We start from the raw sequence: 57,671 nt of genomic DNA, 5'->3' as shown, positions 1-57,671 counted from the left end.
ATGTTTAAATTGCATTAAATGAGTTTTGGTGTTAGCTTTATGTTATTAATAGTGACACAAAACGTGTGAAATACCCCGAAATCCATGAAATCTGAACTGAATCATTGAATCGGAGACTATATTGTGACCCCAACATGACGTTATCATAACGTTGTGAAGGGGGTGAAACCAAAATGGTTTTTCGAGAAATTATGCGCAATCGGGTTTTGTATTCGTTGGCGGTCCCAGGCTTGTTGGTGCTTATTATTTTCTTCTATTTACCGATGTTCGGTCATGTGATCGCGTTCAAAAATTACAATTACTTTGACGGAATTTGGGGGAGCCCTTGGACGGGACTTGATAATTTCAAGTTTTTTTTCGGTGGAAGCGACTGGCTGCGCGTTACGTTCAACACGTTGTTTCTTAATGCATTGTTCATTGCGTTCGGTCTTATCATCTCAGTTATATTAGCTATTTTTCTAAATGAGATTAGGCAGGCCATATTCAAAAGAGTCGCGCAGTCAATGGCATTTCTTCCGTTCTTCGTATCTTGGATGGTCGTAAGCATGATGCTGTTCTCTCTGCTTAACACCTCGGATGGCTTAATAAACCGTTCTTTGAAGGAGTTAGGCTTGGATGCTGTATCCTGGTACAGCATGCCTCACTATTGGCCGGCCATATTAACGATCATTAGCGTATGGAAGACGGCAGGCTACCAGGCTGTTATTTATTTGGCTGCTATTACAAGCATTTCGCCGGAGTATTATGAGAGCGCCCAAATAGACGGAGCAACGAGGCTACAGCGCATTAGGCATATTACGCTGCCGCTTCTGCGCCCGACGATTATCGTGCTTACATTGCTAGCGATTGGACGTATCTTTTACGGTGATTTCGGCATGATTTTCGGACTCGTCGGAGACAATGGCGTCCTATACGAGACGACGGACGTCATCGATACGTATGCATACCGCGCTTTGCGCCAGCTGGGTAATTTCGGGATGTCTTCGTCTATTGGACTTTATCAATCCGTGCTGGGGTTGGTTACGATTTGTGTATTCAACCTTATCGTTAGGAAGATCGACAAGGAATCGAGCATCTTCTAGAAAGGAAGGAGGGTTTATCGCCATGCTAAACGCCATCAAACAAATAGGCGCTTCCGACAAATTAGTCATTACCGCTGTGTATGTGATCGTTACGTCATTCGCGTTATTTTCTTTTATTCCATTTTGGCTCGTTATTGTGAATTCGTTCGCATCCGAAAGTGAACTCGGTCTACACGGCTTTAGTCTCCTGCCGAGCAAATGGTCACTCGATGCTTACCGGTACTTGCTAACGGGCAATCAAATCTATTATAGCTACGGTGTGACGTTATTCGTGACGATCGTAGGTACTGTGCTAGCTGTACTCATTACCGCGATGTTCGCATACGTGCTGGCCCATCCGAAAATCAGGTTCAAAAACCAGCTGGCGTTTTTTACTTATTTTACGATTTTGTTCGGTACGGGGCTTGTCGGCTTCTATATTGTGATCTCGATGTGGTTGGGGCTCAAGGACAGTATATGGTCCATGATCCTGCCATCGCTTATTAATCCATTTTACACGTTCATCTTAGTTTCATTCTTCCGTACGCTTCCCTTCGAAATCTACGAATCGGCTGTCATGGATGGAGCAGGTGATTATCGGATTTTCTTCCGCATCATGTGGCCGATTTCGGTGCCGGCAATCGCGACGATTAGTTTGTTTTATGCAATTTTTTATTGGAACGACTGGTGGCTAGCATTGCTGTTTGTCGACAATTACAAATTGCAGCCGCTTCAGCTCATGATTAGGCAGCTCATTTCCAATCTCAATATCTTGTCATACATTCAAGGCAGTCCCGGTTCTTATGGAGGGGGATTGCCGAATCAAGGTGTACGGCTCGCGACGGTTTGCTTGACGATCGGTCCGATCGTATTCCTGTACCCATACATTCAGAAGTACTTCGTAAAAGGATTAACGATTGGTTCGGTGAAAGGTTAAAAGATGATGGGATAAACCCAGTGGAGGTTAACGATATGACAAAATGGCCCAAACTAAGCGTAGCGCTTCTCATAATCGCTTTGCTCATTACGGCTTGCTCTCGTAATGCCGGGGAAGAGCCCGGAAACGGAAATAATGGACAGAAGGCTTCTACAGATCCTGTGACGCTGAAGATTGTTATGCCAGGAGATCGTCCTGCCGATATGGATAAGGTTATAGCGGAAATCGAGAATAGAATTAAGGGTACGCTCAATGTAAAGCTCGACGTCATCTTCTCCTCCTGGTCGGACATTCATCAGAAAACGCAGATCATGCTTACGAGCGGTGAGCCAGTCGACTTGATGTTCGAAGCCCCCTGGATGCATTTAGACAGTATGGCATCGGCAGGTTATTATGAGCCGCTAGAGGAATTGCTTAACGAATACGGCAAAAATATATTGGCGGCGCGCCCGCAGCAAATGTGGGACGCAAACAAAATTAACGGCCAAGTGCTCGCCATTCCGCTCGGAAATTCCTTTTACAAACCAACGACCTATTATATCCGCAAGGACTTAAGAGAAAAGCTCGATTTGCCGCCTATGCAATCCTATGATGATATTATCTCGTTTGCTAGAAAGGTTCAGCAGCAGTTCCCAGACATCACACCAATGACGCCGCAAACGCAAATTCCAATGTCTGAGGTGCATTTCCGATTAGCGCAAGGAACAGATGTTATGATGACCCCGATGTTGACTGATTTCATCCTCTATAGGGCTCCGAATTCGCCGATTATCCGCAATATGTTGGACGACCCTAGCCCGGTGATTTGGAGCGCGATTGAGAACGCACGCAAGCTTTATCAGGACAAAATCATTAATCCAGACGTGATGGCGATCAAGGACCCCGATAACTGGGTGACGACTCATCCTACGGCAGTTTACTTAGCGACGGATTTTGGCTTAAAAGCCGACCTGGCAAAGAAGCTGCTCTCTAACTTGCCGAGTTCGGATCTTGAATCGTACACACTTTTCGATCCGACGCCGGCAAAAAATTCGTCGACGTTCAAGCAGTGGAATTTTATGACCGTTCCGAAATCGAGCAAACACAAAAAAGAAGCGATCCAATTTCTCGACTGGGCAAACGCCTCTCAAGAAAATTATGATCTGCTTGCGTATGGAATTAAGGGTGTGAACTGGGAAGACGCAGGGGATCGGCAGTATAGGATGTTGACGCCGGACAAATACCCTTGGTTCCCGTACGACTGGATTTGGAATCCGAAATTCGACCGCCTTGATGCAAGCCAAGAACCCTCCGCTATCGAGCTAAATCGGTTTATCATGAACGCGGACAACTTTACGGTCGATGTACTGACAGGCTTTAACTTTGATACAAGCGCCGTTCAGAACGAGCTGTCCCAATTTTACGCGTTGGAAAATCAGTATTTGCTGCCGATATACAACGGTGCGGTTGATCTGGATACGTATTGGAAGGAGTTTGCCGAGAAGGCCGGTCCAGCGCTCAAAAAAATTCAGGAAGAAGGGCAAAAACAAATCGACGATTTCCTGAACAAGTAGCGTCATAGTGAAACAGAGGGAGAGGGGAGGATTACATGCGTAAATACATCCAAGCTGAGGCTTATCTGCACGTCTTTCTGATATTGGTTATTTTGTTCAGCATGACCGTCATTCCCTTCTCCTTCTATTTATCGAACCAGTATTCCAAGTATGCTTCGCAGGAGCTTGAGCGAAATGACCGTTATAAGCTGGAACAAACGAAAGAAAATCTCGTCTTTACGTTCGACCGCCTTAAGCGGGTAACGCTGAGCCTATACGAAGAGCCGGAAATCAGGACATGGGTACAATTGCGGGAAGAAGATCCGTTCGTGCTTAATGGAATGGTGCAATTATTGAAGAAAAGACTCGTTAATGAGCCTTTCATCGAATCCGTTGTTGTGTACAATGCTAACTTAGGACGCGTATTTGATTACGATACGGGGATGCTTCCGGCGTATGAAATGCTGATTGATGGCATGGAAGAGCTCGTGCAAGGAGACTCTCCGAATTATTTCCGTATGACAAAGCTGCTGTTTCAGGGCCACAAAGGTCTTGCCATCCTGCTGCCGTTCGGACTTGAGAAAGACCGTTCGAAGAGCTTTCTGGTTATTCGGTTGAACAGCGATGCCATTCAGAAGTCTATGCTGCAGTTGAACAAGGATAGCGGCGTATTCATTCATGTGGCAGATGGCAATGGCGAGCCCATTATTGGCCAATCTGACGAGGGCCTGCTCCATCAGCTGAGTGAGCAGGACAAGAAACAGCGCAAAGAAACATTCCGAACAAGCGTCCAAGACAGCCAGTGGATCGTTTCCTATGATCTGGCAGGCGTTGAGGATTGGACGATCTATTACTCGGCAAGAATGGACGACTGGTTCCGCAAAGTGGAATCTTTCAAACACAAAATTTTGTATTCGTTTCTCGGATTATTGCTATCGTTAATCGTGATCTTGTTTTGGAATGCGAGAAGCTATCATCGTCCCGTAAGCCAGTTGGCAAGGCAAATATCGAGCATGGTCGAAATGGCCACGGACAGCGGCTGGAGAAGAAGGCTGCTGCCAAAGAACGAGGTTCATCAGATTCAGCAAGGCTTCGGGATTCTCTCGGAGAGGATTGAGCAGTTGAGTCAGTCGGTTCAGGATGGGCGGCTTAGGCAGAAGGAAGACGACCTGCGCGAGTGGGTCAATGAGGGCAAGCTGCAAGGCCCGGCCCGCAAGCGGCTTCAGGAAGCCAGTACGATTCTGGATTACACCAGCATCGTTGTCGCTGTATGCAGAATCGATTCCTATATGGCGTTATCCGAGAAATATGATTTCTCCTCCCGCAAAACGCTTAAGGGCACGATCGTCAATATTGCCTGCGAGACTGTTGCACACAAGTCATGGAAGGTAGAAAGCATTGATTTTGGAGGCAATCATCTCGTCTTTATTATCGGAGTCAGTGCCGAAGGAGATAAGAAGGAGCTGCCTCACTGCTTCGAAGAAATTAATGACCATGTGCACAAGTGGCTGAAGCTAAATCTGACCGTTGGATTAAGTGAGCTCCAGAAGCCGGACTGCGACATGAAAGCTGTCTACGACAAGGTTTTTCAGCTTGCAACGCTTAGCTTTATCGATGGGGAAAGCCGTATTTATCAAGAATCAGATTACGAAAACGAAGCAAGAAGCTCGGTACAATTACCCGACAATACAATTCCACCAGAACTCATTGACTCCATTCGGTTAGGACAGACCGATAAGGCCAAGCGCCTGCTGGACGAAGCTGGGAACAGGCTGCGCCAAATGTCTTATGACGAATGCAAGCTGCAACTAACATTTCTAATCTATCACTTGTACAAGGCATTCGGCAAAGTAATGAATTCCTCTAGTATGAACGGCATTCGCTCGGAGCTGGATCGATTTAACACGCTGGATGAAGCGATGGATAAGCTGAAGGAAGATACCGAGGTTATTATAGACAGCTTGTATGAGCGCCGCGTGGGTGACAGAAGAGACGAGCGAGTGGAGGAAATGCTTCAATATTTGAGGCTTAACATTCACAATCCCATGTTAACGATCGATGAAATGGCTAATCACGTATCACTATCCACTAATTATGCCCGCACACTATTCAAAGAGCAGACAGGGATTACGGTTGCGAATTATATCCTAAATGAGCGCATTCAGCTCGTCAAATATTTGCTCGTCCAAACGGACAAGACGATTGCCGAGATTGCTGCACAGTCGGGATTCCAATCAAGAAGCACATTTTTTACCGTGTTCAAAAAAGAAGTTGGCGTTACGCCGAGCGATTACCGCTCGAATCTGAAGGGAGCTATCATGAATGAGTGAATCGTTAAATGTGATTGTTATATTCGCGCATCCAGACGAGGGTGAGAAGTATGCCGGAGGCACGTCAGCTCTGCTTGCCAGGCGCGGCCATCGGGTGAAGTTTCTGTCGCTTACTAATGGAGACGGAGGGCATTTTCGATTATCGGGAGAGGAGCTTGTGCTTCGAAGAGCGGAGGAGGCTATGAAAGCGCAAGCTGACTTAGGTATTTCTGATTACGAAATTCTGGGCAACCGGGATGGATCACTGCTGCCGACGCTTGAGCTGCGCAATGCCATTATTAAACGGATTAGGGAGTGGGAGGCCGATGTCGTCATTACATTCCATCCGGAAGGCGGCACTCATGCGGACAACCGGTATGCAGGCAAGGCGGTAAGCGATGCTGCGGCGTTCGTAGCGTTTGTTCCGAATGTCGTTCCGGATACGAGAGATTTACGCAAATCGCCGCTGTATTTGCTTATGCCGGACTATTCCATGAAGAAGAAATACAGCGCGGATATTGTCGTCGGAATCGATGAAGCGCTGGAGAGCAAGCTGCTTGGCTGCGGCGCGCATGAGTCGCAGTTTTTCGAATATCAGCCTTGGACGAAAGGAAGGCTTGATGAGGTACCCGCAGTCTGGAAGGATAGACGGGAGTGGCTGCTGCGAGACTTATCGGATTTTCTGTACGTTTCGAAAGAGATGACACCATCACTCGTGGAATTGTACGGGGAGTTGGAGGCGGGCCGCTTTCAATACGCTGAGCCGTTCGAGCTCGCGTCTTACAACTCAGGTTCGACAGTAGAGCGGGTTCGCGTGTTTATAGAGAAGTTGAAGGAAGAGGTGATCGTGTGAAGGACGTCCTTCGAGTCATAGTCATCGCTGCTCATCCGGATGAGCCCGAAATTTACGCTGGGGGCACGACGGCATTGTTGACCGGAAGAGGCCATCAGGTGAAATATCTCTCCTTGACCAACGGGGATGCTGGACACTATGAGATGTCAGGCGAAGCGCTTGCCAAGCGGAGAGCTGCCGAAGCGATGGAAGCGGCTAAGCACTTAGGCGTTGCGGAGTATGAGATCCTTGGCAACCATGACGGAGCGCTTCTTCCAACGTTGGAACTAAGGGAAGCAGTCATTCAGCGAATTCGTTCCTGGAAGGCGGATATCGTCATTGCCTTTCATCCGGAAGGGGGCACGCATACGGATAATCGATATGCGGGGAGAGTCGTTGCCGATGCTTCCGCGTTCGTAGCCAAAGTGCCGAATATCGTTCCTGATACGCCTTGTTTGGATGATTCACCGCTGTTTCTGCTGATGCCGGATTACTCCATGCGCGCATCGTATAAAGCGGATATCGTCATCGATATCGGCCAAGTGCTGGAGAAGAAGCTGCTTGCATGTCACTCCCATGATACTCAGTTCTATGAGTTTGCCCCTTTCGAGCAGGGGATGACGAAACCGGTGCCTCCTGATTGGGAAGGAAAGCGACAGTTTATTTTGGAAGGGTGGTCGACGTTCTTCCGAGTATCGAAAGAAATGCTTCCGGCGCTTGAGCGGGATTACGGAATTGAAGAGGCTGGAAACGTCACATTCGCAGAGTCGTTCGAATATGCGGATTATAATGCGGGTGGGCTAGCGGAGCAGCGATCGGAGCTCCTTTCAAGGCTGCGCGGCTAAAACGTATAAGGACCGCTGGGTGAGGAGCCCAGCGGTCCTTATTTTACATGAAAAAAATAGAGAAAATAAGCCTGATGCAGCCCCGCTATTTACAAAATAAGGCTCATATACTATAATTCCTTTTATAGACCGACAGTCGGTCTAATGAACGGAGGAATCTTGATGAGAACGCTCAAAGAGCCGGAAGAACGAAAAAATGAAATATTGGATACGGCGGAAGCTTTATTCCATAGCAAGGGATATGACAAGACAACGATTAACGATATTTTAAAAGAAATCGGAATTGCAAAAGGAACCTTCTACTATTACTTCAAATCGAAAGAAGAAGTGATGGATGCAATCGTCGTCAGAATTGTGGATAGCGGGGTGCTGGCAGCCAAAGAAATCTCCGCGAATACTAGTCTTACCGTCCACGAAAAGTTTCTGTACATCATGCTCGCGCAAAAGCCGGCCTCAAACAGCTCAAAAAGCCAGCTTATTGAAACGTTGCATGACGTCAATAACGCCCAAATGCATCAAAAAAGCTTGTCAGAGACGGTGCGCAAGCTGACTCCTATTTTGCAGGAGGTTACAGAGCAAGGAATAAGAGAAAAGCTGTTTGCCACGCCATATCCGAAGGAAGCAATAGAGCTACTGCTTGTGTCTGCTGTAACCCTATTTGATGAGGGCATATTCAACTGGCAGCCGCAGGAGATATCTCAAAAAATTCAAGGCTTCATTTATGCCATGGAGACGCTGCTTGGAGCAGAGAAAGGCAGCTTCGCTTACGTGGCAAGGCTGTTTGAGCAAGCAGACGCGGCAGACGGTAAGCCGAATGGCGAATAATGCTTTTCGAAAATTTATCATTCTATGGTTCGGGGAACTGGTCTCCAGTATCGGCAGCGGCTTAACCGCGTTCGGCTTAGGGGTTTACGTCTTCCAGACGACCCACTCCGCCACGGCAGTGTCACTCGTGACGCTGTGCACCTTTTTGCCGATGATCCTGTTAAGTCCAGTTGGCGGTGTATTGGCGGACCGATTTGATCGACGGCTGATGATGCTGCTCGGTGATGGCGGCTCGGCGCTTGGGCTTATTTACATTCTAATCGTCATGTTCTCAGGCGAGGCACAGCTTTGGCAGCTCTGTGTGGGGGTAACGATCAGCTCTATATTCGCATCGTTGACCGATCCGGCTTATAAAGCGACGATCACAGATTTGCTGCCCGAAGAGCAGTTTGCGAAAGCGAGCGGGCTGGTGCAGCTTGCCGGCTCCTCCAAATATTTATTTTCACCTGTCCTTGCGGGCATGCTGCTTGCTGTGGTGGATATCGAGGCACTTCTGATTATCGATATAAGCACAGTATTCATCACGATCATTACGATTTCCGCCGTTCGCCGATGCTTGGTTGCTAAGCCAGTCAGCAAGAAGAAGTTTAGCTTAGCAAAAGATTTGAAAGAGGGATGGCGTATCCTTGTCTCTCGAAAAGGGGTTTTTACTCTCACGCTGCTAATGACCGTGGTCACCTTTTATATGGGCATTTTGCAAACCTTATTTACGCCCATGGTGCTTCCGTTATCTAATGCCAAGACATTAGGGATCGTCCAATCGGTTAGTGCGACAGGGCTGCTGCTTGGCAGCTTGTTTATTGGCGTCTTCAACGTTAATCAGCGGTATACGCGCGTGCTGTCGGTCGGTCTTTTGGTCGCTGGTATTTTCTTCTCGCTTATTGGAGTATCATCGAATATTTACGTAATCGCAGCCGCAGGCTTTCTGTTTTTTGCAACCTTGCCCTTCGTTAATACAAGCGCGGATGTATTGATTCGAACAAATATACCAAACGAAGCACAAGGCAGAGCTTGGGGAATGATCGGAGTGGTCTCCCAATTCGGCTATGTCGCTGCGTATGCATCGGCGGGTCTTTTATCCGACCATATATTTAATCCTCTAATGGATGAAGGAGGGCTTCTAGCCTCCACGGTTGGAAAATGGATTGGCAGCGGCCAAGGGCGCGGTATCGGCTTGTTATTTATTATTTCTGGCATTTTGGTCATCGTTTTAGCACTTATTATGGCAAGGATGAAGTCGATTCGGGCGCTGGAGACAAAGTAAGGAAAGGAGGGGCTGACATGCTAGCGAAAATATTAAAAAAAGATTTTAAACGAAATAAGGCGATTACGATTATCCTGTTCGTGTTCATTATGCTGTCTGTGCTGCTTGCTTCCAGCGGGACAACGATGATGACGCAGCTATTCCACTCCATCAACCATTTGTTTACTGTATCTAGTGCGCCGCACTACGTGCAGATGCACGCCGGACCCGTGGATAGAGCTGCCATTCAGAGCTTTGCGGCAGAGAACTCCCTTGTCAAGCGTGAGCAAATCTCTGAAATGCTGGTGATCGACAATGCTAATCTCTTCTTTGGCGACAATCAGGAAGCCGATAGCAGCAGCGTAATGGATAACGGCTTTGTCGTGCAGAACAAGAGCTTTGATTATTTACTTACACTGGAAAATAAGCGGATTGAGGTTTTGGACGGGGAGATTGCGGTTCCTATTTATTATAGGCAGCAGCATCATTTGAACCTGGGCGATACGATTCGAGTTTCGGCTGGATCATCAGACATGACGTTCACCATTACAGACTTTGTGCGGGATGTTCAAATGAATCCTTCGATTATCAGCTCCAAGCGATTCGTCGTAAGCGAAGCTGATCATGAAGCGTTGAAGAGCATGACCGGTGAAACGGAGTATATGATTGCATTTCAGCTTAAGGATCTAAGCAAGCTCAATGAATTCAAGACAGCATACCAGTCAGCCGGATTACCGGCAAAAGGCCCTGCTATTGACTATTCCTTGTTCCAGATGCTTCATGCATTAACGGACGGGGTGGTCGCCGTCATCATTTTTCTGGTCAGCAGCTTATTAATTCTTATTGCGGTGCTGTGTCTGCGGTTCACCATACTGACCACGCTGGAAGAGGATTATAAAGAGATTGGCGTTATGAAAGCCTTCGGCATCCGTCAACAGCATATTCGCAACATCTATTTGACCAAATATATTGTTCTGGCGGGGGGCGCTAGTCTTTTCGGATATGTGGTTTCCCTTTTTATTCGTCCGCTATTCCTATCCAATATGGCGTTGTATATCGGGATTGCTCCGCAAAGCATTCTGCAAAGCTTGATTCCTATTTTGGTAGCTGGATTGGTGTTTGCTTTCGTTCTGCTCTTCTGCACCCTTGTGCTGAGACGATTTCATAAAATCTCGGCGGTTGAAGCGCTGCGAGCCGGTGCGATGGGCGAGCTTAAGGTGAATACGAAGCGGTTGCCGCTTTATAAAAGCAGAATTCCTAGTGTTAACGTATTTTTGGCGCTGAAAGATGTCGTCGGACGGTTTAAAATGTATCTTTTATTGTTTATTATTTTTGTCATTTGCTTCTTCATCATCATTGTTCCGGTCAATTTCTTGCATACGATGCAGTCACCTAGCTTCGTTGCGTATATGGGGGTTGGACAAAGCGATATGCGAATGGATTTGCAGCAATCCGATCACATGCAGGATAAATTTGACGAAGTTCAGCATTACCTTGCTCAAGATACGGATATAGTGAAATTTTCTCCGCTCGTGACGAGTAAATACAGCGTCGTAGGAAGTGAAGGAGCATTAGAGAGCATACAGGTTGAAACGGGGGATTTCTCGATTTTTCCTTTGAAATACAGCAGCGGCAACGCTCCTATCAACAAAAACGATATGGCTCTCTCCAGTCTGAACGCTGACGCTCTGTCGAAAAAAGTGGGAGACGCGCTGATATTAGTTATTAACGGTAAGCAGGATGAGATGACCGTTAGCGGCATTTATCAGGACGTGACCAATGGCGGCAAAACAGCCAAAGCGCTGCTGCCCTATCAACCGGAGGATGTACTCTGGTATACCTTTAATGCGGACATTAGACATGGCAGCGATATAGGGGCCAAAATAACCGAATATACGGGTCTTTTTCCAGGGGTGAAAGTGACGCATCTCGAAGATTATATGCATCAGACACTCGGCTCGACGATTAAGCAGATCAAGATGGTTACGGTACTTGCCGTTATCATTGCTGTGTTTATCTCCATTCTGATTACTTCGCTTTTCTTAAAGCTGCTGACCGCAAAAGATTATTCCGGCATCGCCATTATGAGAAGCCTCGGTATTGCCGCCGCACATATTCGAAAGCAGTACGTGATACGGATACTGGTTGTGCTTGCAGGCGGTATTCTCATGGGTACGCTTATGGCCCATACGTTTGGGCAAAGTCTGGTAGGTATGCTGATGTCTTCGATGGGAGCCTCCAATATCCAGTTTGTGACGAACCCATGGGTATCTTATTTCTTGTATCCATTAGCTCTTGGTTTAGTTGTCACCATTGCAACGCTGGTAGGCACGCTATCGATGAAAAAATACAGCATGACGAGAATGATAACCGAATGAGGGGATAAAGCATGAACCACATATTGGAGATTACAGACCTGAATAAAACCTATTCAATAAGCAAAGGGCAAGAACAAGCCGTACTGAAAAATATTAATCTGCAGATACATGAGGGCGAGTTCGTTGCCGTCATGGGGGCGTCAGGCTCGGGAAAGTCGACCTTGCTCTACACAATTAGCGGCATGGATCGGATGACTTCCGGACAAGTCTTGTTTGATGGGCAAAATATTTCCTCCCTTTCAGAGAAGGAATTGGATCAGCTGCGCCAGAACAAAATGGGGTTTATTTTTCAGCAGATCCATCTCCTCAAAAATCTCAGCATGCTCGATAATATCATTCTCTCCGAATATTTTGCAGCCAAAGAGAGCCGGGACTCCATCCGCCTGCGAGCGGAGGAGCTGATGAAGAAAACGGGAATCGCTGCGCTCGCAGATCGCGATATAACGCAGGCTTCCGGCGGACAGCTCCAACGGGTGAGTATTTGCCGGGCGCTCATGAACCAGCCGAAGATCATTCTCGGAGATGAGCCGACGGGAGCACTAAACTCGAAAGCGACGTCTGACATCATGGAGCTGCTTGGCAGTATCAACCAATCCGGAACCACCATCCTGCTGGTCACGCATGACGTCAAGGTCGCTGCCAAAACCGAGCGCGTCCTGTTGATGGAGGATGGAGAGATTGTTGGCGAGCAGTATTTAGGGAAATATCGTTTTGATAGCGACGATGTTAAGGGGCGGGAGGAAAAGCTTTCTGCTTGGCTGTTAAAGATGGGGATATAATGGGGGGAGTCAGGTGCGATGGCTCCTAATGAGGTGATCGACTATATAATCATCCTTGAGCTTTGCCGTCTTACCCATATAAATCATGACCGTTCTTTTTGGCGACGCGTAGGAAGCATCATTCCGGATTACAAAGAAAATGAGGAGTATCTAGCAAGGCATGGTCAGGCGCTGGCTTTGTAGAAGCTAGAGCTGTGCGGAAAGGTTGGACGATCAGGCTGGAAACTGGTATACTTGCCGGGATTACTCCTATTAAAGCGATTACAATTTCTAGTTTTAGCGGGAGCTGATCTACTATGGGCGTCGTCAGGAGTGGTACTAAATGAAGAAATATAATTTTATTCGTCCGTTAATGCTGATTGTCATAGCACTGCTTGTAAAAAGCCTTATTACGAATCTTTGTATGGTATTTGGGATGGAACAGGGACCGGCAGAAAATGTTGGTTTCATTAGCATGCTTGTCGCAGCATTCATCATTTATTCGAGAATGGCTCAGAAGCGCCGCAAATAACTATAAGGTCCGAAAGGAGCAGCCATGGACGGCAATAAAATCACATTTGAGACAATCGATCAGTATATCTCCAATTACCCTCCTGAGATTCAGGACATCTTGGAGAAGATAAGAGGCGTGGTTAAAGTGGCTGCACCAGAAGCGACAGAAAAAATCAGCTATCAAATGCCGACCTTCGTGCTCCATGGGAACCTTGTTCATTTTGCTGCTTACAAAAATCATATCGGCTTATATCCGGCTCCAAGCGGAATTGAGGCCTTTAAACAGCAATTATCCCCGTATAAAGGGGCAAAAGGGTCGATTCGTTTCCCTTTAGACGAGCCTATACCTTACGAATTAATTGGTGAGATCGTAAAATACAGAGTAGCTGAGAATATTGAAAAAGCCGCGAACAAGAAAGTGAAAAAAAAGAAATAGGGAGTTTAGATGCTGCGGTTCCTCTGCCGCATCTAAACTCCCTATTCCGTTCTTCTAAAGCTTTGGGTAGAAGCAACCGGAATGCCGTTCCTTGAGGGGAGCTTTCCTCCAAGGCAAGCTTCTTCACACCACCATCAATCAAATCCACAATAATCATGAAATAGGATGACGTGTGTTCTTACCAATTAATTTTAGTTCCTTAGCTTGGGTTACTGCGTTTATGCGCCGGTTGACCTTTAATTTAGCAAATATATTTTTTACATGCACCTTCACCGTACCTGTGGCAATAATGAGATGATCGCCAATTTCCTTATTGGATAATCCTGCGGCTAATAAGGCTAGAACCTCCAGCTCACGATCCGTCAGAGGTTCCTCCATACCACCCGGCAGTGGCTGGTCTTCCTCCAAATCCGATTCTATATAGGATTGGTCTGACGAGCTTTGCAGCACGCACATGAAGATTCCATGTGACGCCATAGCGAGAAGAATAGCAATGCGCTCGTAGGGGAATACACCGCTTGCAAGCTTGTTTTCAAGGTAAAGAACACCCAGCATAGTGCCATGAACAGTTACGGGGATACACAGGGCTGATTCAGGTTGGTGCTTTGCCATATACGGGTTATGAATTAGCCAACTCTCTTCTCCTCCGTTATAATGGACCTTCTCTTGTGTACGAAAAACATATCGGATGATCCCTTCCGGCAAGATGGAACTATCATATAATTCTAAAGGAGGCGTATAAGCTTTTGCCTCTGAATCCGCATATACTTGCACATATAAAGCATCATTGCTGCCCGTTAGCAGAGCGCCCTTACTTGCACCTGCATACTTCATAATGGTATTCATGATTTCAGCAAGCACAGTATCCATGTCCATCTGATTCGTTATCGCCTGAGTTGTTTTAAGGATTGCCGCGAGATCAATGCTGTCCACGGAATGAAGCTCGTTCCGAGAACCTGATGTTCCTGCTGCCTGCTCTGTATCACTTCGTCCTGCTGTAGGTGGGATTACATACGTTTGATCCGCATCCTCATGCCGCTGCCAGTGCAGCATGAGCTCCTCCAGTTGCATTACTTTCACGGACACTTCCCATCGCTTGTAGCCATCGATAGCTAATTGCAAATAAAATAAAGCCGTTTTTCTCTTATCATGTCTCAAATAGTAGTTAGCCGCAAGTTCGCTTGCAAGACTTGTCACCTGTAAATCGTCTTGCTCCCTAGCCTCGCGTATAGCCTTGTCATACAGCTCCTCAGCCATCGCGAAATCGCTGGAGGCATGAGCAAATTCAGCTTGAAGGAGATACTGCCTAGACTGATAATTAGTAGGGCTCCATGCCGCCCATTTTCTGAAACGACTCAGATTGCGAATGATGTTTTTCTTCTTATATGACCCATTACGCGACTGTGTATATTTGGCGAATGTGGCGAGTGATTCATAAAATAGGCATTCTGGCAAATGAGGCAAATGAGTGGCATATGCCTCATAAGACTTCGCTTGCTGAGCCCAGCGGATAGCTTCCTCATGGCTGCCCAGTATATAGCATAGCTGAGTTTTATATGTGCTATATTGAAATAAGGTTGTGGCCGAAGTCTCCTCTTTGTGGATCCGATTTAAAAACTCCTCTTCTTCAAAGCCAGCACCACTGAACGAGTCCGGTGCATCCGTCCCACCCTGGAGAGCGAGAATAACTTGCTGATACAGATAGAAATTTTGTCTCACGAATTCATCATTCGTTGTATCAAGGACCGCCATATAGTCCGCTATTGCTCTGGCTAATTCACTTAATGGCGCTCTAGTGTACAAGGAGTTGATATGTGCGCCAATGGCATAGCTAGCAAACACATAGTCCCCCGAGTCCATTCCGAAACGCAGCGCCTTTGCCAAGTAAGCGTCTCCTTCGCGGGCATTTCCGGCAAATTGGCAGAGTACCCCGCCGAATATGGTATAGGTGTTGCTTTTTATTGAAGTGATATTGTAACGCTCGGAAAGCTCCACGCCTACCTTGCAAATGGCGTAGCCCTTATCAGACTTGCCTAACGCATTCCCCAAAATCATGCCATATGCGGAATAGACTGCTGCCGAAGCAGGGGTATTTCCGTATTTAAGCGATAGTTGAATGGCTCTGCACATCAGCAGAAAATAGACCTTTTTGTTGGTGAAGAAGGTAGAGGGGGTAATCGCAAAAATCAAATTCATTGCGGCAATTCGATCTTTATCCGACATTTCCTCCAAATGAGCGAGTCTGTCATACTGATTGCGCAGTAACGCCTCGATTCGCAGTCCTTCCATTAGAAGCATGAAGCTTCCCGGATTGGGTGAAATAAGTATTTGATGCTCCTTCAGGCTTTCAAGACCAAGAGCAGTGCCTTCCAAATATTTACCTTGATTAATGTACTGCATAATTCGGATCATTTGCACCCTGCTCCGCTCAACTGGATTGCGTGCACGACCAAGCAAGAAATCGATTTCCTGATCTGACTTCATATGATTGCCACATAAATATTCACATTCTGCTTTTTGGGCATGCAATTCGAAGATGAGCTCGAATTCATAGTCCCAATCTTCCGCTGGCAGCAGTCCCACCCCTTTTCCGAAATACCCTAAGGCAATATCGAAGGCAGAAGAGGCTTTGGCGCGGTGTCCCGCATCCAGATTCAGCTTTACGAGCTGAAGCAGCTGCTGCCTGTCCGTTATTCGTTTCGAGCCTCTATTCAGATGGTTGACAATAGCAAATGAATTCTCTCCATACTCGGCGTTTTTACCGTTCATGCATCTGCCTATTTGGATATGAAAAGCCTGTTTCGTCTCATTATCCATCTGACTGTATATTAGCTTCTGAATGTTATCATGGGCAAAACGATACTTATCTGATTCATATGGCAAAATCATCCCTTCAGCTTCAATCGCGGACCATTCTGCAACGATATCTTCAATGTTCCGATTTGTAACGCTAGAGATCAAATCGGGATGAAATATGCTTCCTACACAGGCTGCAACCTTGAGCATCTCCTGCGCATTACTCGAAAGACGATGCCATTTGTGCGCCATCAAATCATGAATCGCATAGCTGGGTTCCTGCTCGATAATCTGTCCCAAATTCCATTGCCAGCATCGTTTCTCGTGGTTGTAAAGCAGAATGCTGTCGTCCTGCAAGCGAAGCAATATTTGTTTGAAGTGAAACGGATTACCGCCTGATTGATGGTACAGCAATTCCGTCAAAGACAAGGCAGTGCCGGCTTCGCTATTCAGCGTCTCCATAACGATACAGTTCATTTGCGTAAGGCTCATTGGAGATAAATGAATATGACGGACAAGCGCGTGATCGGAAACGCTGCCGTCCGCTTCATACCCTGGCAGCTTGCTTCGGTCTGTTTCGGTATGGCGATAAGCGCATACAAACAGCAGATATTGGCTTTCCGGATCGTTTAAGAGTGCGTGAATTAACTGTAGAGATGAAGAATTCGCCCATTGCAAATCATCGATAAACAGGACGAGAGGATGTTCTTTAGAAGCTAGTGATTGTACAAATTTGCGAAAAACATAAATGAACCGTTTCTTCGACTCGTTGGCCGGAAGCTCCTCCGAAGCAGGCGAGTCTCCTAGTATCAGCCCAGCTTCAGGAATTATTGCTGTAATAACATGGGCATTTGAGCCCAAAGCTTCTCGCAGCTTTCGTCTCCAAAGCTGAGACTGCTCCTTTCGTCCCCCTAGCAAATGACGCATTAATCCGCGAAATGCCTGAATAATGGGATGATATGGGCTTTCTTTCGATATTTGCTCGAATTTTCCTGTAATATAGAAAAAATCTCTTGAATGCTGCTGTTTACGGAACATCTCTTCCATCAAGCTTGTTTTGCCGATTCCTGCTTCACCAGAGATGTAAACCATTTCTGTTGATCCGAAGCAAGCGGAATAAAAGGCTTGTGTAAGCATTGAAATTTCATTTTCTCTGCCGTGAAAACCCGGTTCCATGAGGAACGTATCGTTAGAACGTCCTATGTTATCCAAATCAGCAATTAGAAAACCGGTATTTTGGTAACGATTATCCGGATTTTTTTCCAATAGCTTCATAACAATAGCGGCTAGACCGTCGGGTAAATCTATTCTTTGATTCAATAGCGGCGGGGGGCTTTGCGCCAAATGCATATATACCCATTCGAGTGGATCGTCGGCTAGAAATGGCAGATGGTCAACCAGCATTTCGTAGAAAATAATGCCTAATGAATAGAGATCGCTACGCTCATCTACGGTTCGTAACATTCTGCCGGTATGCTCAGGCGAGCAATAGGGCAGGCCTGATTCAATAATGCCGTAGAGGGGACGGACATAGCCATCCTTCGAACGATGTACCGCACAACCTGAATCGGTTAAATATGCCTCGTTTACATTCGAAAGAACACCAATACGTTCTGGTCGTAAATCTAGATGAATGATCTGTTGCTGATGAAGTTTTCCGACAGAGGCCGCAATTGCCCTGGCAAGGATGAGAAACACATCCGGCTTCATGCACGTTTGACTATTCATAAATTCCCTAAGTGTCACACCTGTTTCATGGTTTAACGTCAAATCAGAGGAAAGCCTGCCAAGCTCTGATTTGACGGGGTCATTCTCCATAGAATTTTTCACTGTCATTTTCCAACACCTCTAACATTAACTACTAGCGATTATACCCTATTGTAATGGAAGAGCTGATCTTATTACAGACAGGAAACGATAAAAAACGATAAAAATTGCGGATGGACATTTCCTGCTATTCGCCGAAGACAAGCATAAGTCCGGTACCCACAATAAGGATTAAAGTTGGAATGAATGTAATCAGATAAGTCCATTTGTAGATTCCTTTTTTATAGATGATCCAGGACAAAACAATTGCACCCAGGACGGTGTAGGGGTAGCTATTTAAAGCATAGTAGAAAACCAATACAAACCATTGCTGCTCAGAGCCTGGCGCATCAAACAGCATGACGGAGAACATGGACAAAAAATACCATACAGGCAGTAAAAGGATATAGAGAATATGGATGACCAAGTTTACAATGAGGGCCGTTCGTTTACCGCCCGATCGGGCTGTTGTTGACATTGCTAACATTTTAATCCCCTTTCATACTGGTTCACTCATTCCCAAGGAAAATCTATCGATATCATAAAACCCCATAGTGGAAAACGCCATACCTCTAAAGAGGTAGTATGTACTGTCGTGCGCATAATGCTTTTAATGAAGATACTCCTTTATAGGTATAGAGAAATTGAAAAACTTATTCTATTTTATAAACACAACGAATTGAACTGTATAGAACCAATTTAGAGAGGTTGAGGTGGATAAGAGATGTTTGATGCCTTCATTGCTTTTATTAGCATTATTCTTTTTGGTGTTGTTATTTTCGTTAAGATATGGTGGGACGGCGAAGGTACGAGCTTTAAATTTACAAAGTGGTATTTCGGTATTTTTTTCATAGCGGCGCTGATTGTGGGGGGATGTACGTATGTGGGAGTTATAAAATTTTAGGGCATAAAAGCTAAGAGCAGAGGATGAGGTTGAAAGGTTTAAAGGGAAGCAAACGATGGATTGCCATGATTCTTATACTATGAACCGCAGAATGATCGTACATGGCGTAGAAGGAAGCCTGTTCGTTCCTCTTGCCGAAACCGCAGCGCTCCTTTATTGGATGCTGCTAAAGGCGGAGATAAGGACATTCCAATATGGGAGAAAGGTGCGGGGGGATGTACCAATGATGGCAATTCAAATGAGCAACAATGCCTCGAAAGTAGAGGAAGGAAGATACCTCTTTATAGGTATAGATGAGCAAAATAAATTGTAGTATTATGACGAAATATGGGATTGCAAAGACAATTCTCTTGAGCATCTCATGTCGAAGGAAAGGGGGTGACTTGCATATGTTTCCAGTAAGAACTGGCCTCAGTAACAAAGGCGGCAGAGAGCCTCTGCAAATTGTAATTAATCTGCTAACCAGCAACGAGCAATTGAGAACAGCTTCCGCGAAGTAAGTCTCAGATTAGGTCAAAAGCTGCACCCGGGTCTTTGGACTTTCGGGGGCAGCTTTTTCTAGTGGACGCTATTCTCATAGATACTGTAAGGGAAGAACAGATTAAAAGCATATAAGGAGTTGGAATAAGTCGTATGTGCTATTACTTCCAGGTCTGTAGTACAGAGAGCTATCAGGATAAATATCTTGTGTTTTTGCTGGAGCACTACAAGGAATTGAAGCTTCCATATTCTTATCCGATCTCGTTGAGTTTTCTGGCAAGCTCGGTTCTGATGAAAAAAGAAGCTTTTTTATGTTTTAACGAAGAAGATGAAATCATTGGGGCGTTCGGCTATATTTGCGGAACCGCGGAGAATCAATATGAGGATACGCATGTAGCGCAAATTCAGATTGTCTTCATTGTTGATGCGTATCGTCGAAGTCGACTCTTTTTGGAAAGCCTACAATTTCTAACACAGTATATCGCACAGTTGTCTGAGCCGATCACTGATTTCCGATTCTGGGTACCGGTCGATCTTAGGCTGCATAAGCTGCTGTCCAAGATTGCGGAGAGAAAGAATACCTGGGAGACCGTACAAGGCGTGATTGATGAATACCATGCTAGATTCAGTGAATGGCAGGCATACGTGTTGAAGTTCCGACAGGAGGTTTATTTTCCTTCCTAAGGCATGCTCTCTTGCGATTTATGTGACGACTCTACTCATATGAACGGTTAGGAGGTACAGTAACCCATGTTTGCCCATTATAGGAAGTGTCAAAGTGATGAGGATTATGCACAGTTTACGCTATATTTTATACGCAACCGCAAGGAATTCAGCCGCCAATTCTCATTGGGCGACGCGCTTTTTCACGTATTGGAATCGATTCATGACTCTGAAATTCTGCTAATCTTCGATAAGAATGAGCAGCTCATAGGCTGGGGGCATTATCGCTATGTCAATGCAAAATATGAATACGATCCCGAAGGGGATATCGTCTTTATCAATTCCGTAATTGTACTGCCATCCTATCGCAGCAGCAGCCTCTTTTCTCAAGGATTCCACTATATGTTGAATCAAATAGCTGCAGAAAACTCTAGCGTAAAGTTTGTTCAATTTCATGCTCAGATTGATAACGCATATCTAAATCGCCTTTATTCCAAGTTTTCCAGTGTAATTAGACAGCGAGAGGGCTACTATGGTATGGAAAATGTTTATTCCGTCGACTTCGGGCAGCTGCACGATTATTTGAGTGCGAAGCAATCCAGAACATATCGTTAGTCTGTTGTTGTAGCAGAGGCGGGGACAAAAGCCGCGAACAAGAAAGTGGCAAAAAAGAAATAGGAGCAGTGATGCTCCATTGATTAAATGCCTCAGAGAATTTTCTCTGGGGCATTTTTTTCGTTGAACGACATACTGGAAAAATGCCTCAGAGAATTTTCTCTGGGGCATTTTTTTCGTTGAACGACATACTGGAAAAATGAAGTAACAGCAAAGGGAGCAGGTTCAAGCATGAAATGCCGAAGCTAGATATAATCCCATGTATGGTTCATGTGGTTGTGCTCTAGCAAGGAATGATTTTTTAGCTTCATTTCATATTCTCTATGCTCAAATAGTGGTAACATATACTTGTCTTCGTTGAGGTTTTGATGTGAAACGGACGCGAAAAATGATTTTTAAGGATAAATAAAATCTTACTGGTCTGTGGTTTTTTCATAGAAAGTCATTGAAATAGGATAGTAGTTACTAATGCAACGGAAACAAATGGCTGGTGTAGGAGAAGACGGTAAAATCTCAAAAGGGAGTGTAAAACAATGAATTTAGAAATGGTTATGCAGGAGCTTGAAACTCTTGGCAAGGATCGAACTAAAAAAATATACCAATCCAATGGCGCACAGGAACCGCTTTTTGGTGTTGCTACAGGCCAAATGAAGCCCATTTTCAAAAAAACAAAAATAAATCAACCGTTGGCTGAGCAGCTTTATGCTACAGGGAACTACGACGCCATGTATTTTGCCGGAATTATTGCAGATCCCAATGCGATGACGGAAGCGGATTATGACCGTTGGATGGATGGAGCTTATTTTTATATGCTGTCCGACTATGTTGTTGCGGTAACCTTGGCAGAAGCCGATATTGCACAAGAAGTGGCTGACAAATGGATCGCAAGCGGAGAAGAACTGAAAATGTCTGCGGGTTGGAGCTGTTACTGCTGGCTTTTGGGGAGTCGGCCGGATGATGAATTTACCGAAAGCAAAATGGCCAATCTGCTCGAAACTGTGAAAAATACGATTCATGATGCTCCCGAACGAACAAAATATGCAATGAATAATTTTATTTACACAGTAGGGGTATCCTACATGCGGCTCCATGATAAAGCAATGGAGATCGCATTGGAAGTAGGCCCGGTAGAAGTTAATCGGGACAAGAAAAAAAGCAGTTTTTTGGTCGCATCTGAACAGATTCAAAAAGCAGTTGATAAACAGCGGCTTGGTTTCAAACGCAAGCATGTAAGATGCTAAAGGTACTTCGTGGATTGTTATGGCGCTAGCGAACAAGTAATACAAGGTTATTCTGATGGAAGTCGAGTTGCCGAAGGTAATAGCTTTGTAATGGTTTATATCGCTATGTTAAGCACTCCACACATGTGGAGTGCTTTGTGTCGCTCGTTAGTAATTAGCATTTTAAGAGCCACATTTACCTGCCATTTAAAGCCCGAACGTATTCTACGCTAGGGCTTTAATATACATAGAATAGAAGGAGTTGGTAACTATGAAGTAGGATTTCCCGGACTAGAACTCTCATTGCAATAAGCAGGTCCCTTATTGATTTCAGTAAGTTTGGGATTGACGGAAAAGATTTTTGCATTGATATCTGTTATACCAAAGTCAGCTAATCTGCTAGTGTGCATAATGTTATATTTTTCAGCCGTTTCTTTTGTTTCAAACAAATAAATTCCACCGGCTTCATTTTTTTCGGAATTTTCTGTCCAGATTTTCCACATGAATCCATCTTCTTCATTGATACTTTTTGCTAAATCAGAAAACGCCTCTGCCATCTCATCTCCGAACGGTCCATTCATTTTAAAATCCACTTGTAATACGTACGACATTATAGTCACTTCCTTTGTTTATTTAGTAGCGGTAAAATACAATTCTCCTAAAATTTCGTTCACTTGATAATGATTTGTTGGAAGCTCTTGTTCAATAAGAAATTTTACGTCTGCTTGTTCAACATCATACATGACTTCAATTTCTTTGGAGAAAAGAAGCTTTTCTTTTTCAAGCAAGTCAGCAAGGGAAGGGACTGGTTTGGGTTGTAAATCTTCGAGATTCAGAACTTTTTTCAAACCGTCAACATAGTTATCCAACGGACGGCTGCCAACAATTTTTACGCCTTTATTCTCTTCATTAGTCATAATAATGGTAGGGAAACCTCTGACACCCAACCTTCTAACTAGATCAAAATCCTCATGTAACAATTGAAGACCTACCTGTTGTTCAGCTTCGTTTACAATTGCTTTTCCATCAAGGCCGATATGATTTGTAATTTCAATCATAACCGATTTATCTGATATATTTTGATTAAATGCAAACAGTGCTTCTCTTGAACGACGCAAATATTCTGTTGCTTTTGCATCAGTATGATTTTTTTGAATCACCTTAAATACACGAGAAGGCGGGTAGGATGATTGAACTGGATTATCTATCATTAAAGTCCCATCAATTGGCATTCTTGAATGCTCTCCAACTTCTCTCCAGTGAGGGGCCACATCGGCTGGTTTATGAATGCCGTTTGCCGGATCGATTGGTCCATCATGCCATTTTTCCAGCAAACCGCCCATAACCGTATGGAAGTTAAAAAAGTTCCCGTATTGCTCTACAAAACGACGAAGCACAGGTTCAAGCGCCCAGCAATGCGAACAAATAGGATCGGTCACATAGTAAAGATTAACTGCTTTTGTGGGCTGATTAAAATCAATATTCTCCATTTCCTCCTCTTCAGCTACCCCGCATACGCCTGTTTGTAGATCACAAACCATATTATTATTGTTCCCCATTTTAATTCCTCATTTCTCTTTTAATAAGTAAAGATAAGCGATGAAAAGCAAACACTTATACCTCGCTAGCGAAATACATATTTATTTGCTTGCAATTAAATTTTAAATCATAATAAAAATCATCAACACCAATAGTTCTGCGGATGTGTCGTTTATACAACACATTTAAGAAGTTGTTTAAAAAGTAGGAGGTTAACAAAATGACCGAATCAAAGTCGGACCCCCGAGTTCTACGTACCCGCAAATTAATTATGGATTCTTTCATTGAACTTTCAGGGAAAAAGGAATTTAAAGATATTACGATAAAAGATATAACTACAGAAGCGATGATTAATCGTGCAACTTTTTATTATCATTTTGAAGATATACACAACTTATTGGAAAAAGTACTGTCAGAAGTATTGTTAGTCAATTTGAATTATGACTTTTATCAAAATGACGAACTAAATGAAGAAGTATTTATTAGCATCTTTGAAGCTGTAACAAATTTTCAAAAGTCATTATCCAGTCGTTGCCATAGAGGTTACGAAGATACCATTGCCCGTATTATTAGGGAACAGCTCGAAATTATTTTTTATAAAATGTTGTTAAAGCAGCATAAAGCGGAGAAGGATGAAGCTCTAAAACTTACAGCTGTCCTATTAAGCTGGGGAATTTATGGGGTTTCTGTAGAATGGAGAAGAAATAGTCACAAGACACCGCCGGAAGAATTTATCAAATTAGCGATTCCTTATATACGGACTGGAATTGATAGAATGTAAGGGGAATCGAATAGCTATTTGAAATCTCTTGTGAAATCGGCTCTTAAGAAAGCTAGTGTGAAAACAAATAAGACTAAGAGTGAGCTGTATAATAATTAGAAGAAGCTTAAAGAGTTACAACAATTCAAGGTATATTTGAACAAGTCAAGAAGAGGGGTGCACGCAGCCCCTCTTCTTTTTGTTTTATTAAAACTATTTATTATTCGTTTTCCCTCTTATAAACCAACGGATTTTTAATACTCGCTGCGATTCCGCCCGGCTTGCAGCCTGGCAGCCAATTTTCAAGATCAGAGCGTCTTGCCTTGCTGTCTGGCTCACCAACGAGTGTACCGTCTGCATAGTAGATAATGGTCATCACCTTGCGCATATGGTCAGTTGGATTACCCGGAGCAGAGTGGATGGTCCAGCCTGCATGGAAGGTAGCGTCTCCAGCCGCCATAGCACCGTAATTTACTTGAGGAATGCTGCGTCCTTCGATGAATTGACCAAGGGTTTTATGTGATTCATCCGAAATTTCTTGCCTGCTGACATAACCCAAATGATTGGTGCCGGAAGCAAAGTTCATTGTACCCACTTCTTCAGGAATAGGGACCAGCGGCATCCACAGCGTAATGGTATTATTGGTATCGAAAGGCCAATAAATTTGGTCTTGATGCCATGGAGTATGACCGCCGCCAGGTTCTTTGAATAATGCTTGATCATGATAAATCCGGACACCCTCAACACCCATCAATTCTGCAGCTATTTTTGCAAAACGTTTTGCAAGTGTGAATGCAGCTGCAGCCTCACTCATCTCCCAAAGGTTGCCTACTTGTATAAAAGCTTTGCCGTAAGTATCCCGTTCAGAGACCGGCTTATCATGGTAATTGTGTTTAAATACCAAGTCACTAATGATTGGTTCATACGTTTTTATCATTTCTGCGGATGCGACATTTTTTAAAAAGAGATGGCCATCCTTTTGATAAGAAGCGATTTGTTCTTGCGTGAGAGAATAGCTTTCTTCAAGCAGGGGCAGCGTGCTTAACCTATTGTTTTCATTCATCATATTTCCTCCTAATTGTATGTGTTTGTTTCAGCTTCGCAATACATACAGTGTAAGGGATTCTTCTATGATCTGGCTTTGTCAAAGCTTCAAATAATTTTGTCAAAAACAACTGTAATTGTGGGATAGATATGATATTCTGTGAGTAATTACGAGTAGAGGATGAGGATGTTCATGAAACCTGGCATGGATGCAACGATGAACCACCGGATCGTGCCCTATATACGAGAGTGCGATTTTGCGCTGCGAAAACCGTGGGTACTGCCGGAACGCCGTTTGCTTGATTACTTGCTTGTCTATGTACAGGAAGGGGAATGCTTGTTCACAGTTGATGGGGTGGCCTATCCATTCGAAAAAGGTGAGTTTTGTTTCATTCAGCCAAATAGTGTGAATCGTTTGGAAGGGACAACGAATACGGTAACGCCGTTTGCACACTTTGATATATTTTATAGTACGACTAGCGACCAAAGCTTCCCAACACGAGCGGGCCAATTGGATTTGACCCCCTATCAGCATCTTATGCAGCCGAGATTGGACGAGCAGTTCCAAACTCATATTCCGGTGAAGCTGAAGCTAAGTCATCCATCTAAATTTCGTGATACATTTTTGCAAGTGGTGGAATTCTGGCAGTATAAGGACTCCATTATGCAATTGAAGGCACAAACCCGAATGATGGAATTGGTTACATTCATACTAGAGGATTACATGCCTGCCAATCATGTCAAGCAAATGTCACCGCAGGCATTAAATTGGATTACTTCTTATTTTTCGTTTAACTTGAGCGAACCTTTATCGGTAGTTGATATGGCGCGAAGAGCTAATCTATCTACTTCAAGATTTAACGATGTATTTAAAATGCAGTACGGTGTAACACCGCATCAATATTTGTTAAAAACACGCATAGATCATGCTTGTGAGCTGCTGCTTGCATCCAAGCTGACACAAGAGCAGATCGCAAGTTATTGTGGGTTTTCAGATATTCATCATTTTTCTAAGGCATTCAAGAAAATAGTAGGAATAACTCCTGGTGAGTACAGCAGGGGGAGAATGGGGCGATGATACTAGATTCATCGGTCAAACGATAGTACAGCAGTAAGAAATGAAAGGGGGAATCTGACGAAGCTCTCAAACAAAAGGCAAGCATCCTTTCACATAGTTGTAGATGAGCATGAAGCTATGGAGTGTTTGCCATAAAACTCGAAAAAATTGCAACAAAAGCACCGTTATCTATTTCCAACACCCCAAATTAAAGTTAAATCCAACACCTATAAAAAATTATAGAGGTATCTTATCATAATAGATGATTTTTAGAAATTTAATTCTAAAAGCAACAATCTATTAAAAAACAGCTTTGTTTTTATTTATTTTTCTTCGTCCTCTATATACTCTCTGGCTTTTTCTAAAACCTCCGATAGTTGAACTGCATCATGCTCAGTATCTTAGATATGGGCCCTAACCCTATTTTATGATAAATATTTCCCAAACACATTTGCTGACACTGGCTTTAGCCCAAGCTCTCTTATCCAGACGGAGAGCTGTCCCATATGGTGTATTTCGTGATCGATCACATGACGCATCATTCACCTTTTGTATAGTGTCGATCGTAAATAGCTCACTTTAAGAACAAATAAGTTCTTATAGATCCAATTTAACTCGATCAGGCGCTGAAGTAGCTCTATAAGCGCATATATGTTCTTACAGCCAACAAACCCGGCCGTTTCTCTCGCTGTAAGAACACATATGTTCTTACAGATTCAATTCAACCTCAACCAGACGCTGAAGCAGCTCTATAAGCGCATATATGTTCTTACAGCCAACAAACCGGGCCGTTTCTCTCGCTGTAAGAACACATACGTCCTTAAAGTTCCAATTCAACCTCGACCAGTCACCGAAGCAGCTCTATAAGCGCATGATTTTTTCTTCTGGTTCACTTCATTTATTCTCTCACCTTAATCTATTAATTTTAGGAACGCATGTGCTTAATGCCGCAATTCTTACTTATGTAGTGCTTCCAATGTTTGATTTTTATAAAATTTTAATAAAATATCTGTGAAATGTTTAAATATAAAGGAAGTTTTTCTGCATGTGATGTACTAAATGAGAAGGCGCTGACTAGGCTAGCAAAAGGTTAGATTGGAAGAAGGTATCTGTCAATGGAAAAGAAGCTGAAGAAAGCCGGATGACATAGCTGAAATAAGACGAGAAGGGTTATAATAGAAGGACCTATTATATGGAGGTTAATCAACATGTCTATATTTACACGCACGGATCATATTGGCGTCATTCAACCGGATATTAAAGTATATCAAGCAAAACCAGAGGATACGGAAGCAGTATTGCAGCTTCTCATCCAAACAGCGGAATGGCTAAAGAGCAAAGGTTCTACGCAGTGGAGCGGCTTGCTGAAGGGTGAGGATTCTCATCAAACGCCTGAGGCAATTAAACGCGGTGAAGTATACCTATTTAGGCAAGGCAACCGATTGACAGGAATGGTCATGCTTATGCAGCAAGCAAGCGCTTGGGATCGCGAGTTATGGGGTGAAGAGGGGCATGAACAGTCCATCTATCTGCATCGACTTAACATTAACCGTGAGGTTGCAGGCAAAAACTTAGGTGAGGCTATTGTGGATTGGGCTGGTTCAGGTATTCATTTTGAGGGAAAAGATCGTATTCGGCTGGACTGTATTGCGAATAATCCGAAGCTCAATGCATTCTACCTAAGCTGCGGGTATGAACATAAAGGTTTATCCTCCAATGAGATGGGGGAATTTAATTTATACGAGAAATTGCAGACAGTACAGTAATGGAAGGGGGACGGAGCAGTTCAAACTGCTCCGTCCCTCTTTTGCATTTTTTAAAAAGGTTATTTGCTCGCTAATCCCAAATTATCAAGCAATCTCATCACTGCTACGACTGCCTGTGCTTTCGTCACTTTCGCCTGAGGATCAAATTTCGTCTCGGATACGCCTTGCAATATTTGCTCTTTAACTAACAGTGCAACAGAAGCTTTAGCATAGGAAGATATAGAAGCTTGATCACGGAAAGACTCAAGCAACGCTGCGTCACCGTCTGCCGTACGATCAATCAGCTTCATCACTTTTGCCAAAATGACTGCCATGTCCTGACGAGTAATCGTACCGTTCGGATCAAATAGCTGCTCGCTCTTGCCAGTAATGATGCCTAATTCCTTAGCTAATGCAATATCTCCAGCATATTTGGAATCTGCCGCTACATCATCAAATGGAGCGCCTTCTACTTTTGGCACGATGCCGAGGCCTCTGCTGATCATGGAAATAAATTCAGCCCTAGTGATGATCGTGTTTCCTCCGAATTGTTCATTCGATTGTCCAAAAACGATTAATTTTGCTGCTGCACGCTCGATATAGTTTTTGTTCCATTCAGCCGTCACGTCTTTGAAGACGAAGCTGGATTCGACAATGGTATAGATGCTGTTGCCGTTGCTGACCAGATGAGCGGTAAATCCGCCTTTATCGTCTTTTTTGAACACCGTATGGAGTGGACGGAATTCATTTGTGCCAGGCAAGTAAACAACACCGTTTGCACGGTTTGTATCTATATCTTTAGCATTCAATTGATAAATACTGGTGAAAACAGACTTGCCAAAATCAGTGACTTCCTCATATTTGTTGTCAGCTGTCAGCTTGTAAATCTTAAAGTCAAGCGACGAAACTTTTAGCGTATAGCCATTCTTTTTTGCCAATTGTTCTATTGCAGCTGCTTCGCTCGCAGTCGGTGGAGTAATCGAAATTTTGATATCTGATTTCAGGTGAATCGCATGGGCTGGAATGACATAGGTAACTCCGTTCCAGATGATGGACAAATTCGCCTTATCGTTTTTGCTGGCAAGTGCTGCAATAACTTCCTTAGGAAGGATGACATCCACTTGGGCTGCATCGTTGCCGACAGTCACTTTTAGCTCGGCGGAGCTAGCCGCTCCAATCGTTTGAATAGCCGCATCTTTCAAAATCGTAACGGTCCACTTGCCGCCGGATTTCGTAACGTTGGAATCAAGCTCATTTTTATCTTTGACCGCTTGCGGGTTCCCAGATGACGACTCTGGCGGAGCCGTGTAATCTAATGTTTTTGCCTCTAGTTTTGTCATTTCGGACTTTTCGATTATCTCATCCTCATTTTTAGTAATGGCTACTACACCAATGAAATAGGTCGTACTGTGCGTCAGTTGCGTAAACGTGTAGTTTGTAGCAGTTGTAGATTCCACCAATTTATCACCCAGATAAACGTCATACCCAGCTGCTTTCGGAGAAGCTGTCCATTGAACGCTAATCGCGTCATAGGTTGAACTCGTAACCGTGAGATGAGCTGGAGATATTACGCCTGCTGTACTTACAACCAGTGCACTGCTTGCAGGAGAAACCTCTGTAATGTTATTGCCGTCTTTTCTGATACTGAGCACGGTAACGGTGTAGTCTGAGCCAAGGTTCAGCTTGTCTGCTTTAAACTGTGTATTCACTGTATAGCCTGTAAATATGGCGTTCACGAATACTTCATAGCCAGCAGCCCCTTGGACAGCATCCCATTTAATTTCAAAAGATTGTTTGTCCGCGCTGAGCTTTGTTACATTTTGAGGAGCAGCTAGTGCGTTTTCATTCACCTTGCCGTCAATTGGAAGATCACTGATCAACTGCGTTGTAAGTGTTTTGTTGCGGTCACCGCTAATGTCCCAAGTCATAACGCCAGCCAAATCCAAGGTTTTGACAAGCGAAGTGCTATACATCATTGTCGTTTGGTCATTATAAGTAATAAACATTCCGGTTTCACTATTGTAAACATAAGCGACCTTTGAATGCTCGTTCCAGTAACGGGTATATCCGTTTTGGTCTATCATATTGTTCTCAACCTCGGCAAAATCGAACTTACCGCTCTCCCATGATCCATAAGGAATGGATGTGCAGTTTTGATATTCACCGTTTGCGGAACAACCCTTCCAGCCTATTCCATAATAAGGAACGCCCATGTTTAGTTTAAAAGCCGGAACGCCTCCGTTCAAATGACCAAGCAGGGCGCCTCTAACATTGTTGCGCTTCGCAGAGGCTCTTACATTATTAGGGTCTTGATAGAGAGGCGAATTATGGAAAGCTCGCAGTTCCCAGCTTCCGCTATAGTCATAGCTCATAATGTTGATCATATCTAGGTATTGAACAGAATTTGCGAAGTCAGCATTGACTACGAAATCATCTCCTTGACCGGATGCGATGGTGAGCAAATAATATTTGCCATCGATGGAGCCGGCTGCATCAAGCGCTGCACGAACGGTTTGCATGAGAAGAGTGAAGTTTTGTTTATCCTCTGGACGATTGATATTATCCGATTCTCCGCCCTCAACCGGATATTCCCAGTCGATATCGAGTCCATCCATCTTATACGTACGCAAATATTTAACGACGGAATTCGCAAACGTACGACGTGTGACTTCAGATGCAGCCATGTCGGAGAAATGATTGGAGAACGTCCAGCCGCCTACGGAAGCCATCAGCTTCAGCTCAGGGTTATTATTTTTAATTTTGTTAAAAACAGCAAGCTGCTCAATATCGACCTTCTGGTCTCCAAGCACAAGCTCTCCGTCGAAAACATAATTCGCTTGCAGCGGAATGTCTTTATTTTGGCAAGCTACACCGTTTGAACCAACTTTACGCCAGCATATATCGGAGAAGGCGTAATTGAGATGTGTAAGCTGTGAAACATCGATGTCTTCTGGAAAGTATTGACGATTATTGTCATAGGAAAACCAGCTGCCGTAATAGGTGAAATTAGTGTAGTCCGCACCTGGAATCGTCGTTGCTGCGCTGCTGGCAGCTGATTTCCATAGCGCATTTTTGGCTGCAACTGTAAAACTGTAGGATTTGCCTTCTGTTAAACCCTCAGCAACATACCGATTGGAATCGCTGGAGCCGATAAGCTTGCCTGCTTCATAGATGTCGTAGCTCGTTGCGCCAGGGGTCGGTGCCCAGCCTAGAGAAGCGGTTGTGCGGTTGGCTGTAATGACTTGAAGATCGAGCGGTACCGCAAGCTCGCCCCATTTGATTTCTAAAGGCGGACCGTTAACCGGATCTTTGCCGGAAGCGCCATTTTGCGCGCCAACCATAAATTTGTAGATGCTGCCTGCTGTAAGTCCTCCTTCTGGGAACGTATAGATGAATGTGTCGGAGCCATTCCATATTCCGCCTTTCCAACCACCGTTAACATAGAAGTCATAGCCGTTGGCATCAGGACTGCCTGACCATTTGAACGTAATATTGGATGATGTAATATCGCTTACCTTTAAATATTGAGGAGGCGTTAATGGCGGTTCTTTATATTCACTTGTATCCTTTGGCGTAGTGAAAGTAATCGAATTGCTCTTCTGTTTATCCGTTAGATTAGCATATTGAGTACCGTTCGGACCTAAGAAGAAGGTGTATTTGGTTTCTTCCTTTAATCCGCCAATCGTATTGCCTCCTACTTGTGTGAAGCCGGAATAAGGATCTTTGTTAAGAGGAGGATTGTCCGGATTCCAAACCCAGTAATCATCCAGCTTATGCGCAGGATCAAAGGTAACGGTTACCGTATTATGTGTAACATTCACAATACTTAGGTTGCTAGGCCCTGGATTGCCAGTCGGCTCATTGGAAGGCTCGCCGGCAAGTGTCGTAAATTCAACGTAGTTGCTTCGCAACACCCGCGTGTAAGGTCTCTTGTACCAAGTGGTATAAAGCTTGTACGTCGTATTAGGCTGCAAATTTTGCAGCTCCACACTGCCGCCTTTCCCTGTAGCTAAATAGTTGTTTATATCTTCTTTTGTTGGATTAGCAGGATCTGGAGCTACGTAGTACCATACATCAACGTCAGCTTGCTCTGGATGAACATCCCATTTAAGCTGTGCACTCGTCGCAGTGATGGAATCGGTTACAACAGTTAGGTTTTGAGGGACGGGAGGGGCTGCCTCATAGACTGCATCCGTTACGGCTCGAGCAGCTTCATTCACTGCGGGCAACGCTGCTTCATTCCCATAAGCTGTTGTTGTGTCAAGGAAAGGAGAAACGAGAAGTGCGAGACACATAAACATAATGACAAACTTCATTCCTTTATTTCTTGCAAAAATATTCACCATATCACCTCTAATTTTCATAGTCGAACATTGCAGCATTAGCATTCATGTGCAAGTCTGGGTGTGGTTGTTTTCTCAATGTGTTACGGAGTATTTTGAGCGGGTTCTTGCTTTTCCGAGACCGAATTTGGCAGTCACAATCACCAACTGTCACGGAATTAAAAGGGGATAATTTGGTATCACCTCCTGCAAAGCTTGCATTTAATTTGTATAACTATTCCTAGCATGAGACGTTGATTTCATGAAAGGAAGGGGTAAATTACGATGATAAAAGGGGAATATTTTACAAAAATATAATAAAAAAGGGATATTTCGCACAGGAAATAGAGGTTTAACTCGATCTTTAAAAACAACATCGAGTTAAACCCATAGCATGCGAGAAAAAAGCATTTTGAACGGTCATTGTTGTAGTTGTGATAAAATGAAAGGGATTCAGAAATAACCTAATAGAAATGATGGTCGCTATGAAAATCGAATTTGAAAATCATATCATTGAGTTTAATGTTGAATATGCCAATAGAAAAAAGATATATATCCAAATGGACTCATTGGGATTCATAACCGTGAAGGCTCCCAATGGAACAACGGAAGAGAATGTCATGCGGGCCGTGGAGCAGCATGGTAAACAGCTCACTCAGAGATTGCAGCAGATCGCGAAGGTTCGAGATACCCCGAAGACAAAAGAATATCAAGAGCAAGGAAAATTCCTTCACCTTGGAAAAGAGTACTTTCTTCATGAATTGATCGACACAGCTGATCTGAGTGAAGAGGAGTTAAAAATCAATCTTAAAAAGTTTTATTTTGCAAGCTGTAAGAAAATCATTGGAGAACGAATCAAACGATATCAAGAGCAGCTGAAAGTAAAACATAAAAGCTTCGAAATCGAAGAGTCAAGAACGAAGTGGGGAAGCTGCAGCTCAAGTAAAAAATTAACCTTTAATTACCGATTGGCGATGGCTCCGCTTGAGGTGATCGATTATGTCGTCATCCATGAGCTTTGCCATCTGACGCATATGAATCATGATCGTTCCTTCTGGAGACGAGTGGGCAGCATTATGCCGGATTACAAAGAGAAGGAAGAGTTTCTAGCAAGGCACGGTCAAGCTATGACACTGTAATCAAGATAACTTGCCTCCCGTCAAAGGGAGGTTTTATGCTGTATCTCTATTATATCGTCTATTTTTCAAATGGTTATGTTTACTTCTTATACATACTAATGATTTTTATCACTAATCGAGGGAAATCGTGAACAATAGATGCAGCGTGCTTTATTTCCGTTCTAGCCTTGCTGGCTCCGCAGGTAATTTTCGTATTCAACGGTAAACTCGAGTGCTTGCTCGAAGTCTGGAGACAGGAGAGAAAGTGCAGCTATTACATCAGCTTTCGATGTAGCGCTTAATGCGATGATTTGAGGTTGGCGAGGAATACGGAACATCGTATGATCGTGAAATGTGATGGTGACGATGGTTCCTATTGCCTCGTCATTGGAGGAATAAACCGTGCTCCACATCCAACGCTGCTGGTCGGTTTCCTCCGCATTTCCCCATTCCCGCGACAGGTCGAAATGGCCTGGAAGTTTGGGTTCGAGATGGAAACCGGACTCTTTAAATTGCCTATGAACAGGGAGGAACATCAGATTGAGAAATGTTCCATAAGCAGCATCTCCTGCCTCGCTATAAGCTTTTTGCAGTATATCTTGATGGTTTAGAAGGATGGATTCCCAGCTCTCATTAATATGATTTGTAATGTAGCTTGCAATCGCTGCAATGGTACTTTCATCACTTTCCTCAAGAAATGCTTGTAATGGATTTGTATGCTTCATACGTTATCCCCTTTCAATTTCCTTCGATTTTTGGAGTTACATTTCAATCTTACAACATTCATGCAAATGAAAAGGTTTGACGTATTTTTCTTAGAAGCAACGGGTCTTTAATAAACAAAACCTTATCATGATGGTTTAATCTTCAAAAAATATAGCAAGTCGATAAATGAAGTTGAAATGGAAAATGCGAAACATAATGTGCTTAAAAACGCAATAAACAGGGTACATTCATACAAAGACGAATTCAGGGAGGTAGTACCCATGAGCAAGAAAAAACTATTGATAACTGCAATTGGAGCTGGCGTCACTTATTTAATGAAAAACAAGGATGCGCGAGATAAGCTTGTCCATACGCTGCAAAATTTCAGGAAAAAGAATCGTTAATGGAATGATCGATAGTGGGCTCGGCAAATCAGCTTAGATGACAATTGGAAAAGAGAACGACTAGTTGGCTTCGATCATTTATGGTAAGATGTCTAAGACTAATAAACGATAAAAAATCAATCAATAGGAGAAGCAGGGTACAAGATGATACCCTGCTTCTTTTTGTTTGGAAACGTTATATGCTTTGAGTAGCATAAAGGAGATTGAAAATGCCTACTATAATTGCAAAACCATTTGATCAAGAAATGCAAAACCTGTTAAGCGATATACACACTGCCTATCACGCAGGGGAGCTTAGCCAAAAGGATAAATCAGAGCTTCCGGAAAACATATACGTCATCGAGGCTGAGGACGAGATGGTTGGATACGGAGTCGTTTGGGAGTACGATAACGCCAAGCAGCTGATTCAGAAAGCAGAACAAGATTATTTTAACGATGATGAGAAGTATTTGGAGCGGGACTTTTATATTGAGATTAAAAACAAAAAGAACTTTGTATTTATAGAAGCACTTGATGTTTTAAAGGAATTTGAAGGCAAGGGTTACGCTGCTGCCTTTATTCAATGGGTTAAAGCAAAATATCCGAATAAAAAGATGTATGTATATACGTTGGATAAAACAAGGAACTTTTGGTATAAGCAAGGCTTTGAGCCTTTGGGAAACACCGTTTGGATGACTTTTAATTAAAGGTTGAAAAATGGGCCTAGGCTACTGTCTCAAGGATAGAGGTTTATGTCGATTATATCGTTTTATTATGCTATACTTACTTGTTATGTCTTAAAGGAACGGTTTTTGGAAATGCTATGCGATTATAAAAGCAGCATGATTGAGAATATAAGGCTTCAAATGAAGGAGAAAAGATGACTTTTAATGATCTAAATTTTAGCCCTGCAATTCTGAAGGCGCTAACCAAGGAAAACTACACGAAGCCTACGCCTATTCAGGAGCAGGCTATTCCCGTAGTACTAGCGGGCAAAGATTTGTTTGGCTGCGCTCAGACAGGGACAGGGAAAACGGCTGCATTCGCATTACCCATCATTCAGTTATTAAGCGGCCAACCTACTAAACCGGGGGCACAGCGACGTATTCGCTCATTGATTTTGACTCCTACAAGAGAGCTTGCCCTCCAGATAGAAGAAAACATGCGTGCATACGGACAATTTACCGACTTGCGCAGTGTAGCTATCGTGGGCGGCGTTTCACAGAAGGTTCAGGAGCGTGCACTTCGACAAGGCGCTGATGTTATTATTGCCACTCCAGGCAGACTTATCGATCTTATTAATCAAAAGTTTGTTGATTTGCAATATGTACAAATATTAGTGCTTGATGAAGCAGATCGAATGCTCGATATGGGCTTTATCCACGATGTGAAGAGAATCATCGCCAAAATGCCAAGAAAAAAGCAAACACTCTTTTTCTCGGCTACGATGCCTCCAGAAATTTCGAAGCTTGTCAAAACGCTGCTTGTTAATCCGGCGAAAGTGGAAATAACTCCAGCTTCCTCAACAGTGGATCGAATAGAGCAATCTGTCTATTTTGTAGATAAAGGTAATAAACAAGATTTATTGAATGACCTGCTGCAGGATAAATCCATCGCTTCGGCGCTTGTATTTACTCGAACGAAGCATGGTGCAGATCGTGTAGTGCGCGGACTGACTAAAGTGAATATTTCTGCACAGGCTATTCATGGAAACAAGTCTCAAAATGCCCGCCAAAATGCGTTAACTAATTTTAGAAGCGGTGCAACTCGAGTACTGGTTGCCACAGATATTGCGGCGAGAGGTATCGATATTGACGAGCTTTCGCATGTCATTAATTTCAACCTTCCTAATATTTCAGAAACGTATGTTCATCGCATTGGCCGTACAGGCAGAGCTGGTTTAAGTGGAATCGCCATCTCTTTTTGCGAAGTGGATGAAATTCCTTATTTGAAGGATATTGAGAAAATGATTCGCAAAACTATACCTGTAGTAACCGAACGTCCTGATGGGGTTCTGATCAGTTAAGCAACGAAGAAAGCCGAAATATAATAAATTGACCTAGGGGTGATCGTCTGAGAAAGCAAAAGCCAATGTCATTCGAAGATTTGTTGAAGGAATTGCAAGGACAGAAGTCGATTCAGGAAGATCCGAATCATGTTTCATTTGATGATTTGTTTAAAGAATCGTTTATGAGCAAGCATTCCAGCTTTACAAGCTTTAGCGCGTTTCTTGAGAAGGGCAACTTTCAAGTAGAAACAAGAGAAGATGTTCAGAACATTCCGGATGAGCTATTTGATCGTCACGTTGCAAGAGAAACGGATTTTGCCAATTGGCAGTCTATGCTCGATACAGCAACTTCGGAATACAGCGGCAAGTAAGTGCCAGCATTGCGTCAATTATAGGCAAGTAGAAGCTTGAGCCCATCGCGGCTCAAGCTTTTTTTTGTTTATTTTGATGTTAATTTCACATTGTAATGAGCCATTCACGCTCTGTTCATATTCCAAACGTAAACTTCAGCTATCAAGAGAAGGAATGGAGATGGTTGAACATGTTTCTAGCACTGCGCGAATTGAAATATGCGAAAGGCAGATATTTTCTAATTGGATTAATAATGGTTCTGGTCGCATGGTTAACCTTTATGGTTTCAGGATTAGCCAATGGGCTTTCATCAGATAATGCATCCATTCTAAAAAATATGGACGCCGATTATTTCGTGCTTCAGACGGATTCCGAGCATAAGCTGACGCGGTCCGCACTAGGTACCGAGAAGCTGGAGGAGGTCAGGCAATTAGAAGGACTCTCACAATCCGAACCGCTTGGGCAAACGATGCTTTCGGTATATCGGAATGATTCCAAGAAGAAGATAGATATTGCTTTGTTTGGTATCGAGCCAAGTGGAAAGGTAATGCCTAGTATTACTGAAGGGAAAAGCATGGGGGCAAGCAATGAAGTGGTCGTTGACTCCTCGTTAAAAGAACAAGGTGTGCAAATTGGCGATACGCTAGGAGATCAAGAGCTCGGCATTGAATGGAAGGTCGTCGGTTTTACCACTAATCAGAAGTTCAGTCATACGCCGGTTGCATTTATGGATATCCAAAATTTTAATAAGCTGATGCAAGCATCCTTCGGTAAGCAAACAGCTTCCTATAACGCTATTGTCATTCATTCAGATAATCTAAACAAAGAATCATTGCAAAAGAGTGTAGCAGATACGGAGGTTATTACAAAAAAAGAAGCGGTACAGGGCATTCCGGGTTTTAAAGAGGAGCAAGGCTCCCTGACGATGATGATCGCTTTCTTAATTGTTATTGCCGCTTTCATACAAGCTGTTTTCTTCTATGTCATTACACTGCAGAAAATTAGCCAATTTGGAGTGTTGAAGGCAATCGGAGCAAAGACGTCCTATCTGGCAGCAAATTTAGTGGGACAAGTATTGCTTTTGGCTATTGTGGCTGTTGCAATAAGCATTGGACTTACTTTTGGCGTAAGTGCGATTTTGCCAGTGAGCATGCCTTTTGAGTTAGGTGTAAATATATTGTCTCAATATTCCGGTTTACTTATTCTAGTCTCGATTATCGGTGCGTTGCTGTCCTTAAATCGGATTGCAAAAGTTGATGCGATTGAAGCGATTGGGAGGGTTGAATAATGAAGGAAAAACTTATTCTTGAGCATGTAAATAAAGTGTATGGCGAAGGTGAAACAGCTGTTACGGCGCTGCAAAAGGTCTCTTTAAGCGTAAAAGCAGGAGAGTTTGTCGCTGTTGTTGGACCATCGGGTTCGGGCAAAAGTACTTTTCTTTCCATAGCGGGGGCGCTGCTCTCACCGTCAAGCGGACGGATTTTAATTAATGAGAAGGATGTCACGAATTTATCTTCAAGCGAATTAAGCGAGGTTAGAGTCAAAAATCTTGGTTTTATTTTTCAAGCATCCAATCTTGTTCCTTATTTAAAAGTAGTGGATCAACTGCTGCTTGTATCGAAGCTAGCAGGTACAGATGGCAAAGAAGCGCTTGTGAAAGCTAAAGCGCTTCTTGAGAAAGTAGGACTGCTGCATCGTATGGATTATTATCCGGAGAAGCTGTCCGGCGGAGAACGCCAACGGGTTGCCATTGCTAGGGCATTCATGAATGATCCCGGTGTTATTCTAGCCGACGAGCCGACAGCCAGCCTCGATTCTAAACGGGGTAGAGCGGTAGTGGAGCTCATGGCTTCAGAGGTTAAGCAACGGGGCAAGGCGGCTGTTATGGTCACCCATGACGAGCGTGTATTGGATTTATGTGACCGGATCGTAACGATTAAGGACGGTATGCTTTTTGAGCAAAATGATCATGCTGCTGCGAGCAATAGGCCAGATGCAGTCGCACATAGGTAAATGAAGGTTGATTAAGCAGTGTTCTCTTGCACGTCTTGCATCAAGCTTAGATGGGATGTTTCTGAAGGTCTATGACCTTTAGGGACATCCTTTTTTTTCTGAAATTCCCCATGAGGAAGACGGAGTGTGAGTTCATTGGCAGCAGCTGTTTTGGGGATGCGTTTCAGTTCATGCTTTTCATGTTTAATAAAGTAAGACCCTGCTGCAGCTAATATTGGATATGCATGTAGTCAGGTTGAGAGTTCATACAGAAGGAGATGAGACGATGGGCAAATGGAAAACATCGCGGGTTTGGCGCAGTATTGGTTTGCTATTGCTCATGCTTTGCTGCATGACGTTAATCGTATCTGCTTCTAATCCGAATACACCTGAAGGCTTTTTAATTATTGCACATCGCGGGGCTTCTGGTGATGCTCCTGAGAATACGATGGCCGCCTTCGAGCAAGCGGAGCGTCTAGGTACTGATTTTATCGAATTTGATGTACAGCTGAGCAAAGACGGTGAACTAGTAGTCATTCACGATGATACGGTGGATAGAACGACGCAATATACAGGCGCTGTGGACGATTATACATTAAGTGAGCTTGAAAGTATGGATGCCAAGCATGATGAAAAAAAAGACGATACGGATGAGAAGATCGTATCATTCGAAGAAGTTATGCACCGTTTTGCTGGAAAGCTAGGCATGCTCATCGAGATTAAAGAATCAAAGCTTTATCCTAGCGTGGAAGAGAAGGTGGCTGAGGTCGTACGTCGTTATGAGCTTTTGCTCCAAGTTAATGGCTTAGAGGAGGGCCGAAATTTTACAGCGGTTGAACATGTCAAAAATAGCGTAGGTATCATTATTCAATCCTATGACTTTCAATCCACCCGTCTAATTCACTCCCTGCTGCCGGACATCCCGATTGCTGCGCTTATTCAGGAGGATCAGCATCCTCTGTCAGAGAAGACGCTGGATGAACTTGTTTCTTTCGCGGATTACATTCATTACAATCATGAATTGCTTGACGAGAAGATCGTAGAGCAAATTCATCATCGCAACCGGAAGGTCATGGCGTGGACGATACAGTCAGAGCAAGATATGATACGGATGAAAAAGCTCGGAGTGGATGGGGTTATTACCGATTTTCCGGGGTAAGGAATATACAAGAAACTCTACTCCCTTCTATACAAAATTATTCAATCAAATACAAATGTTGCCATAATGTGAGGTTTGATGAATAATAGGGGGAGAAGGGTGGGATGGTCATGAATATGGCTTTTACTGTCGATGTAGAGGATTGGTTTTGCAGTCCGAACCTGTCTCTTTCCGAATGGGCTGACTGCGAATTAAGGCTTGAGCAGCCCGTTCATCAAATATTGGACCTTCTGGACGAATATGGGGCGACGGGCACTTTTTTTGTCCTGGGCTGGATCGCTGAGAAAAGGCCTGATTTGGTGAAAGAAATATATCGAAGAGGTCATGAAATTGCATCACACGGCTATTCCCATCGTCTCGTTTATGATCAATCAACACTAGAATTTAAAGCGGATATTAGGCTGTCAAAAGATATTTTAGAGCATTTGATCGGTTCAAAGGTGACTGGGTATCGTGCCCCCTGTTTTTCTATGACAGATTGGGGACTTGATATTTTAATAGAAGAAGGATTCGCTTACGATTCTAGTATTAGTCCGAATACACCAAATAACCTATATTCCAAGTTTAATTTGTCCTCGAAAGTTGCGCAATCTTTTAAAATAAAAGATCATCTATGGGAAGTGCCGTTGCCTGCTTTTCGCTTAGGCGGCGTTAATATTCCATGGGGCGGCGGAGGGTATTTTCGAATTTATCCTTATCGTTTTTTTTATAGCGGAGCACGAAAAATTATAGGCGATAAAGATTATTTCGTTTATTATATCCATCCCTATGATTTAGACTACGATCAACCGCAAATTTTCAACACCTCTTGGTCAAATGGCATTCGAAGATACTACGGATTAAGGTATACATACGCAAAAATAAAACAATTATTGTCGGATTTCAAATGTATGTCCATAAGTAAATATGATCCTCAAATCGGGGGGATACATTAGCGTGACCACGAAAACGGAGATTATGTCTAACCGGCGTTTATTGGATGGTGTCGCTTATTTATTTTGCAGAGAAATGGGGATTAGAAGGGTAAAGATACAGAAACCATCGGCAGAAGAAGTAAATATGCTCCTTATGAACGGCATTTTATCCGAAGATCTTAAGCTTGTGGAAAAATCATTTGGTTACGCATGTTATGAATATTACAGGCAGCTTTATGACCCCGATTCCTTTGACCACCTTCTTATCGCAGAGGCCAAAAATCGAAGGAAAATGCTGGACTTGTGCTGTGGGGGAGGGGCTACCGTATTCTCTTTACTTCAGAACGAGCCGGATATTATATATGGAATCGATTCGGACGCGCACCAGATCGGTCTTCTAGAAGCACTGCTCCACAGAAGTGAAGCTTCTAATAAAGTATTTACAACGATAGCAGATGCGCACCATATTCCGCTTGCGAACCATTCAGTTGATTTTGTCGTTTGTAGAGTAGCGCTGCAATATCTTCATGTGGAACAGGTGCTGCAGGAGGTTTTTCGTGTATTGTCCCCGCGAGGAAGGGTGTTTTTTCTCGTACATGGCTCGGGATATATATTGGATTATTTATTTGCGCGAAGAGCTATATTGAATAAAAAAAGTTTGAAATTTGCAATATATAAGCTTTTTCATTTAAGCAGTAAGGCTAAGGAGTTTAACCGCGCGCAAGCGAATTTTTTGACCGCAAAGGATTTGAAAGAGAAGCTGGCTGCTGCAGGATTTCGAGACATGAAGGTGCACACCCATAAAGAATGGATGAAAATGGGGGTGTTTCCGGTTTATTTTGCGGTAACGGCTGAGAACTGAATATCGTCTGCTCAAAGACAACGGTAACCCAAGTTAAGTAAACTTGGGTTATTGCTGCTTGACTATGTACTTTGTTTGCTACTCTCGAGTCAAAGCACATATTAAATACTGCGTACGCTGTCTCTAATCATAAGTTCTGTACCCAGCATGACATGGTGAATGATTTCTTTACCTTCGAGCATTTCAATAAGAATTTGCGCCGCTTGGGAGCCTAACTCGTATTTATGCTGGTGAACGGTAGTAAGCGCGGGTGTGCAATAAGCCGTCAAATCAATGTTGTCGAAGCCGATGATCGATATATCATCAGGTACCTTTTTCCCCATATCCTTAACGCCCTGCAAAGCCCCGAGAGCCATTAAGTCGCTGGAGCAAAATATAGCAGTCACTTCAGGACGGCTGGACAATATTTGGCGTGCGGCCTCTCTTCCACCATGCTCGGAAAATGAACCATTCAGCACAAGTGTTTCATCAAAGGGAACAATGCTGCTTTGCAGTGCTTGACGGTAGCCCTCTAGCCTAAGCAGGCTTACAGCTGCTTGCTCATGGCCGTTTATCATGGCGATATGGCGATGTCCTGATTCGAGCAGATGGTTGGTTGCCGCAAGAGCACCCGTTGTATTATCCGAAGTAACGTATCCGACGTTAGGCCCTTGAAGAGTGATATCAATAAGGACGCATGGAATATCAGACGATACGATTTCCTCCAAATAAGGATCGTCTAATCGAATACCCATGATGATAACCCCGTCTACGCCTCGTTCCTGGCATAATGTTTTATATGATTTTACCTTTTGTTTCTGAGGTGTTGTACTGAATAGGACAAGGTCATAATCGAGTTCGCCTGAACGATCATTTATTCCGCAAAGGACTTCGAATGCGATATTGTCTTTGGAGCTGTCTCTTGTAACATTGGAGAGAAGGAGGCCAAGTGTCTTTGTTTTTTTCGATATGAGCGACCTTGCAGCCATATTAGGGCTATAACCGAGCTGGTCTGCTATAGTCTTAATTTTGAGCCGAGTGCCCTCGTTAACGTCGTCATAGCCGTTCAAGGCACGCGATACTGTAGTAACAGATACACTAGCAGCTTTAGCTATATCTTTAATCGTAACCATACAATACCTCCGAAATGTTGAAAACATGTAATGTATTATGATAAAAATTAAAAAATAAATTGACTCTTGTAAATGCTTTCATCATGATCTATAATTCGATTATAACTTATCCGAAACGTTTTGGAAAGTTAGATTGCTTCGTCGAAATGAGTAAGCATATTTTTTTGCCTCTTTTCCGAAACGTTTCGGATAAACGAATGCTTGTTTGATTTAAGGGAATAAAAAAGCTATTACAAGAAGAAATGAGGGAAACACTTGGATTATCGAGTCATCAAAGAAAACGATCTATTCCTCATGACGGACCGGAATGGAGATATTCCGGAAGGTGATGTTTCAGGTCAGGGTCTTTACACAAAAGATACCCGGTTCATAAGCAGGATGGAGATCCGAATCAACGGTCAGAAGCCGATACTGCTGTCTTCAGCAGCGGATGAGAATTATATCTCTACGATTCGCCTTACCAATCCACATATGGAAGAGAAGGGCGAGCTTATCTTGTGGCGTGAGTCCGTAGAAATTGAACGTACACGCTTCATTTATGATGGAGCATTGTATGAGACGTTCAATCTCACCAGCTATTATCCTAAAGCCATTACATTTGATTTCTCCGTGTTATTGGATGCGGATTTTGCAGATATGTTTGTCGTTCGCGGCTTTCAGCATGGCGATTTGGGAAGAAAGACGGCAGAGAAAAGCGGCCAACGGGAAAGAGTAATTGGCTATCTCGGGGCTGACGATATACGCCGTGAAACGAAGATTAAATGGGATACAAATGAAAGTCGCATAGGCGAGACAGGTGAGCTTCATTTCGATGTGGAACTGAGCCATCGGGAAAGCCATGCAATCGCTTTCTATATTGCGCCAATCATTGACGGCAATGAGCCGCAGCAGCACGATCCGGCGGAAGCGATGGTTAAGCTTAGACAATCGTATGCGGATTGGAATGGATCATCCACATCCATCCAAACGGATGTACCGCTATTTAACAAGCTGCATCATCGCGGAGTGCAGGACTTAAGAGTTCTGCTTACGGATATCGGATATGGAGCATTCCCAGTTGCAGGCTTACCTTGGTTCTCGGTGCCATTTGGCCGTGATAGTTTAATTACTGCGCTGCAGATGTTATCCTTAAACCCGCAAATTGCTAAGGGAACGCTGCTCACGATGGCCGCTTATCAAGGCCAGAATGAAGATGAGTGGCGCGATGAGCAGCCAGGTAAAGTGATGCATGAAATTCGGTATGGCGAACTAGCAAGCACAAATCAGGTTCCATTTACGCCGTATTACGGCACGATTGATGCGACGCCGCTATTCCTTCTATTAGCTGCCGAGTATTATCACTGGACCGGAGATGCTCAGTTTATTAAAGAGCTAATGCCTCATCTTAATGCAGCACTCGCTTGGGTGAAGGAATATGGCGACTGCGACGATGATTCCTTTGTTGAGTACTATCAGAAATCTTCTAAAGGGATTGCCAATCAGGGGTGGAAAGATTCTGCGGATTCCGTTGTTCACCGCAACGGCGATTATGCAGAGGCTCCAATCGCGCTCGTCGAGGTTCAAGGTTATGTTTACCAAGCGCTTACAAGGCTTGCCCCTATATTCAAGAGCTTAGGCCACGAGGAACAAGCCGCTGGCATGGAGCAAGATGCAGAACAGCTTAGAGTTCGCTTTGAGCGCGATTTCTGGATGGAGGATGAGCAGTTTTACGCGATTGCGCTTGATAAGGATAAGAAGCGCGTAGATTCCGTCACTTCGAATTCAGGACATATTCTAATGTCGGGCATTGCTTCTCCTGAGCGTGCAAGCGCTGTTGCGAAAAGACTGGTTGCTCCTGACATGTTCGGTGGTTACGGCATTCGTACGATGAGTACGGAAGCAGCCGGCTACAACCCGATGAGCTACCATGACGGAAGCGTATGGCCGCATGACAACTCCGTTTGTTTGCTTGGTCTTAGTTATTTAGGCTTCCAAGAAGAAGCGATTACCGTCATGCAAGGACTATTGAATGCAGCAGCAAAGTTTGAGTATTACAGATTGCCTGAGCTGTTCTGCGGGTATGATGATTCGCTTGGTGCGCCAGTTCCTTACCCCGTTGCTTGCTCTCCGCAGGCATGGGCAGCAGGGACGCCGCTCACATTTGTACAAGCCTTGCTTGGGCTTCAGCCTAACGCTCTAACGAAGCAGATTACAATTAAGCCTTCTTTGCTTCAAGGGATGAACGAGCTTCTGGTAGAGCAAATGCAAATTGGCAGCGGCGCTCTAAGCCTGCGCGTTACTCGCGGTATCAATGGCCCAGAGGTGGAAATACTGTCTAATCTGACAGGATATGAGCTTCTCATTTCATAGGTTTCACGCTTTATGCTTTATATACAAAGTTCATATTACTAAGGAGGTTGTATGTAAGATGAAGAAAATAGGGGTTTCAATTTTATCTTTAATGCTGGTAGTTGTTCTTATGTTAACGGCTTGTGGCAAGGGCAATGAAGGCAACAAAAACACTGGTAATACAGCAACGAACGGCGGTACAGAACAAGAGGCGACAAAAGAGCCAGCCGCTGAGAAGGTAACCGTTACACTTGCAGGTTGGGGAGCAAGTCCAGAAGAGCAGGATTTGCTAAACCAAACGTTAAAGGAATTTGAAGCAAAATATCCAAATGTAAAGGTTAATTATGAAGTAATTGCCGATCAATACATGGATGTTATCAAAACAAGACTTATTGGCGGTGAAGGCCCAGACGTCTTCTACCTGGACGCATTCGAAGCACCTGCACTTATTGAGCGTAATGTTCTAGAGCCACTTGATAGCTATGTGACACCAGAATTTGATGTTGCAGACTTTGAACAGCCTATGGTTGATGCTTTCAAACAAGATGGCGTTTCCTACGGTTTCCCTAAAGATTTCTCTACGCTTGCAATGTTCTACAACAAAAAAGACTTTGCAGAAGCAGGAATTACTGCTCCCCCAACAACTTGGGATGAGCTGAAAGAAGCAGCAGTTAAGCTTACTAAAAAAGAAGGCGACAAAACGGTTCGCTTTGGCTTTGGTGTTGCGCCTGAGCTTGCACGTCAAATGTTCATGATTCAAGCATTCGGCGGTAAAGTAGCAGATGAGAATGGCAATGCTGCATTCGCGGCTCCAGATGCGCTTAAAGGTTTGCAGCTTGTAACGGATATGCACAATGCAGACAAATCATCCGGCGAGCCAAAAGAAGTAGGCGCTGGCTGGGGCGGAGAAATGTTCGGTCAAGGCAAAGCTTCCATCGTATTCGAAGGAAACTGGGCAATTCCATTCTTGGAGTCCAACTACAAGGATCTAGATTACGGCACAGCTGAGCTTCCAACTGTAAATGGCAAACAAGGCACTATGGCTTTCACTGTTGCTTATGTAATGAACAAGCAATCGAAGAAAAAAGAAGCAGCTTGGCAGTTGATCTCCTTCTTGACAGGTAAAGAAGGAATGAAAACGTGGACGAGCAAAGGTTTCGCGCTTCCGACTCGTAAATCGGTATCACAAGAGCTTGGCTATGATAAAGATGAGCTTCGCAGTGCAATTGTAGCAGGCGCTTCTTATGCAACGCCTTGGCAAGCAGGCTCCACTCTTCCTACAATCATGAGCAACTTCAACAACCAATTCGTAGATACATTTATGGGTAATTCGAAGCTTGAAGATGCAATGAAGAAAGCAGAATCGGTTGCGAATAAGGAAATCGCAGCAGCGAAGTAAGCGAGGTGAAGGAGGGAGGGCGCAAGACGCTCCCTCCTTCAATCTCTGATATTGATATGAAAGGAGAAGGTGCAGCATGACCCATGTCTCTTCATGGAGAAGAAAGCTGAAAAATAACGTAACCGGCTATCTGTTCCTGCTTCCAACCATTCTAGTTCTTGGTACTTTTTTGTTCTTGCCTGTATTCTATTCCCTTTATTTATCGGGACATAAGGTCAATCTGCTTGGCGAAGTAAGCTACAAATGGGTAGGAGTTAATAATTTCACGCGTATGGCAGGCGATGAAAGAGCCTGGATTGCGCTTAAGAACACAGCATCCTTTGCTTTGTTTGTTGTGCCGCTGCAAACGGTGTTTGCTATTTTACTAGCTGTTATTTTGAATGCTAAGCTCAAATTCAAAAACTTCTTCCGTATCGTATTTTTTATGCCGACCATTACTTCGTCGGCGGTACTATCACTTATATTTATGTGGATATACAATTCAAACGGTCTTTTGAACCGAGTGCTTGAATTTATCGGTTTGCATGGATACAACTGGCTTGGAGATCCTGCGGTCGCCATGAAGGCGATCATGCTTATGAATATATGGTCTACCGCTCCATTTTTTATGGTTGTTTTCTTGGCTGCATTACAAGACATTCCTGATGCGCTGTACGAGTCAGCTATGCTAGACGGGGCAGGAGGCTGGAGGAGATTTATTTCCATCACGCTGCCGCTAATTAAGCCTGCGACCTTCTTTACGGTCGTTATGGGTATTATCGGTACCTTCCAACTCTTCGACCAATCTTATATTTTCTCAGCAGGTTCAGGCGGACCGAATAACTCGACCTTGACCGTAGCTCTGCTTATTTATCAATATGCTTTCAAAAATCTCGACTTCGGCTATGCCTCTGCGCTCGCTGTCATGCTGGCTGCTGTCATTATGATCGTGACGCTGATACAGCGTAAGCTATTTGCCGAAGAAAAGCTGAACTAGGAGGGCGACTAGATGGTATTTCAACAATCCAAATGGGGAAAGGCGATTCTTTATTTCCTGTTATTCTCATACGGCTGCATCACTGTTGCTCCTTTTCTATGGGCGCTTTCCTCTTCGTTTAAGCCGCTCAGTGAGATTGTTTCCGGGGGCATCAACTTTATTCCGAAAGAATTCACCTTGCAGAACTATTATGATATTTTCGTGAAAGAGCCGCTTTTCCTCAGGTGGATGTACAACAGTGCCTTGATTGCAGTTGTTGCGACGGTTTGCAATACGCTGTTCAACTCAATGGCGGGTTATGCACTTGCACGTATTGAATTTGCCGGCAACAAAATCATGTTCATCCTTATCTTAGCGGTGCAGATGATTCCAGGCCAACTGACGATCGTACCCGCTTACTTAATTATGAAGCAGCTCGATTTGTTAAACACCTATGCCGCACTGACTTTGCCGATGATGGCGAATGCGACGTTTATCTTTATGATGCGGCAATTTTTCCTTAGCTTCCCGAAAGAGCTTGAGGAGGCAGCCGAGATGGACGGGCTTAATCGGTTCGGCGTGTTTTTCCGCATTGCATTGCCGCTTGCGATACCTGCATTAGCAGCTCAAACGATCTTCGTTTTCATGGGTGCATGGAACGAGTTCCTGAAGCCGCTCATGTTCATGTCCGACAAGTCGATGTTTACGTTAACGCTCGGTCTGAATACGTTCAAAGGGCAGTACATTAGCCACTGGAACTACATTATGGCTGCATCGATGGTATTTACGCTTCCAGCGCTGCTGATTTATGCGTTCTTCAATCGATTCTTTATTAAAGGAATTACGTTTACCGGCGGTAAATAACATAGTAACGAAACGGGGCTGTCCTGAGGTCATTTAGACCTCTTGGGACAGCCCCGTTTTTAATTGATTCACATATGCATAATGAGACATAGGGTGCTCAGTGGGCAGGCTGTGAGCGGTAATAAGCCTAATTTCTAGCCCTATTTTTACTAAGCGGGCTGATTGGACGAAAATAGGACTAGATTGTAGCTCTATTTTTGACTGAAACGGATACTATGGGGTAATTGGCAGCTCACGAGCGAAAATAAGCCTAATTTCTAGCCCTATTTTTACTAAACGGGCTGATTGGGTGAAAATAGGACTAGATTGTAGATCTATTTTAGTTCGAAAAGGATACAAAGAGGCGATTGGCAGGTCACGAGAGAAAATAAGCCTAATTTCTAGCCCTATTTTTACTAAACGGGCTGATTGGGCGAAAATAGGACTAGATTGTAGATCTATTTTTGACTGAAACGGATACTATGGGGTAATTGGCAGGTCACGAGAGAAAATAAGCCTAATTTCTAGCCCTATTTTTACTAAGCGGGCTGATTGGGCGAAAATAAGACTAGATTGCAGCTCTATTTTAGTCCGAAAAGGATACAAAGAGGCGATTGGCAGGTCACGAGCGATAATAAGCCTATTTTATAGTCCTATTTTTGCGAAGAGGGCTGTTTTGATGAAAATAGGGCTAGATTGTAGATCTAAATCTGTTTGAGTCGAGTATAGAGGGGCATATGGCAGAAAAGCCTAAGTTATGATCATGATTGCTGTGCAGGGCAAGTCAGCTCTCCATTATGGATGTCTAAAGTCGAATTTATCGTGAGGAACATCAAGACTATGACCATTAATGATGACGGTATCGTTATCGCTCCAAGTGATGACCGCCTGATCCTCGCGAGCGCTCCAATAAATATTTTTGGTTTTATGATTGCGTTTAATTAATACCAATTCACCGCGAATCATCAAAGGAGTAGTCGCTCCTCCATTTATAAGGTACGCTTTTAAACGGTAAGTCCCATCAGGGGAAGCAGCCTCTATAAGAAATTTCCCCTTCGGCAGTCTGCCCATGTCATAGAAGAGCCAATAGACGCCATAACCAATAGTTAAGGCGAAGAATGTGCAGATAGAAATAAATATGATGAGCAGCTTTTTTAAAATTTTCTTTTTCTCGCTCGCCGCTTGAACATCAATATTTTCATCGAACAACGGTATCATCTCCTGGAAAATTTGGATAACATTAGAATATTACAAGTTACACTCCGGAGAAACCAAATGCGAATCATAACAACAATTAGATATAAACGATGCCCTGCCGAATAAAACAAAAAAAGCAGCCCAATCGGGCTGCTTTTTATTTTATTAATCGGAGCTGGGAAGCAGCAAGAGCTTATTCCTTAACCGCGCCAATGACAATCCCTTTTACAAAGTAACGCTGCAAGAAAGGATAAACCAATAGAATCGGTAATGCGCCGATAAAGATCTGCGATGCGCTAATGGTTCTTTGCGACATATTGGCAACCATTTGTGGATCAAGCTTAGTCATATCCTTTTGAACGATAATCGTTTGCATGAAGCTTGCAAGAGGCAGCTTCTCGGCATCCTTCATATAGATAATACCGTCGAAATAGGAATTCCAATGTCCGACCATAATAAACAAGGAAACCGTTGCAATCGCAGGCAAGGAGATCGGCAAATAAATCATGAAGAAAGTGCGCAGCTGGCCGGCTCCATCAATGAAAGCAGCTTCTTCCAGATCCTTAGGAACAGTACGGAAGAAGTTTAGCAAAAGAATAACGTTATAAACGCCGACTGTACCCGGTAGGATAAGCGCCCATAAAGTATTCATTAGTCCGAGGTTAAGGATGAGGAGGTAGCTTGGAATAAGTCCGCCTGCAAATAGCATCGTAACGACAAAATACCAAAGATAAACATTGCGAGCACGGAAGATATGAGAATCTTTGGACAGGGCATAAGCAGCAAGTGTACTAACTAGCATAGCAAGCGCCGTACCAAGGATGGTCCGCTGTGTCGACACCCACAAGGAAGTAAGGAAATTGCTGTTGTTGAACGTCTTAGCATAGGCTTCTAATGTGAAACCGATCGGCCAAAAAGTGACCAATCCCGCGTTGGCGGGAGCGGACGCACTCATGGAAACCATGAGAAGGTGATATAGCGGCAGCAAGCATAGTATGGAAAGAAGAATCAAAAACACGTTGTTAAATATGCTGAAAATACGGTATGGCAGTGTTTTATGGTGCATACGTTGTCACCCTTTCTAGAAGATTCGGTAACCGGCAAATTTATAAGCAAGACGATAAGAGATTACGATTAGAATCAAGCTGATCCCTGATTTAAACAGGCTAACTGCTGTTGCAAAGCTGAATTGACCGCTGAGTAGACCTTCACGATAGACAAAGGTGTCAATAATATCACCCTGCTGATAAATCAAAGGACTGTACAAGTTGAACACTTGGTCGAAGTTTGCATTTAGTACGTTACCAAGCGCCAAGGTTGCAACTACAATCGCAATTGGAATGAGTGATGGAATTGTAATATGCGTCGTTTGCTTGATACGGCCTGCACCGTCAACTTCAGCAGCTTCATAAAGTGCTGGATTAATACCGGCAAGCGCTGCAAGGAAGATAATCGTATTGAATCCAAATTCCTTCCACACATCACTAAAAATAATGGTGAAGCGGAACCAGGCGCCATCGCCCAAAAAGAAAATCGGCTTAATGCCGAATACATTGCTTATAAATTGATTAATAATTCCTGTCTGTGCGAGCATATCGATCAAAATTCCGGATAGCGTGACCCAGGAAAGGAAATGCGGCAGATAGACGAGCGTTTGGATTGATCTTTTGAGCCCCATGTTCCTGACTTCATTCAGAAGCAAAGCAAAAATGAACGGAATGATCAAGTTCAGCACGATTTTGGAGCAAGCAAAAAATAGGGTGTTCCACGTAATTTGCAAGAAATAATCATTTTGAAACATATATTCAAAATGCTTCAAGCCTACCCATGGAGAGCCCATCATTCCAAGTGAAGCTTTATAATCTTGAAACGCCATCATAATACCTGTCATCGGTATATAGGAGAAGATGAAAACCGAAAGTACCGCCGGCAGCACCATGAAATGCAGCATCCAAGGTTGTTTATATTTGTGTTTTGTTTTTGCTCGTGGTGTGGTCTCCAAAGTCACTTGCTTTTCTGTGTTTGCTTCCATAGCTATCCCCCGTTCCATAAAATTGGTTTGTGTATAATAAGAAACCCTGCTATATATAGTAACAAGCATTTCTCTTACTGGACTATAGGACAATGTTAGGATTGATATGGTTTTGTTAGGGGATATCGTCTGGAGGAATGAATGATGGAGATTAGTAACGGTCTTGCTTTTGTCAAAAGAAAGATGGGTGCTCGGTTTAGTCTGTTTTCTAAAATGAATGGGTTGATCTTAATTTTGTTCATCCCCATTGTGATCATGTATACGTATTCAAACGACGTGGCCTTTAACGTTGTCAGCAAGGAGCTTAAGCTATCGAACACGAGACAGTTGTCCTTTTTGTCCAGTCAAATTGACTCGCGGATTAATCAGATGGTCGATTTCTCCAATACATTCTCGAAAGATCCGAATGTGCAGAGATTTAATGGGCTTAAAATATGGGAAGATCGTTATGACCGCATGCAGACTAGGTTTATCGTTCAAGAGAAGATGGCACTGCAATCAGGCGTCATTAACATATGGCCAGTCAGATACACCGTTTACTCGCAGCAAAACAAAGAGTTAATATCAAATTACAACAATCCTGCTGAGTACGATGAGGAATTTTTAAAGCGAAATATGAGCGGGAAATGGACCTATGGCAATGGCGAAGCTAAGGCCGATAATGAACCTAGTTACTTTCATTGGTTTTATACCGAATCATATGGCCAGCAAGGTAAACTGAATGGAAGCAATCTGGTCATTGAAGCGAGCTTCAGTTATGAAAATATCCAAAACATGCTGGACACCTATAAATCAGGCGGACAGGGCGACCCGATTTTTTATCATAAAGGGGACGCTCCGATTACGAACCGCAGTGCGGATCAACAGCTTTCAGGAGAGTTGGTTTCCTACTTGGACGAGCAGTCGCTGGAAGACACAACACAGCAGGTAGTGAAGCTGCATGGTGAGAACTATTTGGTGAGCTCGGTTAAATCAACTTATTTGGGCTGGCATTTGGTTGATGTTGTTCCGCTCGATCAAATATTGAAGCCGATATCGATCACTCGCAATTTGTTTTATGTTTCAATGATTTTGTTATTTGTTGTGGGCATATCTGCTTCCATTCTGCTTTACCGTAATGTGCAACGGCCGATCAGGCAATTGATCAAGGGTTTGCAAAGCGTACAGCGGGGGGACTTCTCGTTTCGGATCAGCTCAAGCGTAAATAATGAATTTTCATTTTTATTTTACCGTTTTAACGATATGTCACGACAAATCCAAGACTTAATTGAAAATGTGCTGAATGAAAAAATTCGGTCAAGGGAAGCGACATTGAAGCAATTACAGGCGCAAATTAATCCGCATTTTCTATATAACTGTCTGGGTTATATAATTAATATGGCACAGATGAAAGAACAGGAAGCGGTTGTGTCGATGGCATACAACTTAAGCGCCTATTATCGCTATACGACTCGAACGGAGAGACAAACCGCTGCGCTGGACGAAGAAATTAAATTACTTATTAATTATTTGGACATTCAGAAGCTGCGCAACGGCAGAATTGATTATACAATAGATATCCCAGCAGAAATGATGAAGCAGCGCATACCGCCGCTTATGCTTCAACCTATCGTAGAAAATGCGGTCATTCATGGTATAGGAAAATCCTATACATCTGGAGAAATTCGAATTACCGGTGAGATGTCAGACGGGTTATGCAAAATATATATCGATGACGATGGACCGGAGCTTGAGTCAAGTGTGCTTGAAGCGTTGAATGCAAAAATGAGCGAGCCATTGAAAGAGGAAATGGGCTGCGGTCTTTGGAATACGAATCAGCGTATCATTCATCAATTTGGCGATAAATCTTATTTATGCTTCAAAAAATCGCCATTAGGAGGATTTCGGACAGAAATCGTATGGGAAACAGCATCTGGAGAAGAACAGAGACCTCATCCTACTTTACAAGGAGATACACAACATGCAGATGATAATCGTAGATGATGAAGCACACTGGGTAGAGAATTTATCAATGCACAAACCTTGGCATACACTTGGTATTGAGCAGGTTCATAAAGCTTACTCTGCACATGAGGCGCTTCAAATTATAGAAACGAATCCCATTGATATTGTCATATCCGATATTTTAATGCCCGAAATGACAGGGCTTGAACTCATAGAGAAAATACGAGAACGCGATAAAAGAATGAAATGTATTATTTTATCAGGACATTCGGACTTTGAATTTGCCAAAAAGGCGGTTCAAAATCAAACGGTAGATTATTTGCTAAAGCCGCCAACGGATAACGAGCTGTTCAGTGCGGTTAAGACTGCGATTGACCAATTGCAAGCGGAGTGGGAAGCGGTTAGCTCACAGGAGCGGACAGAATATACGCTGAGGGAGAATCTGCCGCTGCTGCGCGGTCAGTTGCTGATTGATGCGCTAAAAGGCTACCGAATGTCTGCTGATGAATGGACTCGAAAGCTTGAAAGCTACGGCTTGCCGTTCAGCTATGGAGACTGCACATTGCTGCTCGTACGTATGGAAGAGGAATTTGGGCAATATACAAGTAATGGTCAACAGCTGATGGAATATGCCATTATCAATATGGCGGAAGAGATCTTCAGTGAATTTTCTGAAGTATGGGGAGTTAAGGAGGAGCATGGTTATTTAGTGTTCTTGCTTCAACTGAAGGATAAGGGTTCAATCCCTGGAAAAGAGAAGATTTTGGAGAAGCTTGCGATTCAGCTTCAGCATAAAGTAAAACAATTTTTGAAGGGCTCCTTATCCATCGTACTATCAGAATCTTTCAAGTTTCCTGAACAGCTTCAGGAAAATTATCGCAAATCATTTGCTTACTTTAGGCAAATCGTAGGGGACGAGCGAGAATTTGTTATGCGGGTTGGCGATATGGAGCCAAGCGTTTCACATGGTCCGTTGGACGCTCTTTATATGCCGCCGTCTTTAATCAGCTTATTAGAGGCGGGGCGCTGGGAGGCTGCGGAGGATAAGCTGGTGGGCGTTTGCGCGGAGCTCGACGAGAGATGGTCCGACTCATGGGAGCATTGCATGGAGGCTGGATTTTTGATCGCCTCCTCGTTCACACAGCTGGCACATCGGAACGGGCATACGCTGGTCAAGCTGCTAGGAGCAGATATGGAGCCTTTGCAAAGCGGAGAAGCTTTTACATCGATCAGCAAGCTGCGCAAATGGTCGCTTAACGTGCTTTCGAAGCTGAAGGACGGCACCTCAAGTGAAATTAAAGATATACGTTCTTCTTATGTGAGGAAGATTCAACATTTCGCGGAGGAGCATCTTCACGAAGACGTTTCTTTGCGAGCGCTCGCTGACCATGTGAATTTGCATCCTACCCATCTGTCCAAAATATATAAGATTGAGACGGGTGAAGGCATAAGTGATTATATATCACGTCTGCGCATGGAACGTGCCTGCCACAAGCTAAAAACAACAAGCAAAAAGATTTATGAAATTAGCATGGAAATCGGCTATTTGGACCCGGCTTATTTTATCAAAGTGTTCAAACGCCAATATGGTGTAACGCCGCAGGAATATAGGGACGGCAATCAATAGCCTAACAGAGTCCTATGGAAACTAACAATGTCCTATAGATACCCCCCCGTACAAATTGTTAAAGTTACTCATGTAAGGATCTTACACCGTAGGGGGAAAAGAAAAATGGCTAAATTCAAAAAAGCAGGGCTTCTACTTGCAGCTTTGGGACTCGTTTTCGTTACAGCTTGCAGCGGTAATACCGGCAAGAACGTAAACAAAGAAGAGTCAGGTTCAACGAATACTAGTACTAGTACAGCTGATAGCGCATTCGCCGCTGGCAAATACGATCCACCGATTGAAATCAGCACCGTATTGATGCCGATTAAGAACTATGGCGGTAAAGGCGATACGAAGGAAAACAACGTCCACGATCGTTGGATGCTTGAAACACTTGGTATTAAACATAAGGATACTTGGTATCCAGCAAGTGATGATCAATACAGACAAAAGCTTCAACTTGCTATTTCTTCAGGTGAGAAGCTTCCGGATTTTGTAAAGGTACCAACAAACGCTGTATTGACTAACCAACTTATCGATTCTGGTCAATTTATTGCAATTGATGAGCTGTTTGACAAGTACGCAACAAAAGTTTGGAAGGACCATGCTGAGAAAAACCCTGAACTTTGGTATCCCTTCACAAGAGATGGCAAGAAATACAATGTGCCATTGATGGAGTACACGAACAATGACAACACGCTGCTTTGGCTTCGTGAAGATTGGATGGAGAAGCTGAAACTAGAGGCTCCAAAAACAATTGCAGATCTAGAAGTCATTATGGACAAATTCAAAAACGAGAACCCTGACGGCCTAGCGCCAAAAGATGTTTATCCACTAGCGATTTCTTTGAAAGGCGCTACGAACACTTGGATGGGCGGACTTGATTGGTTATTCGGTGCTTATGGTTCTGTTCAAGAGCAATGGAACAAAGATAAAGACGGAAATCTTGAATACGGTTCCGTAAATCCAGGAGCAAAAGCAGCACTTGCTAAGCTTCAAGAATGGATGAACAAAGGTTATATCCATGCAGACTCCGCTTTGTGGGATGAAGGCAAGTCAGCAGAAAGCTGGACAAAAGGCGCAGCAGGCATCTTGCCAGGCGCAAACTGGGTACCAGATTGGCCGGCTCCAGATTTGTTGAAAAACGTACCAGGCTCCAAATATAAAGCTTACCCGGTACCTGCAGGTCCGGATGGTTACATGGGTACAAAATGGCAGAACTCTGGCGTAAACGCTAGTATTATGATCAACAAGGATGCGAAGCATCCGGAAGCTATTTTCTTGTACTACAACTACTTGCTTGAAAACCTAGCGAATCCTACGGTTGGCAGCAAATATGAACATGGCTTTGCTCAAGGTTATGACTGGGATATCGTAGACGGTCAACCAACGAGCAACAAGGATAAAATCCCTGGATTTACGAACGAATTCCCGTTCATTACAGGTCCGGCTCGTATTCCTGATCTATTTATGACAACTTTGGTTAAGCTTGCTGACGGAGCTGCTCCGGAAACACCTTACGAGAAACAAACGGCTGAATTCCGCAAACCTGAAAACTGGTATGCAGCAAAAGTCGTTATGGATCAAAAGGATATTCGCAAACAAAACTACTTTACAGGTGCAGCAACAGAAACAATGGTTTCGAAATGGAATTTGCTGCGTCAATCCGAGATGGAAACGTTCAACAAAATCATCTACGGCAAATTGCCAGTTGATGCTTTCGATGAGTTTGTATCCAGCTGGAAAGCAAATGGCGGAGACCAAATCACGAAAGAAGTTAATGAGTGGTTCCAATCCGTTTCTAAAAAATAATGATCTTGGCCCGCAGAGTCTTCTGCGGGCTTTTTTTTTGTGTGTTGGGTTATGTGGTGTGAATGGGGAGGAGGTGGGTGGCACGAACAAGATAAAAAGGGGGAGAGAGCGGCTGGTGCGTGGAAGGTGGATTATTACGTAGAACAGTGCTGCGTGAAGCGGATAGAGCAGACCTGCTTGAGCGTAACGGACACCAGAGCGCTTATTTGTGTAGAATCGGCTGTTATTGCAGAGCTAACGGACATATGTTCCGTTATTTGGGCTAAAGCGATTGATTTTAGCGCCTTTTCACTAGAATAACGGAACCTATCTATATAGCCCCCTAATCCAT

Annotated in this window: 48 protein-coding genes and 3 pseudogenes; 39 read left to right on the top strand and 12 right to left on the bottom strand. The window is 43.7% G+C overall.

Annotated features, from left to right (window positions below; genetic code table 11):
- Nucleotides 1-173 precede the first annotated feature (173 nt).
- The 13 genes and pseudogenes from ACIFSR_RS25800 to ACIFSR_RS25740 all read left to right on the top strand — a co-directional run bounded on the left by ACIFSR_RS25800 (nt 174) and on the right by ACIFSR_RS25740 (nt 13,669).
- Nucleotides 174-1,082, top strand: coding sequence for an ABC transporter permease (locus ACIFSR_RS25800; protein WP_430061009.1), 909 nt, complete (start codon nt 174-176; stop codon nt 1,080-1,082).
- Nucleotides 1,083-1,104: 22 nt separating this feature from the next.
- Complete coding sequence (locus tag ACIFSR_RS25795; protein WP_430061007.1) at nt 1,105-1,998, top strand: carbohydrate ABC transporter permease; 894 nt, start codon at nt 1,105-1,107, stop codon at nt 1,996-1,998.
- Nucleotides 1,999-2,033: 35 nt separating this feature from the next.
- On the top strand, nt 2,034-3,551 hold the full coding sequence (locus tag ACIFSR_RS25790) for an ABC transporter substrate-binding protein (protein ID WP_430061005.1): 1,518 nt from the start codon (nt 2,034-2,036) through the stop codon (nt 3,549-3,551).
- Nucleotides 3,552-3,586: 35 nt separating this feature from the next.
- The gene (locus ACIFSR_RS25785; protein ID WP_430061003.1) at nt 3,587-5,860 is read left to right on the top strand and encodes a helix-turn-helix domain-containing protein; all 2,274 of its coding nucleotides are present in this window, start codon (nt 3,587-3,589) and stop codon (nt 5,858-5,860) included.
- Complete coding sequence (locus tag ACIFSR_RS25780; RefSeq protein ID WP_430061001.1) at nt 5,853-6,692, top strand: PIG-L deacetylase family protein; 840 nt, start codon at nt 5,853-5,855, stop codon at nt 6,690-6,692. Before ACIFSR_RS25785 ends, ACIFSR_RS25780 begins: the two co-directional genes overlap by 8 nt.
- Nucleotides 6,689-7,516 carry a PIG-L deacetylase family protein gene (locus tag ACIFSR_RS25775; RefSeq protein ID WP_430060999.1) on the top strand — a complete coding sequence of 276 codons (828 nt, stop codon included), beginning with the start codon at nt 6,689-6,691 and terminating at the stop codon, nt 7,514-7,516. The genes ACIFSR_RS25780 and ACIFSR_RS25775 overlap by 4 nt, the downstream gene beginning before the upstream one ends.
- Before the next feature lie 162 nt (nt 7,517-7,678).
- On the top strand, nt 7,679-8,341 hold the full coding sequence (locus tag ACIFSR_RS25770; protein WP_430060997.1) for a TetR/AcrR family transcriptional regulator: 663 nt from the start codon (nt 7,679-7,681) through the stop codon (nt 8,339-8,341).
- Nucleotides 8,256-9,605: an MFS transporter gene (locus ACIFSR_RS25765; protein WP_430060995.1), complete on the top strand. Its 1,350-nt coding sequence runs from the start codon at nt 8,256-8,258 to the stop codon at nt 9,603-9,605. The genes ACIFSR_RS25770 and ACIFSR_RS25765 overlap by 86 nt, the downstream gene beginning before the upstream one ends.
- Before the next feature lie 17 nt (nt 9,606-9,622).
- Complete coding sequence (locus ACIFSR_RS25760) at nt 9,623-11,962, top strand: FtsX-like permease family protein (RefSeq protein ID WP_430060993.1); 2,340 nt, start codon at nt 9,623-9,625, stop codon at nt 11,960-11,962.
- A gap of 11 nt (nt 11,963-11,973) precedes the next feature.
- The gene (locus tag ACIFSR_RS25755; RefSeq protein WP_339207013.1) at nt 11,974-12,741 is read left to right on the top strand and encodes an ABC transporter ATP-binding protein; all 768 of its coding nucleotides are present in this window, start codon (nt 11,974-11,976) and stop codon (nt 12,739-12,741) included.
- A 15-nt stretch (nt 12,742-12,756) separates the two neighbouring features.
- A pseudogene (locus tag ACIFSR_RS25750) lies at nt 12,757-12,924 on the top strand (M48 metallopeptidase family protein); the annotation flags it as partial.
- 139 nt (nt 12,925-13,063) lie between these two features.
- Nucleotides 13,064-13,252 carry a hypothetical protein gene (locus tag ACIFSR_RS25745; protein ID WP_076271073.1) on the top strand — a complete coding sequence of 63 codons (189 nt, stop codon included), beginning with the start codon at nt 13,064-13,066 and terminating at the stop codon, nt 13,250-13,252.
- A 24-nt stretch (nt 13,253-13,276) separates the two neighbouring features.
- A complete protein-coding gene (locus tag ACIFSR_RS25740) occupies nt 13,277-13,669 on the top strand; it encodes an iron chaperone (RefSeq protein WP_339207016.1) in 393 nt (130 codons plus the stop codon).
- Between the two features lie 153 nt (nt 13,670-13,822).
- Here ACIFSR_RS25740 and ACIFSR_RS25735 read toward each other — a convergent pair whose 3' ends face one another.
- Both ACIFSR_RS25735 and ACIFSR_RS25730 read right to left on the bottom strand, forming a co-directional pair.
- Nucleotides 13,823-18,301: a helix-turn-helix transcriptional regulator gene (locus ACIFSR_RS25735; protein WP_430060990.1), complete on the bottom strand. Its 4,479-nt coding sequence runs from the start codon at nt 18,299-18,301 to the stop codon at nt 13,823-13,825.
- Nucleotides 18,302-18,419: 118 nt separating this feature from the next.
- Nucleotides 18,420-18,758 carry a hypothetical protein gene (locus ACIFSR_RS25730; RefSeq protein ID WP_339207018.1) on the bottom strand — a complete coding sequence of 113 codons (339 nt, stop codon included), beginning with the start codon at nt 18,756-18,758 and terminating at the stop codon, nt 18,420-18,422.
- Nucleotides 18,759-18,995: 237 nt separating this feature from the next.
- Here ACIFSR_RS25730 and ACIFSR_RS25725 point away from each other — a divergent pair, with 237 nt between their 5' ends.
- From ACIFSR_RS25725 to ACIFSR_RS25705, 5 genes are all read left to right on the top strand, one after another.
- Nucleotides 18,996-19,175: a hypothetical protein gene (locus tag ACIFSR_RS25725; RefSeq protein ID WP_339207020.1), complete on the top strand. Its 180-nt coding sequence runs from the start codon at nt 18,996-18,998 to the stop codon at nt 19,173-19,175.
- 55 nt (nt 19,176-19,230) lie between these two features.
- A complete protein-coding gene (locus ACIFSR_RS25720) occupies nt 19,231-19,488 on the top strand; it encodes a hypothetical protein (RefSeq protein ID WP_430060988.1) in 258 nt (85 codons plus the stop codon).
- A gap of 320 nt (nt 19,489-19,808) precedes the next feature.
- Nucleotides 19,809-20,339, top strand: a complete 531-nt coding sequence (locus ACIFSR_RS25715) for a hypothetical protein (RefSeq protein ID WP_430060986.1) — start codon at nt 19,809-19,811, stop codon at nt 20,337-20,339.
- Between the two features lie 66 nt (nt 20,340-20,405).
- Entirely contained in the window at nt 20,406-20,933 is a 528-nt protein-coding gene (locus tag ACIFSR_RS25710; RefSeq protein ID WP_430060984.1) for a GNAT family N-acetyltransferase, read from the top strand.
- Nucleotides 20,934-21,466: 533 nt separating this feature from the next.
- Complete coding sequence (locus ACIFSR_RS25705) at nt 21,467-22,174, top strand: DNA alkylation repair protein (protein WP_339207025.1); 708 nt, start codon at nt 21,467-21,469, stop codon at nt 22,172-22,174.
- Nucleotides 22,175-22,422: 248 nt separating this feature from the next.
- On the opposite strand, the gene ACIFSR_RS25700 is transcribed toward ACIFSR_RS25705, so the two are convergent.
- Both ACIFSR_RS25700 and ACIFSR_RS25695 read right to left on the bottom strand, forming a co-directional pair.
- A complete protein-coding gene (locus ACIFSR_RS25700) occupies nt 22,423-22,764 on the bottom strand; it encodes a monooxygenase (RefSeq protein WP_339207027.1) in 342 nt (113 codons plus the stop codon).
- An 18-nt stretch (nt 22,765-22,782) separates the two neighbouring features.
- A complete protein-coding gene (locus ACIFSR_RS25695; RefSeq protein WP_339207028.1) occupies nt 22,783-23,712 on the bottom strand; it encodes a DsbA family protein in 930 nt (309 codons plus the stop codon).
- A 200-nt stretch (nt 23,713-23,912) separates the two neighbouring features.
- Between ACIFSR_RS25695 and ACIFSR_RS25690 the strand changes: the two genes are divergently transcribed.
- Complete coding sequence (locus ACIFSR_RS25690) at nt 23,913-24,473, top strand: TetR/AcrR family transcriptional regulator (RefSeq protein WP_339207030.1); 561 nt, start codon at nt 23,913-23,915, stop codon at nt 24,471-24,473.
- Between the two features lie 199 nt (nt 24,474-24,672).
- On the opposite strand, the gene ACIFSR_RS25685 is transcribed toward ACIFSR_RS25690, so the two are convergent.
- Entirely contained in the window at nt 24,673-25,515 is an 843-nt protein-coding gene (locus ACIFSR_RS25685; RefSeq protein WP_430060981.1) for a phytanoyl-CoA dioxygenase family protein, read from the bottom strand.
- Nucleotides 25,516-25,689: 174 nt separating this feature from the next.
- Between ACIFSR_RS25685 and ACIFSR_RS25680 the strand changes: the two genes are divergently transcribed.
- Nucleotides 25,690-26,574: an AraC family transcriptional regulator gene (locus ACIFSR_RS25680; RefSeq protein ID WP_339207033.1), complete on the top strand. Its 885-nt coding sequence runs from the start codon at nt 25,690-25,692 to the stop codon at nt 26,572-26,574.
- A 404-nt stretch (nt 26,575-26,978) separates the two neighbouring features.
- On the opposite strand, the pseudogene ACIFSR_RS25675 reads toward ACIFSR_RS25680, so the two are convergent.
- Nucleotides 26,979-27,095, bottom strand: a pseudogene (locus ACIFSR_RS25675) (DinB family protein); the annotation flags it as partial.
- A gap of 666 nt (nt 27,096-27,761) precedes the next feature.
- On the opposite strand from ACIFSR_RS25675, the gene ACIFSR_RS25670 reads away from it, so the two are divergent.
- On the top strand, nt 27,762-28,319 hold the full coding sequence (locus tag ACIFSR_RS25670) for a GNAT family N-acetyltransferase (RefSeq protein ID WP_430060979.1): 558 nt from the start codon (nt 27,762-27,764) through the stop codon (nt 28,317-28,319).
- A gap of 59 nt (nt 28,320-28,378) precedes the next feature.
- On the opposite strand, the gene ACIFSR_RS25665 is transcribed toward ACIFSR_RS25670, so the two are convergent.
- Nucleotides 28,379-32,644 carry a glycosyl hydrolase family 18 protein gene (locus ACIFSR_RS25665; protein ID WP_430060977.1) on the bottom strand — a complete coding sequence of 1,422 codons (4,266 nt, stop codon included), beginning with the start codon at nt 32,642-32,644 and terminating at the stop codon, nt 28,379-28,381.
- 461 nt (nt 32,645-33,105) lie between these two features.
- Here ACIFSR_RS25665 and ACIFSR_RS25660 point away from each other — a divergent pair, with 461 nt between their 5' ends.
- A complete protein-coding gene (locus ACIFSR_RS25660; RefSeq protein WP_430060975.1) occupies nt 33,106-33,759 on the top strand; it encodes a M48 family metallopeptidase in 654 nt (217 codons plus the stop codon).
- A gap of 161 nt (nt 33,760-33,920) precedes the next feature.
- On the opposite strand, the gene ACIFSR_RS25655 is transcribed toward ACIFSR_RS25660, so the two are convergent.
- Nucleotides 33,921-34,463 carry a DUF6022 family protein gene (locus ACIFSR_RS25655; RefSeq protein ID WP_430060973.1) on the bottom strand — a complete coding sequence of 181 codons (543 nt, stop codon included), beginning with the start codon at nt 34,461-34,463 and terminating at the stop codon, nt 33,921-33,923.
- Nucleotides 34,464-34,724: 261 nt separating this feature from the next.
- On the opposite strand from ACIFSR_RS25655, the gene ACIFSR_RS25650 reads away from it, so the two are divergent.
- The 9 genes and pseudogenes from ACIFSR_RS25650 (at nt 34,725) to ACIFSR_RS25610 (ending at nt 42,112) form a co-directional block, all read left to right on the top strand.
- The gene (locus ACIFSR_RS25650; protein ID WP_256711082.1) at nt 34,725-34,847 is read left to right on the top strand and encodes a hypothetical protein; all 123 of its coding nucleotides are present in this window, start codon (nt 34,725-34,727) and stop codon (nt 34,845-34,847) included.
- A 209-nt stretch (nt 34,848-35,056) separates the two neighbouring features.
- The gene (locus ACIFSR_RS25645) at nt 35,057-35,533 is read left to right on the top strand and encodes a GNAT family N-acetyltransferase (RefSeq protein ID WP_339207042.1); all 477 of its coding nucleotides are present in this window, start codon (nt 35,057-35,059) and stop codon (nt 35,531-35,533) included.
- Nucleotides 35,534-35,706: 173 nt separating this feature from the next.
- Nucleotides 35,707-36,831, top strand: a pseudogene (locus ACIFSR_RS25640) (DEAD/DEAH box helicase); the annotation flags it as partial.
- 86 nt (nt 36,832-36,917) lie between these two features.
- Complete coding sequence (locus tag ACIFSR_RS25635) at nt 36,918-37,205, top strand: hypothetical protein (protein WP_076271489.1); 288 nt, start codon at nt 36,918-36,920, stop codon at nt 37,203-37,205.
- A 170-nt stretch (nt 37,206-37,375) separates the two neighbouring features.
- The gene (locus tag ACIFSR_RS25630) at nt 37,376-38,473 is read left to right on the top strand and encodes an ABC transporter permease (protein WP_430060970.1); all 1,098 of its coding nucleotides are present in this window, start codon (nt 37,376-37,378) and stop codon (nt 38,471-38,473) included.
- Nucleotides 38,473-39,198, top strand: a complete 726-nt coding sequence (locus ACIFSR_RS25625; protein WP_430060968.1) for an ABC transporter ATP-binding protein — start codon at nt 38,473-38,475, stop codon at nt 39,196-39,198. The genes ACIFSR_RS25630 and ACIFSR_RS25625 overlap by 1 nt, the downstream gene beginning before the upstream one ends.
- Nucleotides 39,199-39,463: 265 nt before the next feature.
- Nucleotides 39,464-40,336 carry a glycerophosphodiester phosphodiesterase gene (locus ACIFSR_RS25620; protein WP_430060966.1) on the top strand — a complete coding sequence of 291 codons (873 nt, stop codon included), beginning with the start codon at nt 39,464-39,466 and terminating at the stop codon, nt 40,334-40,336.
- Nucleotides 40,337-40,446: 110 nt separating this feature from the next.
- Entirely contained in the window at nt 40,447-41,271 is an 825-nt protein-coding gene (locus tag ACIFSR_RS25615; RefSeq protein ID WP_430060963.1) for a polysaccharide deacetylase family protein, read from the top strand.
- Between the two features lies 1 nt (nt 41,272).
- Nucleotides 41,273-42,112 carry a class I SAM-dependent methyltransferase gene (locus tag ACIFSR_RS25610; RefSeq protein WP_430060961.1) on the top strand — a complete coding sequence of 280 codons (840 nt, stop codon included), beginning with the start codon at nt 41,273-41,275 and terminating at the stop codon, nt 42,110-42,112.
- A 101-nt stretch (nt 42,113-42,213) separates the two neighbouring features.
- On the opposite strand, the gene ACIFSR_RS25605 is transcribed toward ACIFSR_RS25610, so the two are convergent.
- Nucleotides 42,214-43,224, bottom strand: a complete 1,011-nt coding sequence (locus ACIFSR_RS25605; RefSeq protein WP_430060959.1) for a LacI family DNA-binding transcriptional regulator — start codon at nt 43,222-43,224, stop codon at nt 42,214-42,216.
- A 255-nt stretch (nt 43,225-43,479) separates the two neighbouring features.
- Between ACIFSR_RS25605 and ACIFSR_RS25600 the strand changes: the two genes are divergently transcribed.
- The 4 genes from ACIFSR_RS25600 to ACIFSR_RS25585 all read left to right on the top strand — a co-directional run bounded on the left by ACIFSR_RS25600 (nt 43,480) and on the right by ACIFSR_RS25585 (nt 48,770).
- On the top strand, nt 43,480-45,573 hold the full coding sequence (locus ACIFSR_RS25600) for an amylo-alpha-1,6-glucosidase (protein WP_430060957.1): 2,094 nt from the start codon (nt 43,480-43,482) through the stop codon (nt 45,571-45,573).
- A 58-nt stretch (nt 45,574-45,631) separates the two neighbouring features.
- On the top strand, nt 45,632-46,951 hold the full coding sequence (locus ACIFSR_RS25595) for an ABC transporter substrate-binding protein (RefSeq protein WP_430060955.1): 1,320 nt from the start codon (nt 45,632-45,634) through the stop codon (nt 46,949-46,951).
- Nucleotides 46,952-47,027: 76 nt separating this feature from the next.
- The gene (locus tag ACIFSR_RS25590; protein ID WP_430060953.1) at nt 47,028-47,927 is read left to right on the top strand and encodes a carbohydrate ABC transporter permease; all 900 of its coding nucleotides are present in this window, start codon (nt 47,028-47,030) and stop codon (nt 47,925-47,927) included.
- 12 nt (nt 47,928-47,939) lie between these two features.
- The gene (locus ACIFSR_RS25585; RefSeq protein WP_076271479.1) at nt 47,940-48,770 is read left to right on the top strand and encodes a carbohydrate ABC transporter permease; all 831 of its coding nucleotides are present in this window, start codon (nt 47,940-47,942) and stop codon (nt 48,768-48,770) included.
- Nucleotides 48,771-49,544: 774 nt separating this feature from the next.
- Here the strand turns inward: ACIFSR_RS25585 and ACIFSR_RS25580 are convergent.
- The 3 genes from ACIFSR_RS25580 to ACIFSR_RS25570 all read right to left on the bottom strand — a co-directional run bounded on the left by ACIFSR_RS25580 (nt 49,545) and on the right by ACIFSR_RS25570 (nt 51,978).
- Nucleotides 49,545-49,958, bottom strand: a complete 414-nt coding sequence (locus tag ACIFSR_RS25580; RefSeq protein WP_430060951.1) for a DUF5412 family protein — start codon at nt 49,956-49,958, stop codon at nt 49,545-49,547.
- Between the two features lie 181 nt (nt 49,959-50,139).
- Complete coding sequence (locus ACIFSR_RS25575) at nt 50,140-51,012, bottom strand: carbohydrate ABC transporter permease (RefSeq protein WP_430060949.1); 873 nt, start codon at nt 51,010-51,012, stop codon at nt 50,140-50,142.
- Nucleotides 51,013-51,027: 15 nt separating this feature from the next.
- Nucleotides 51,028-51,978 carry an ABC transporter permease gene (locus ACIFSR_RS25570; RefSeq protein WP_339207058.1) on the bottom strand — a complete coding sequence of 317 codons (951 nt, stop codon included), beginning with the start codon at nt 51,976-51,978 and terminating at the stop codon, nt 51,028-51,030.
- Nucleotides 51,979-52,119: 141 nt separating this feature from the next.
- Here ACIFSR_RS25570 and ACIFSR_RS25565 point away from each other — a divergent pair, with 141 nt between their 5' ends.
- The 4 genes from ACIFSR_RS25565 to ACIFSR_RS25550 all read left to right on the top strand — a co-directional run bounded on the left by ACIFSR_RS25565 (nt 52,120) and on the right by ACIFSR_RS25550 (nt 57,640).
- The gene (locus tag ACIFSR_RS25565; RefSeq protein ID WP_430060947.1) at nt 52,120-53,961 is read left to right on the top strand and encodes a cache domain-containing sensor histidine kinase; all 1,842 of its coding nucleotides are present in this window, start codon (nt 52,120-52,122) and stop codon (nt 53,959-53,961) included.
- Complete coding sequence (locus ACIFSR_RS25560) at nt 53,939-55,549, top strand: response regulator transcription factor (RefSeq protein ID WP_430060945.1); 1,611 nt, start codon at nt 53,939-53,941, stop codon at nt 55,547-55,549. Before ACIFSR_RS25565 ends, ACIFSR_RS25560 begins: the two co-directional genes overlap by 23 nt.
- A gap of 105 nt (nt 55,550-55,654) precedes the next feature.
- Nucleotides 55,655-57,340, top strand: a complete 1,686-nt coding sequence (locus ACIFSR_RS25555) for an ABC transporter substrate-binding protein (RefSeq protein WP_339207061.1) — start codon at nt 55,655-55,657, stop codon at nt 57,338-57,340.
- Nucleotides 57,341-57,466: 126 nt separating this feature from the next.
- Nucleotides 57,467-57,640 (top strand): hypothetical protein, encoded by a 174-nt coding sequence (locus ACIFSR_RS25550; protein ID WP_430060943.1) that lies wholly within the window; start codon nt 57,467-57,469, stop codon nt 57,638-57,640.
- Nucleotides 57,641-57,671 lie beyond the last annotated feature (31 nt).

The organism is Paenibacillus sp. NRS-1760 (assembly GCF_050467785.1).
Taxonomy (GTDB): Bacteria; Bacillota; Bacilli; order Paenibacillales; family Paenibacillaceae; genus Pristimantibacillus.
Note: the sequence above shows the minus strand (reverse complement) of the source record. Positions and strands in the feature narration are given on the sequence as shown.

What these genes read in the sequence shown, in the direction of transcription:
- ACIFSR_RS25800 (WP_430061009.1), top strand. Translation starts at nt 174, where the DNA reads ATGGTTTTTCGAGAAATTATGCGCAATCGGGTTTTGTATTCGTTGGCG.
- ACIFSR_RS25795 (WP_430061007.1), top strand. Translation starts at nt 1,105, where the DNA reads ATGCTAAACGCCATCAAACAAATAGGCGCTTCCGACAAATTAGTCATT.
- ACIFSR_RS25790 (WP_430061005.1), top strand. Translation starts at nt 2,034, where the DNA reads ATGACAAAATGGCCCAAACTAAGCGTAGCGCTTCTCATAATCGCTTTG.
- ACIFSR_RS25785 (WP_430061003.1), top strand. Translation starts at nt 3,587, where the DNA reads ATGCGTAAATACATCCAAGCTGAGGCTTATCTGCACGTCTTTCTGATA.
- ACIFSR_RS25780 (WP_430061001.1), top strand. Translation starts at nt 5,853, where the DNA reads ATGAGTGAATCGTTAAATGTGATTGTTATATTCGCGCATCCAGACGAG.
- ACIFSR_RS25770 (WP_430060997.1), top strand. Translation starts at nt 7,679, where the DNA reads ATGAGAACGCTCAAAGAGCCGGAAGAACGAAAAAATGAAATATTGGAT.
- ACIFSR_RS25760 (WP_430060993.1), top strand. Translation starts at nt 9,623, where the DNA reads ATGCTAGCGAAAATATTAAAAAAAGATTTTAAACGAAATAAGGCGATT.
- ACIFSR_RS25755 (WP_339207013.1), top strand. Translation starts at nt 11,974, where the DNA reads ATGAACCACATATTGGAGATTACAGACCTGAATAAAACCTATTCAATA.
- ACIFSR_RS25745 (WP_076271073.1), top strand. Translation starts at nt 13,064, where the DNA reads ATGAAGAAATATAATTTTATTCGTCCGTTAATGCTGATTGTCATAGCA.
- ACIFSR_RS25740 (WP_339207016.1), top strand. Translation starts at nt 13,277, where the DNA reads ATGGACGGCAATAAAATCACATTTGAGACAATCGATCAGTATATCTCC.
- ACIFSR_RS25735 (WP_430060990.1), bottom strand. Translation starts at nt 18,301, where the DNA reads ATGACAGTGAAAAATTCTATGGAGAATGACCCCGTCAAATCAGAGCTT.
- ACIFSR_RS25730 (WP_339207018.1), bottom strand. Translation starts at nt 18,758, where the DNA reads ATGTTAGCAATGTCAACAACAGCCCGATCGGGCGGTAAACGAACGGCC.
- ACIFSR_RS25725 (WP_339207020.1), top strand. Translation starts at nt 18,996, where the DNA reads ATGTTTGATGCCTTCATTGCTTTTATTAGCATTATTCTTTTTGGTGTT.
- ACIFSR_RS25720 (WP_430060988.1), top strand. Translation starts at nt 19,231, where the DNA reads ATGGATTGCCATGATTCTTATACTATGAACCGCAGAATGATCGTACAT.
- ACIFSR_RS25715 (WP_430060986.1), top strand. Translation starts at nt 19,809, where the DNA reads ATGTGCTATTACTTCCAGGTCTGTAGTACAGAGAGCTATCAGGATAAA.
- ACIFSR_RS25710 (WP_430060984.1), top strand. Translation starts at nt 20,406, where the DNA reads ATGTTTGCCCATTATAGGAAGTGTCAAAGTGATGAGGATTATGCACAG.
- ACIFSR_RS25705 (WP_339207025.1), top strand. Translation starts at nt 21,467, where the DNA reads ATGAATTTAGAAATGGTTATGCAGGAGCTTGAAACTCTTGGCAAGGAT.
- ACIFSR_RS25700 (WP_339207027.1), bottom strand. Translation starts at nt 22,764, where the DNA reads ATGTCGTACGTATTACAAGTGGATTTTAAAATGAATGGACCGTTCGGA.
- ACIFSR_RS25695 (WP_339207028.1), bottom strand. Translation starts at nt 23,712, where the DNA reads ATGGGGAACAATAATAATATGGTTTGTGATCTACAAACAGGCGTATGC.
- ACIFSR_RS25690 (WP_339207030.1), top strand. Translation starts at nt 23,913, where the DNA reads ATGACCGAATCAAAGTCGGACCCCCGAGTTCTACGTACCCGCAAATTA.
- ACIFSR_RS25685 (WP_430060981.1), bottom strand. Translation starts at nt 25,515, where the DNA reads ATGAATGAAAACAATAGGTTAAGCACGCTGCCCCTGCTTGAAGAAAGC.
- ACIFSR_RS25680 (WP_339207033.1), top strand. Translation starts at nt 25,690, where the DNA reads ATGAAACCTGGCATGGATGCAACGATGAACCACCGGATCGTGCCCTAT.
- ACIFSR_RS25670 (WP_430060979.1), top strand. Translation starts at nt 27,762, where the DNA reads ATGTCTATATTTACACGCACGGATCATATTGGCGTCATTCAACCGGAT.
- ACIFSR_RS25665 (WP_430060977.1), bottom strand. Translation starts at nt 32,644, where the DNA reads ATGGTGAATATTTTTGCAAGAAATAAAGGAATGAAGTTTGTCATTATG.
- ACIFSR_RS25660 (WP_430060975.1), top strand. Translation starts at nt 33,106, where the DNA reads ATGAAAATCGAATTTGAAAATCATATCATTGAGTTTAATGTTGAATAT.
- ACIFSR_RS25655 (WP_430060973.1), bottom strand. Translation starts at nt 34,463, where the DNA reads ATGAAGCATACAAATCCATTACAAGCATTTCTTGAGGAAAGTGATGAA.
- ACIFSR_RS25650 (WP_256711082.1), top strand. Translation starts at nt 34,725, where the DNA reads ATGAGCAAGAAAAAACTATTGATAACTGCAATTGGAGCTGGCGTCACT.
- ACIFSR_RS25645 (WP_339207042.1), top strand. Translation starts at nt 35,057, where the DNA reads ATGCCTACTATAATTGCAAAACCATTTGATCAAGAAATGCAAAACCTG.
- ACIFSR_RS25635 (WP_076271489.1), top strand. Translation starts at nt 36,918, where the DNA reads ATGTCATTCGAAGATTTGTTGAAGGAATTGCAAGGACAGAAGTCGATT.
- ACIFSR_RS25630 (WP_430060970.1), top strand. Translation starts at nt 37,376, where the DNA reads ATGTTTCTAGCACTGCGCGAATTGAAATATGCGAAAGGCAGATATTTT.
- ACIFSR_RS25625 (WP_430060968.1), top strand. Translation starts at nt 38,473, where the DNA reads ATGAAGGAAAAACTTATTCTTGAGCATGTAAATAAAGTGTATGGCGAA.
- ACIFSR_RS25620 (WP_430060966.1), top strand. Translation starts at nt 39,464, where the DNA reads ATGGGCAAATGGAAAACATCGCGGGTTTGGCGCAGTATTGGTTTGCTA.
- ACIFSR_RS25615 (WP_430060963.1), top strand. Translation starts at nt 40,447, where the DNA reads ATGAATATGGCTTTTACTGTCGATGTAGAGGATTGGTTTTGCAGTCCG.
- ACIFSR_RS25605 (WP_430060959.1), bottom strand. Translation starts at nt 43,224, where the DNA reads ATGGTTACGATTAAAGATATAGCTAAAGCTGCTAGTGTATCTGTTACT.
- ACIFSR_RS25595 (WP_430060955.1), top strand. Translation starts at nt 45,632, where the DNA reads ATGAAGAAAATAGGGGTTTCAATTTTATCTTTAATGCTGGTAGTTGTT.
- ACIFSR_RS25590 (WP_430060953.1), top strand. Translation starts at nt 47,028, where the DNA reads ATGACCCATGTCTCTTCATGGAGAAGAAAGCTGAAAAATAACGTAACC.
- ACIFSR_RS25585 (WP_076271479.1), top strand. Translation starts at nt 47,940, where the DNA reads ATGGTATTTCAACAATCCAAATGGGGAAAGGCGATTCTTTATTTCCTG.
- ACIFSR_RS25575 (WP_430060949.1), bottom strand. Translation starts at nt 51,012, where the DNA reads ATGCACCATAAAACACTGCCATACCGTATTTTCAGCATATTTAACAAC.
- ACIFSR_RS25570 (WP_339207058.1), bottom strand. Translation starts at nt 51,978, where the DNA reads ATGGAAGCAAACACAGAAAAGCAAGTGACTTTGGAGACCACACCACGA.
- ACIFSR_RS25565 (WP_430060947.1), top strand. Translation starts at nt 52,120, where the DNA reads ATGATGGAGATTAGTAACGGTCTTGCTTTTGTCAAAAGAAAGATGGGT.
- ACIFSR_RS25560 (WP_430060945.1), top strand. Translation starts at nt 53,939, where the DNA reads ATGCAGATGATAATCGTAGATGATGAAGCACACTGGGTAGAGAATTTA.
- ACIFSR_RS25555 (WP_339207061.1), top strand. Translation starts at nt 55,655, where the DNA reads ATGGCTAAATTCAAAAAAGCAGGGCTTCTACTTGCAGCTTTGGGACTC.